Origin of the sequence: Acidovorax sp. Root219, assembly GCF_001428665.1 — a bacterium.
Lineage (GTDB): Bacteria > Pseudomonadota > Gammaproteobacteria > Burkholderiales > Burkholderiaceae_C > Acidovorax.
On record NZ_LMIJ01000007.1, the window covers coordinates 69,195 to 125,852 of the forward strand.

Sequence of the window (56,658 nt, forward strand, 5' to 3'; positions counted from 1 at the left end):
CCCAAGTCATTCCAACAGCGATCCAATAGCCCTTCATTTCAACCACGACACAAACTGCATAAACAGGGGATACAGGCTGGCGAGACACTGTGCACACGGTCACCCAGACAGCCAAAGGCAGCGCAGTCCGGGTGGATGGTTTCCTTCTTCAACAGAACCTGCAAGCCCATGAACACCAACGCCCTGCACCACGACGACGACACCGCCCACCACCACGGGCTCCAGCACGACCTCAAGACCCTGACCCGCCAGGCCGCCACGCGCCGCAATGCCTTGCGCTGGCTGGCCGTGGGCAGCATGGCGCCCATGTCCCTGCTCTCGGGCAACAGCATGGCCGACACGGCCAGCGACGCATCCACGGTGCTCAACTGGGCCCAGGCCAGCTACCCGCAGTGGTTCCCGGCCAGCTCGGCCGTGGCGCAGAGCAACGCCAATTTCATCTTCCGCTTCTATCCCACCACCGACAACTACCTGGGCGTGAGCCTGCAGGATTCGAACCTGTACGCCTATGGCCGCGAGACCGGCTATGCCTTCCTGAACCTGGGGCCCCTGTCGCATTGGGTGAGCATGGCCGCCGGCGGTGCCACCAGCCAGACCTGCAGCATCATTCCGCAGGAAACCGCCGGCCCCTACCCTGGCGACGGCACCAACAGCAACCAGTCGGGCGTGGCCAATGCGCTCACGCTCTCGGGCATCGTGCGCAGCGACATCCGCCCCAGCATCGGCGGCGCCACCGGCATCGCGGCCGGCATCCCCCTGCGCATCGAGCTGGAGCTGGTCAACGCCGCATCGAGCTGCGCCAGCCTGTCGGGCTACGCCATCTACCTGTGGCACTGCACGCGCGACGGCCTGTACTCGATGTACTCCAACGGCGTCACCAGCGAGAACTACCTGCGCGGCGTGCAGGAGACCAGCGCCTCGGGCGTGGCCACCTTCCAGTCCATCTTTCCGGGCTGCTATTCGGGCCGCATGCCGCACATCCACTTCGAGGTGTACCGCAACCTCGCCAGCGCCACGCGCGGCTCCAATTCCATCCGCACCTCGCAGCTGGCCTTCCCCACCGCCGTGTGCCAGCAGGTCTACACCGCCGATGGCTACAACGCCAGCGTGCGCAACCTCTCGCAGATCACGTTTGCCACCGACAACGTGTTCAGCGACGGCGTCTCGCTGCAGACCGCCACCGTGACGGGTGACAACGCCAGCGGCTACGTGGCCAAACTGCGCGTCGGCGTGAGCGGCTGAGACTGCGCAGCCGCCATTTCTTTCTCTCTTCCCTCCCTTGGGTGCTGCCGGCCTGCCGGCGCACCTTTTTTTCATGCCCGGCGGGAACGCCCCACAACCGACTGCGCACTACAGCCAGGCCACCCATCGGCCTACAGCCGCCCCGCCCATGTGCGCCCAGACTGTGCGCACGACACCGGGAGACTTCCATGAGCGCGATTCCACCAAAGGACACCTACCAACTGGTCTTCGACTGCCTCACCGAGCAGGACTCGACGACGGCAGAGCGCACGGCGCGCCTGCTCGCCCAGGTCATCGACCACCTGGAGCAGCGCCGGGAGCTGGACCGCCAGGAAATCGAGGACATGGTCCGCAAGCTCGGCTGACCTGCCACGCTTCGTGCGGGCGGGTATCCATGCGCAGCCAATGCCTTTGGCGCAGCAGGGCCAAAGACCGGTTCAGTAGCATGTCCGCTCACCTGTACAAGGACCTGGATCTACCCATGAATGCTTCGCTTCGCACCACCTCGGCCGTCATCGCCCTGGCCATCGCCGCTCTGACCGTTCCCACGCTCGCGCAGGCCAAGCGCATGGGTGGCGGCAGCAAGCCCGCTGCGGCCCGTCCAGCACCTGCCACGGCGGCCCCGGCCGCCACCGCCGCGCCCAAGGCGCCGGCGACTCCCGCCACTCCAGCAGCTGCGGCACCGGCTGCAGCAGCTCCGGCGGCTGCAGCCCCTGCTGCGGCAGCGGCACCCGCAGCGCGCCCCGGCATCGGATCCACCCTGGGCGCTGCCGCCGTAGGCGGCGTGGCCGGCGCCATGATCGGCAATGCCATGGCCAGCCCCAGCGCAGACAAGGATGCCAAGGCCAAGGAAGCCAAGGTGAAAGAAGCCGAAGCCGCCGAAAAGGAAGCCAAGGAACTGCAGCGCAAGGCCGATGAAGCCAAGGCCAAGGCCGAGGCGGCTCGCACGGCCGCCAAGTAACAGCAAGCAGCGCTACTCCAACGCCCTCAGGGCGCCCAGCGCAAAGACGGAATTGGGAACCCCTTCCCGGGGCAGCTGTGGCCGGGGCTTCATGCGCCTGGCAGGGCTGCTCTTTTCTGCGGCCACCGGCATGCGCTCGATGGGTGCCTGCTGGCTCACCAGTTCGGCCACGGACACCGATGCGAGGTACTCCATCACCGAATGGTTGAAAGCCGCCCAGAGCTCCGCCGTCATGGCGCCTTGCGAAGAACTCATCGCATCGACCGGTCGGTTGGAACCACCCGGTTTGCCGACCTCTGAAGCCAGCACGATGTCGGCCACCGAAATGTCGCGCGCCCCGCGGGCGAGCGTGTAGCCGCCGCCCGGGCCCCGGGTGCTGATCACCAGCCCCGCCTGGCGCAGGCCGCTGAACAGGACCTCCAGGTAGGACACGGAAATCTCGTACCGCTCGCTCAGGGCAGACAGTGCCACCGGGCTGCCCACGGAGCGGGACGCCAGGTCCACGATGGCGACAACGGCAAACTTGCTACGGGTGGTCAGGCGCATGGCTTGCTCCGGAAATGGGGGGCGCTGTGGTGGGCATGCACCCCGGTGTTCTTGTTCATGGGGGTCAGGTGGGCAATGGCACCAGGGCCCGCAAACCCGCAAGGGTCGGACAGCCGCTTGGGCAGAAGAAAAGCAGGCACGGTGGCGATTTCCATGGTGAATGTCGGGGGCCGGTCGCTGGCGCCACGGGGCGGCGGCGCAGGGAATACCGGTGGGCGCTTCGGTGCAGAGGGGGATGCGGCAACAGCCAGGTGCGCGTGGCGCAAGGCTGCCGGGAGGCAGCCTCCCAGGAGAAACACCGCTTCAGCAGCGAAGGGGGAGCCGGCCGTGGGCCGGACGCTCAGGCGAGGATGCCCAGAGCTTTTGGCGGTTTGTGCGGTGGCGCAATGGCCGCAGAAGGCGTTCGCACCGGGGTCAGCGCAATCAGGCCCCTGTCAGCAACCGTGCCGGTATCGGGCAGGGGCTGGGGCTGCAGCAGATCAGGAAAGTCCTGCCGGTCATCGAGCAGGGCATGGTCGTCCGCATCGGAATTGGCACCGGGCGCCTCCTGCCCTGGTGCAGACTGGCTCAGCGCCGCCACGTCCTGCGGATCGAACGACGTATAGGGCTTGCAGGAACCGACGACGGAAATCCCCACGCACAGCAAAAAGTGCAGGAGAAAGACGGCGACAAGGCTCCGGAACATGGTGGCCAATTATAGGCAGCATGGCGGGCCTCCCGGGCCCGCCACTGACCTAGGGAATGACCTCGATCAAGGAAGGACTTCAAACACCAGGTATTGGTTGCGGTCGGTCTGTGAGTCTGCCGTGGGAAAGTTGTCGTCCGCCACCACCACCAGCGAATCGCGCCCGTTGGCCAGCTTGGGGCCGAAGGTGATGCCTTCCAGATTGGCGATGCCGCCCAGCGGGCCCTTGAGCGTTTCGAAGTCGAGCACCAGGCGCTTGGTAACGGGAGTGTAGGCGGCACCGGCCAGTGCGGGCGTGGTCAGCACGTTCGAGGCGTTGGCGGTGTTGATTTCATACAGGCGGATCTGGTTGCCCACCACGCCCACGGAGAAGCTGCGCTCCAGCACCAGGAAGCGCGTGCCGCTCAGAGCCAGGATTTCCGTGGCACCGCTGACCGTGAACTGGTCCGCCGGCACCGGCACGGCCTGCACCTTGTCGACGGGATAGGCGTACTGCGCCACGGCCGCACCGGTGGCACGGTTGAACATCGTGATGCGCGACACGCTGCCGGCCGTGGTGGTCGATGCCGGGCCATCCTGCAGCAGCGCACCTTCCATCAGCACGGCAGCCCGGCTGTTGTCGGGCGTGAAGGCAATGCCTTCGAAGGCGAGGTTTCCGCGCGGACCGGTGTTGTCGGCCGACATGCGGAACATCGCAGGGATCTGGTACTCGCGCACATGGGTGCCGTCGGGCCGGATTTCGCGGATGAACGGGTCGATGATGCGCGCGGCGATCGTGCCCGAGGCCAGCGTGCGGTCGCCCTCGCTGACCCAGACATAGTTGCCCGTGGCGCGATCGACGCGCACCGATTCAGGGTCGGCCACGAGCGGATCGGGCACCTTGGGGTACACCGCGCCATTGGGCTGCTTCATGCTGAAGGTCGAGAGGAACTGCACGCCGCTGAAGCTGCTGGCGTCGTAGTTCAGGCGCACGGTGTACATGCGCGGCGCATTCGCCGAATCGGTCGTCGTGCGGTCGTCCGACAGCAGGATGAACTGGTTGCTCTTGTCGTCATAGTCGATGCCGGAGATACCGCCGACGACGGTGCCCTGGTACTCCATGCGACGCGGCAGGATCTGCTGGCCGATGAGGCGCAGGGAGCCGACGCTGCGCTCGCCGTTGCTGCTGTCATCGCTGCCGCCACAGGCGGCGAGCAGTGCGGTGGCGGCGCATACCGCGCCCAGCGTCCAGATGCTGCGAAGAACTGTCATTGTGGTTTTCTCCCCGTGAGTAAAGCCGGGGAGTCTAGGGAGGGGATGTGACAGAACGGCGACCTTCCAATGGCATGCAACTGGCCCACCCTCGCCGTTTGCCAGGGGTCACCAATGGTAAATTTGCTTCATCAACCCGAGGACCCCAGTGCCGATACTGAAACTTTCTTGCGCCAATTGCTCGGCACCACTTGAGATTGGAGAGAATCTGAAGCGCTTTGCATGCAGCTACTGCGGTACCGAGCAGATCGTGGAGCGTTCTGGCGGCATCGTCTGGCTGAGGAAGGTGGAGACAGCCATCCGGGCTGTGCAGAAGGGCACGGACCGCACAGCGGCGGAACTGGCACTGGTGCGCCTGGACCGGGAACTTGCCGATGCTCAAGAGAGCAAGGCAGCGTTGATCCATTCAGCGGACAAGAAGCCGGGCAAAGCCCGCGCCTATCGCAGCGTAGTTTTTTTGCTCTCCCTTGTGGCTGGCATCTTCCTGTTTCCCATCTTCCTTGTCCTCGCGTTCGGCGAAAAGCTCCATGGTGGCCATTTTTTCTTCTGGGCGCTTGCAGTCATAGCCGGTCCTATAGCGGCCTATCAGTCGATCAAGATCCCTCCACCAGACGATATCGAACGGGATTTGTTAGACATCAATGCCCGCATCAATCAGATTGAAAAAGACATCGCCCAGAATCGCATCATTCTGAATGCCCCACCTACATAACCGCGTCCCGGATGCATTCCGCCGTCCTTGTTGGACTGCTTACGCCTCGCGGCCCGCATCGTGCGGGCCGTTTTACTTCCGGGTGGAGTCCGGCGATAGAATCGATATTCGCTAGGGGTGTCGGCCTGCGCAAGCAGGGCCGACTGAGAGAGTCCCTTTGAACCTGATTGAGATCATCCTCGCGCAGGGAAGCAGTTTGCATACGCCACGCCTGGCTCCCTGCCCCATTCAATTCGGAGGCCGGTGTGTTGGGGCCAGCCGATACGCTGCTGTCCCTGCTCTGTCGTTTCTGAACGGAGAGCCCAACCGCCATGCTTGCCCACGTTTCCACCACCGCCCCCGCCAATGAGGCGCTGGCCCCGGTCGGCCCGGACCGCCGCGTCTTCCAGTGGCATGACCATGCCTCGCTCTGGTTCAGCCTGGGCGTGGGCCTGCTGGTCATGCAGGTAGGCAGCTACCTCATGCCCGCGCTGGGCACCAAGGAGGCGCTGATCGCCATCGTCGCCGGCTCCATCGTGGGCGCGGGCCTGCTGGGCTGGGTGGCCAAGCTGGGCTGCGACAGCGGGCTGGCGAGCGCCGGGTTGATGCATGCGGTCTACGGCCGCACCTTTGCCAGCCTGCCCATCATTCTCAACATCGTGCAACTGGTGGGCTGGGGCACCTTCGAACTGGTGGTGATGGGCGAGGCGACGGTGGCCATCGGCCGCCAGTCGGGCAGCATGGCGGGCACGCAGTGGCCGGTGCTGGCCACGCTGCTGTGGGGTGGCGTGGTGATGCTGCTGATCAGCGCCTCGATGGTGCAGCTGGTGCGCAAGGTGATTGCGCGCGTGGCGCTGCCGCTGGTGGTGCTGTCGCTGCTGTGGCTGAGCTGGCAGTTTCTGTCCCTGGCCAACGCCCAGGGCTTTGCGCAGCTGTGGAACCGGCCTGGCGCCGGTGGCATGGGCGTGCTGCCCGCGCTGGACTTGGTGATCGCCATGCCGATCTCGTGGCTGCCGCTGGTGGCCGACTATGCGCGCCACGGCAAGAACGGGGGATCGGCGCTGCGCGGCACCTGGCTGGGTTACGCGCTGGCCAATATGTGGTGCTACACGCTGGGTGTGCTGGTGGCGCTGACCCTGCCGAGCAAGGATCTGGTGCAGGCCCTGCTGCTGGCCCAGGGCGGGCTGATCGCGCTGTCGCTGATCCTGATCGACGAGGTGGACAATGCCTATGGCGACGCTTACTCGGGCGCGGTGTCGGCCCACAGCCTGATGCCGCGCTGGGGTGTGCGCCGCTGGGGCATCGCCGTGGCTGCGGTCTGCACGGCCTTGGCGCTGGTGCTGCCCATGCACAGCCTGGAGCCCTTCCTGCTGCTGCTCAGCTCGGTGTTCGTGCCCTTGTTCGGCGTGATCCTCGGCCGCCTGGCCTTTGGCACCAACGCCCCGGCACTGCTGCAGCATGCCCCACAGGTCAACTGGCTGCCCGTGGCCATCTGGCTCGTGGGCATTGCGGTGTACCACGTGGCGCCGCTGGTGCTGCCGGGCGCGGGCTCTGCCCTGCCCGCGCTGGTGTTCAGCTTCAGCCTGGCCTGGGCAACACGACCCAAAGCCTGATCAGAACACCCGCTGCGCCACCGGCGCATAGCCATGGTTCAGCGGACCATGGCCGCCACCGGTGACCACATTGGCACCGGCGGCAATCGCCCCCAGGATGTAGGCGCGGGCGCTTTCCACCGCCTGCTGCAGCGGCAGGCCCAGGGCCAGGTGCGCGGCGATGGCGGACGACAGCGTGCAGCCCGTGCCATGGCCGTTGTGCGTGGCGATGCGCGCCGACTGCAGGCGGTGGCCGGGCTGGCCCGGGGCGGTGGCCAGCATGTCCACCACCCAGTCGCCGGGCAGGTGGCCTCCCTTGAGCAGCGCGGCGCGCGCGCCCAGGCCCAGCAGATCCTGCGCAGCCTGCTCCAGGTCATCCAGGCCCGCCAAGGTGCGGCCCAGCAGCCAACCGGCCTCGTCGAGGTTGGGGGTGATCACCTCGGCCAGGGGGAACAGCTCGCGTACCAGAACGCCCACGGTCTCCTGTGCGATCAGGCGGTCGCCGCTGGTGGCGACCATCACCGGGTCCAGCACCACGTGGGGCAAGCGGTATTCACGGATGGCATCGGCCACCACACGCACCACCTCGGGCGAGTGCAGCATGCCGATCTTCACGGCGTCCACGCCAATGTCCTGCACCACCGCGTCGATCTGGGCCTTGAGCATCTCGGGCGGAATGCCATGGATGCCCGTCACGCCCCGCGTGTTCTGCGCGGTGATGGCGGTGATGGCGGTCATGCCGTAGCAGCCCAGCGCGGCAAAGGTCTTGAGGTCGGCCTGGATGCCTGCGCCGCCCCCGCTGTCGGAGCCGGCAATCGAGAGCACGCGTGCATAGCGCGGGGCCGTGGAGGGCCCAGCGGGCGCGTTGAGGGGGGCAGAAGTCATAGGGGGAAAATTATCGCGCATGACCTGGGTCAGCACCGGCCCGGAGGGTTGTGCTGTAATTGCGGCTTACGGACGAAACAGGGGTGTCCCGCCCATGCGGCGCGCGACTGAGAAATACCCTGGGGCCCGCGTACACGCGGCCCCGCTACCCGATCCAGGTCATGCTGGCGTGGGGAGTTTCCACAGTGACGGAAAGCCATCCCGTTTTGTCCACCTGTTGCACAGCTGGACGCATGAACCTCCCTTCCTCCTCGTCGTTTGCCATTCTGGGCGCAGGCCTCATGGGCCGGCTGCTGGCCGTCGAACTGGCCCGCCAGGGCCACGCCGTGGACATCTACGACGCCGCAGGCCCGGCAGCCGAGCAGTCGGCCGCCACGGTGGCCGCAGCCATGCTGGCGCCGCTGGCCGAGTCGGCGGTGACCGAGCCCGGCGTGGTGCGCATGGGCCAGCACGGGCTGGTGCGCTGGCCGCAGTTGCTGGCAGGGCTGGAGAAACCCGTCTTCTTTCAGCAGCAGGGCACGCTGATCGTCTGGCACCGCCAGGACGCGGGCGAGGCCCAGCGGCTTACGCTTCAGTTGCAGGCCAACCACCGGGCCGTTCCCGAACTCCCCGCACTGCAGGTGCTTGATGGCACGGGCCTGGCCACCGTGGAGCCGGCCCTGGCTCACCGCTTCACCAAAGGCCTGTACCTGCCCGGCGAAGGCCAGCTCGACAACCGCCAGTTGCTGGCCGCCCTGTTGCACGAGATGCAGCGCCTGGGCGTGGACACGCACTGGCATGCGCCGCGCCACCCCGATGCCTTCGCCCCCGGCGAGCCGGGCCAGCCCGACTGGGTGCTGGACTGCCGCGGCCTGGGTGCACGCGACCCGTGGCGCGCCCTGCGCGGCGTGCGCGGCGAGGTGGTGCGCGTGCACGCGCCCGAGGTCACGCTGCAGCGCCCCACGCGCCTGGTGCACCCGCGCTACCCGATCTACATCGCCCCCAAAGAGGACCACCTGTTCGTGATCGGCGCGACCGAGATCGAGTCCGACGACCTCTCGCCCGCCAGCGTGCGCTCCACGCTGGAGCTGCTGAGCGCCGCCTACGCCGTGCACAGCGGCTTTGCCGAGGCGCGCATCGTCGAGGTGGCCACCCAGTGCCGCCCCACGCTGCCCGACAACCTGCCCGCCATCCGCCAGCAGCGCCCGGGCGTGCTGGAGGTCAACGGCCTGTACCGACACGGCTTCATGATCGCACCGGCCATGCTCGACGTGGTGATGGAGTTGCTCGCTGCGGGCCAGTCCCGGCTCGCCCCCCGATTCGATCTGAACCTGCAATTGCTGCAGCAGCCCCAGGAGGCTGCTGTCGCTGCCCTTTTGCCATGAACGTTTCCATCAACCAGACCCCGCACGAGCTGCCCGAGGACGCTACTGTCGCCTCTGCCGTGGCCGCCATCGCTGCCCGCCCCCCCTTTGCCGTGGCCGTGAACACGGTCTTCGTGCCCAACAGCCGCTATGCGGCGCACACGCTGAACCCAGGAGACAAGGTCGAGGTCATTTCCCCTGTAACAGGCGGCTGAGCACACCCCCACCACCATGACAACACCCGCAATCAACGACCCCCTGGTCCTGTACGGCCAGACCTTCGCCAGCCGCCTGCTGCTGGGCACCTCGCGCTACCCCTCGCCCGCCGTGCTGGAAGCGGCGGTGCAGACCGCCCGCCCCGCCATGGTCACGGCCTCGCTGCGCCGCCAGGGCAGCAACCCGGCCGAGTCGGGCAGCAGCTTCTGGGAGCTGCTGCGCCGCCTGAACGTGCCGGTGCTGCCCAACACCGCTGGCTGCCACAGCGTGCAGGAGGCCATCACCACCGCGCAGATGGCGCGCGAGGTGTTCAACACGCCGTGGATCAAGCTCGAGCTGATCGGCGACGACTACACCCTGCAGCCCGACACGCTGAACCTGGTGGGTGCTGCCGAGCACCTGATCAAGGAAGGCTTTCAGGTGCTGCCCTACTGCACCGAAGACTTCGTGCTGTGCCAGCGCCTGGTGGACGTGGGTTGCCAGGCCGTGATGCCCTGGGCCGCGCCCATCGGCACCGGCCGCGGCCCGGTGAACCCCTATGCGCTGCAGATGCTGCGCGAGCGGCTCAAGGTGCCCATGCTGGTGGACGCCGGCCTGGGCCTGCCCTCGCATGCCTGCCAGGTGATGGAATGGGGCTACGACGGCGTGCTGCTCAACACCGCCGTGGCCCTGGCGCAAGACCCCGTGGCCATGGCCGGCGCGTTCGCCAACGCCGTGCAGGCTGGCCGCACCGCGCGCCTGGCCGGTGCCATGACCGCGCAGGATGCCGCCCAGCCCAGCACGCCCGTGCTCGGCACCCCCTTCTGGCACCACGACGACCATGCCTGACACCGCACCCACCGAACTGGCCAAGGCCATCCTCGCGCACCACGCTGCCACGTTTGCAGGCTTAAACGCCGAGCCGGTGCCGGCACCCACGTCCAGCGAACCAGCCTACCTGGCGGCCCTGCAGGCCGCCAGCGCCCTGGGCTTCATCGCCCACGATGCCGAATGCATCGCCCGCGCCTGGCAGGCACGCACTGTCCGCACGGGCGCCGTGAGCCCCGAAACCTGGCCCGACGCACCTGAAGACTTCGGCCTGCAGGCCCTGCCCCGCGCCCACGCATTCACGGCCTGCCCCAAGGACCTGGGCCTCTACGCCGTGCTGCCCGATGCCGCCTGGGTGGGCCGCATGGCGCGCGCGGGCGTGCCCACGGTGCAATTGCGCTTCAAATCGGACGACCCGGCCGCCATCGACCGGGAAGTGAACGCTGCCGTGCAGGCGGTGCAGGACACCGGTGCGCTGCTGTTCATCAACGACCACTGGCGCGCGGCGATCAATGCCGGCGCCTACGGCATCCACCTCGGGCAGGAAGACCTCGATGCCCTGAGCGCGGGCGACCTGCAGACCCTGCGCAACTCGGGCCTGCGCCTGGGCGTGAGCACCCATGGCTATGCCGAGATGGTGCGCGCCGATGCCGTGGGGCCGAGCTACATCGCCATGGGCGCCGTGTTCCCCACCACGCTCAAGAAGATGGCCACCGCGCCGCAGGGCGTGGGCCGGCTGCAGGGCTACGCGCGGCTGCTGCGCAGCTACCCGCAGGTGGGGATCGGGGGCATCGGTGCAGAGCAGTTTCCCGAGGTGCTGGCCACGGGCGTGGGCTCGATTGCCGTGGTGCGTGCGCTGGTCAACGCGCCCGACCCTGAGGCCGCCGCCGCAGCGCTGATGCAGGCGATGCAAGGCTCTTAGCAACACCCCAGGCCCACAGGCGGCCCTGTAAAAACAGGCCCTGAAGGCCTGTTTCTTTTTCTACTTCTTGCGTTCGTCGTCGTCCTTGCGCTGCTCCAGCTCCAGGCGCAGCTCCATGAGGTCGTTCTCCGCCCCGAAACCTACGGCCTGGCCGGCCGGCGGAGGGGGCGTGACCGGCACGGGCGGCAGGTCGCTCAGCGTGAGGTGCAGGGGCTCCGACAGGTCCACGTCCAGGTTGATGGACGACCTGGTGTAGGTTGCCGGCGGATGGCGCGGCTGCGCGGAAGTCAGCGGTGCGGGGGAGGAAGAAACCCCCATGATGGGCGACAGGCCCGATGCAGGCTCCAGCCTCAGCTCGGCAGGCCCGGAATGCCGTACCACCGGCGCCGGAGCGGGCGAGGGAACCTCACCGAAATCGAACTCCAGGCTGGCGGCCAGCGAATCGAGCGGAAAGTCGGGTTGCGTGTTGTCCAGCGGCGACAGATGGCTCAACCCCTTCTCGGCAGCGGCCTCGAACGAGTCTTCCACCGGCGTGGTGCGCTTGCGTGGCGGCGGTGCGCCCCGCGCGCTCGACGGCGTGGTCTGCGCAATGCCCAGCAGCAGCAGCAGGTCGTCGTAGGCGGCCAGGTCGAAGGGCTCGGCCGCCTGGTTGCCCGGGCGGTGGAACAGGAACTTGTCCAGCGTGTGCAGCACGGCCGGTGAGCTCCACTCGGCCTCGACCTCGGCCAGCGCATCGGGGTAGCGGTCCAGCGGACGGCCCTGGCGGTTGAAGGCCGAAAACTCGGGCACCTTGGCGTTGAAATAGCGCATGAACTGCGCACGCAACTGCATGAAGTCCTCGGCCCGGCTCAGGGTGTGGAACAGGCGCAGCAGCTCCAGGTAGGCCACAGGCGTGGTTTCCTTGTGGTCAAAGATGTGCTTGCGCAGCACCTCCACCGCCTGGTTGTGCTCGCCCACCGAGACAAAGAACTCGGCCTGCTGCTGGATGTCGAACAGGTCGTCGGGGTTGACGATCTGCAAGGCCCTTGCCGGCTCGACCGCAGGGGCTGGCGCCTTGGCCTGAACTGGCACCCGGGCGGCCGCAGCCGCCACCGCCGTCGTGGCGGCATACAGGGGCGCTGGTGCGGAGACCGTCTTGGCGTCCTTGAACAATGCGGCGCTGCCGGATGGTGCCAGCAGATCGCCCTTCATCGAAGGGACGGGCAAGGTTTCGAGCGGCTCCCATCCAGGATCGACCTGCCCTGCCGTGGGTGCGCTGGAGTCCACGGCGCTGACCTTGACCGACTCGCGCCACGATTTTTGGGACAGCGTGGCCTGGCGGCTGGCGCGCTGCCAGACCCAGGCCAGCAGGCCCAGCGCCAGCGCCAGCAAGGCGCCCAGCACGTAGACCACCGTGGCGGGGAAGCGCTCCTGGGCCTCGTCGAGCTGCTGCTGCAATTGCTGCGTGGTGGCCAGTTGCTGGGCCGAGCCCGCTTTCACGGCCTTGGCCTCGGCCTCCAGCACGCGCAGGCGCTCGGCGTCCTGCGCCAGGGTTTCCGGCGTGGCGTTCAGGGCCTTCCAGGCGGCAGCCGCTTCGGCACGCTGAGGCGACGATTCTTCTGCCGGGGTGGACAGCAGCTGCGCCGTGGCGCGCAGGGCCACCGGGCTTTCGAGCCACAGATCAAGGGGTTCCAGCACCAGGCGCGGGCCGGCGGCTGCGGGGGCGGATGCCTGTGCACCGGCCAGCACGCGCGCATTGGTGCGGGCGGGTGCGGCGGCGGGAGCACGCGGGGCACGCGCCGCAGCGGCGCTGGCCGGCGCCGCCCGGGTGGGCGCTGCGGCAGCGCCACGGGCTGCTGCACCGGCAGCATTGCGATCGAGTGGGGAAGAAGCACCGGCCAGGCCCGATGCGCCCGCAGCGAGGGTGCCCGGCAGTGCTGCCGGCACCGCCGGCAGTTGCGCAGGGGCAACAGGGGGGAGGCGCGCAGGGGGGTCTGCCAAAAAGGTGTAGCTGCGCGTGACCTTGCCTGCACAGCCTGCGGTGAGCGTGACGGTCAACACGGGCTCGTCAACCACCGAGGTGGTCTGTACGCGGACGGAGGCCGCGCGCCCGGCCGATTCGGCCTGGGGCGTCACGCGCACCCGGGAGGCGCTGATGGGGGTGTCGCCCGCGACCAGGGTGGCACCGATACATGACGATGCGACGTCAGAGCCCTGGTCTGGCTGGATGTCGAAGACCAGATCGACGGGCGAGCCGATCACCACGGCGCCCCGCCCGTTGCCCATTGAAAGCGCCGAGGCGCCCATGGCAACCACCCACAAACCGGCTCCCAGAATGGTGTTACGGATATTCACAATAATTTCTGTTTTGAGCGCAGCCCATTCTTGCACATAAGTGCGCAGGCATGTCCACAGCCATAATGGCGCTATGAAAATTCAGTTTCTCAATGTCGGCATCGTGGGTTCGGGCGCCATGGGTCGCGGTATTGCACAGATCGCTGCCCAGGCCGGCAGCCAGGTTTTTTTGCTGGATGCCCAAGCGGGTGCAGCACTTGCCGCCAAAGACAGTATCCACGACCAGTGGCAAAAACTCGTAGGGAAAAATCGCATTTCTGCAGAGCAGGCCACGGCCTGGTCTGCGCAATTGCACATTGTTGACAATGCGGCCGGCCTGGCGCAGTGCGACCTGGTGATCGAGGCCATCGTCGAGCGGCTGGATGTGAAGCGCGGCCTGTTTGCCGACCTGGAGAAGGTCGTCGGCGCTGACACCGTGCTGGCAACCAACACATCCTCCCTGTCGGTCACCTCGATTGGCGCAGGCATGCAGCGGCCCGGGCGCCTGGCGGGCTTTCACTTCTTCAACCCCGTGCCGCTGATGAAGGTGGTGGAGGTGATTGCCGGGCTCAAGACCGAGCCGGCTGTCTGCACCGCCCTGTCGGCCTACGCCAAGCAGATGGGCCACACGCCCGTGCAGGCGCAGGACACGCCGGGCTTCATCGTCAACCACGCCGGGCGCGGCTACGGCACCGAAGCCCTGCGCATCGTGGGCGAAGGCGTGGCCGATTTCGCCACCATCGACCGCATCCTGCGCGACCAGGTGGGCTTCAAGCTCGGGCCGTTCGAGCTCATGGATCTGACGGCACTGGACGTTTCACACCCGGTGATGGAATCCATCTACCAACAGTACTACGACGAGCCGCGCTACCGCCCCAGCGTGATCACCGCGCAGCGCCTGGCCGGCGGCGTGGTGGGCAAGAAGGTCGGCGAAGGCTTCTACCGCTACGACAAGGGCGTGGCCCAGGTGCCCGCCGAGCCCCCGGTGCCCGTGGTGGCCGAGATCCCTCCGGTGTGGGTGTCGCCCCGCGCCGCGCGCCGGGCCGAGCTGTACCAGTTGCTCAAGGACCTGGGCGCCACCATCGAAACCGGCACCTCGCCGTCGCCCACGGCCCTCACCCTCGTGGCCCCCCTGGGCTTTGACGTGACCACCGTGGCCGTGGTGGAGCGCCTAGACCCGGCGCGCACCATCGGCATCGACATGCTGGTGGAAGAAGCCGCCACCAAGCGCCGAGTGCTGGCCACCAACCCCGCCACGCGCGTGGACATCCGCAACGCCGCCCACGCCCTGTTCGCCCGTGACGGCAAGCCGGTCAGCGTGATCCGCGACAGCGGCGGCTTCGTCACCCAGCGCGTGGTGGCCACCATCGTCAACATCGCCAGCGACATCTGCCAGCAGGGCATCTGCAGCCCGCGCGACCTGGAGACCGCAGTCACCCTGGGCCTGGGCTACCCCCTGGGCCCACTGGCCATGGGCGACCGCTGGGGCCCGACCAATATCCTGGAAGTGCTGTTCAACATGCAGACCGTGTACGGCGACACCCGCTACCGCCCCAGCCCCTGGCTGCGCCGGCGCGGCGCCATCGGCCTGAGCCTGACGCACGTCGAAGAAGCTTGATTCGGTACATCCCCCTGAGTCGCTGTCGCGCCTTCCCCCTTCTCTCGAATGGCTGTGCAATTCGGGAAGGGGGACGCAGCCGGTGCGGCGGGGCGGCCCTTGCACGGCTGCCCTGGCTTGGGCCGCGCCCTGTTCGATAAGCTGCAGACGATGCGTAGCCCCGTGAAAACCTGACAACAGCCGTCCAAAGCCTTTACCCGGAGACAAGATGCCTGCAGAACTCAAAAGCACCAGCCAGGGCAAGACCCTGGTCCTGACCATCCACAACCCCGAGCGGCGCAACGCCATCGAGCCGGCCATCTATGCCGCAGGCGTGGAGGCGCTGAGCGTGGCCGAGAACAGTGACGACATCCGCAGTGTGGTCATCACGGGCTCGGACAACATGTTCTGCGCGGGCGGCAACCTGCATCGCCTGCTGGCCAACCGCCAGGAGCTGCCCGAGGTGCAGGCGCAGAGCATCGAAGGCCTGCACAACTGGATCGAGATGGTGCGCACCTACCCCAAGCCCATCATCGCGGCAGTGGAAGGCGCGGCAGCGGGCGCGGGCTTTTCGCTGGCGCTGGCCTGCGACATGGTGGTGGCCGCGCGCAACGCCGTGTTCGTGATGGCCTACAGCAACGTGGCCCTGTCGCCCGATGGCGGCGCCAGCTGGAGCCTGGCGCAGGCCCTGCCGCGCCAGATCGCCACCGAGATCCTGATGTGCGGCGACCGCGTCCCCGCCGAGCGCCTGCACGCGCTGGGCGTGGTCAACCAGCTGGCCGATCCGGGCAGCGCGCTCGAAGTCGCCATGGCCCTGGCCGAGCGCCTGAACGCGCGCGCACCGAACGCACTGGCCAGCATCAAGGAACTGCTGGGCGATGCGCCCGGCAACCACCTCACGAAACACCTCGCGAGCGAGCGCGACCACTTCGTGAAGAACCTGCACCACGCCAACGGCGGCGTGGGCATATCGGCCTTTCTCGACAAGCGCACGCCGACCTACGAGTAGGCTCAATCGCCCTGCCCTGGGCGCAAACCTTGTCTTCACCGCACACACACGGCCCTTGCACAGGGCCGTGTGTGTTTGCGCTCGCGTTCGCACCAACAGATATCCAAGACGCTCAGGTGACAACCCTGACGCGGCGCGCCGGTCCCTCACGCGACAATGGGGCTGTTTCTAGTCACGCAAAAGACAGGCCATGGACGACCCGATTCTTACCATCGAAGAACGTGAAGCGATCAACTCAGGTCGCTGGTTTTCATCCCTATCACCTTCTCTACGCCACGACATCCTCCGATGTGCCTACGTCAAACGCTTCAAGGATGGCGGCCTCATAGCCGCCCGCGGGGACCCGCCCGAGGAGTGGATTGCGTGCGCGCGCGGTGCGGTGCGGGTGAGCTCCACCTCCATCTCGGGCAAGCAGATCACGCTGACCTACGTGGAGCCGGGCATCTGGTTCGGCGACGTGGCGATCTTCGACGGGGACCGGCGCACGCACGATGCCTATGCCCATGGGGACACCACCATCCTGTGCGTGGCCAAGGCCGACTTTCGCAAGATCCTGGCGGCGCACACCGAGCTCTACGAAGCCATGCTGCGCCTGCACGCACGGCGCATACGCCAGCTCTTCGGGCTGGTGGAAGACCTCAACACCCTGCCCCTGCGCTCGCGCCTGGCCAAGCAGCTGGTGCACCTGGTGCGCAGCTATGGGGTGCCCAGCCTGTCGGACGGCAGCGAGATGCGCATCGGCCTGCAACTGGCGCAGGAAGAACTGGCGCAGTTGCTGGGCGCATCGCGCCAGCGTGTGAATCAGGAACTCAAGTCGATGGAGCGCGAGGACGCCATCCGCATCGAGCCGGGCGGCCTCGTGATTCGCGACCGAGAAGCGCTGATGCGCATAGCCGACGCGGACACCTGAATTTTCAAAGCCTGGGACCCTGCTGCGCAGCCCCTCTTCACAACACCTGTCGACCACGGCAGGCCGGGACAAGCACGCCGACGCAATCGGCGTGAGGACAGAACACCCATGAGCAATTTTGACCACTTCGTCGGCACCCGCGCGGTGTCGGAGCAGCACGCATTCGACGTCGAGGCCCTTACCGCCTGGCTCACCGCCCACATGCAGGGCTTCGAAGGCCCGATGACGGTGGAGATGTTCAAGGGCGGGCAATCCAACCCCACCTACAAGCTGGTGACCCCAAAGGCGAGCTACGTGATGCGCGCCAAGCCCGGCCCGGTGGCCAAGCTGCTGCCCTCGGCCCACGCGGTGGAGCGCGAGTTCGCGGTGATGAGCGGCCTGGCGGGTACCGACGTGCCCGTGCCGCGCATGCACGTGCTGTGCGAGGACGAGTCGGTGATCGGCCGCGCCTTCTACATCATGGAATGCATGCAGGGCCGCGTGCTCTGGGACCAATCGCTGCCCGGCATGACGCCCGCTGAGCGCGGCGACATCTACAACGAGATGAACCGCGTGATCGCCGCGCTGCACAGCGTGAAGTTCGCCGAGCGGGGCCTGGCCAGCTATGGCAAGCCGGGCAACTACTTCGACCGCCAGATCGGCCGCTGGAGCAAGCAGTACGTGGCCTCCATCACCCAGCCCATCCCCGAGATGGACAAGCTCATGGAATGGCTGCCCGCGCACATGCCGGCCAGCGCGCGCGACGAGGGCCATGTCTCCATCGTGCATGGCGACTACCGTCTGGACAACCTGATGTTCCACCCCACCGAGCCGCGCGTGATCGCCGTGCTCGACTGGGAGCTGTCCACCCTGGGCCACCCGCTGGCCGATTTCAGCTACCACTGCATGAGCTGGCACATCCCCGCCGGAATGGGCCGCGGCATTGCGGGCATGGACATCGCGGCGCTGGGCATCCCCGACGAGGACAGCTACATCCGCCTGTACTGCGAACGCACCGGCATCACCACGCCCGAAGCACTGCGTGCCGACTGGAACTTCTACATGGCCTACAACATGTTCCGCATCGCCGCCATCCTGCAGGGCATTGCCAAGCGGGTGGAGGCCGGCACCGCCTCCAGCGCCCAGGCCAAGGCCTCGGGCGACACCGCGCGGCCCATGGCCCAGCTGGCCTGGTCGTTCGCCCAGCGCAGTTGAGAACACACCCCACCGATTACCAACGGAGACCCCCATGGACTTTGACTATTCCCCCAAGACCAAGGACCTGCAGGCCCGACTGCTCCAGTTCATGGACGAGCATGTCTACCCCAACGAGGCGGCGTACAAGAACGAGCTGGCGGCCAACACGGCCGCAGGCAAGCGCTGGACGGCCCTGTCCACCATCGAGAACCTCAAGCCCAAGGCCCAGGCCGCCGGCCTGTGGAACCTGTTCCTGCCGGTGGACAGCGCCGCCGCGTCGGGCTACGCCGGCGCCGGTCTGACCAACCAGGAATACGCCCCCCTGGCCGAAATCATGGGCCGCGTGCCATGGGCCAGCGAAGTGTTCAACTGCTCGGCGCCCGACACTGGCAACATGGAAACCATTGCCCGCTACGGTGACGATGCCAACAAGGCGCGCTGGCTCAAGCCGCTGCTGGAGGGCAAGATCCGCTCGGCCTTCGCGATGACCGAACCCGACGTCGCATCGAGCGATGCCACCAACATCGAGACGCGCATCGAGCGCGATGGCGACGAGTACGTGATCAACGGCCGCAAGTGGTGGATCTCGGGCGCGGCCGACCCGCGCTGCGCCGTATTCATCACCATGGGCAAGAGCGACCCCGACGCCCCCCGCCATTCGCAGCAGAGCATGGTGCTGGTGCCCGCCGATGCCAAGGGCATCACCATCATCCGTCCGCTCAATGTGTTCGGCTACGACGACGCCCCCCACGGCCATGTGGAGATGACCTTCGAGAACGTGCGCGTGCCGGTCTCCAACATCCTCTTGGGCGAGGGCCGCGGCTTCGAGATCGCCCAGGGGCGCCTTGGCCCTGGACGCATCCACCACTGCATGCGCCTGATCGGCCTGGCCGAGCGCGCGCTGGAACTGATGTGCAAGCGCGCCAGCTCGCGCATCGCCTTCGGCAAGAGCGTGGCCCAGCAGACCGTGACGCAGGAACGCATTGCCGAGGCCCGCTGCAAGATCGACATGGCGCGCCTCTTGACCCTGAAGGCCGCATGGCTGATGGACGTGGCCGGCAACAAGGTCGCCAAGACCGAGATCGCCATGATCAAGGTGGTGGCCCCGAGCATGGCCTGCCAGGTCATCGACTGGGCCATGCAGGTGCATGGCGGCGGCGGCATGTGCGACGACTTCCCGCTGGCCTACGCCTACGCCGGTGCGCGCACCCTGCGCTTTGCCGACGGCCCGGACGAAGTGCACCGCAACGCCATCGCCAAGTGGGAGCTGGGCAAGTACGGCGCCTACGGCCGCGATGCCGGCGTGCCCATCACGCGCGGCAGCTGAGCAAGCCCTGCCCCTGCGCGCAGCGCGGGGGGTCTGCGCTGGCGCACGGCGTCAGCTTGGTTCAGCGAGTGCAGAAGCGATGCGCACCTCACCGGTCAGCAGCTTGTGCACCGGGCAGGCATTGGCCACCTGCAACAGGCGCTCGCGCTGCTCCTCGCTCAGCGCGCCCGACAAAGTGATCGTGCGCGTGATGTCGCTGCCGCTGGCGGGCGTGCCGGCGGGGTTGAGCTGCAGGGCCACCTCCACACCGGCCAAAGGCCATTGCTTGCGCGCAGCGAACATCTGCAGGGTGATGACGGTGCACGCCCCCAGGCTCGACAGCAGCAGGTGGAAGGGGGAAGGCCCGGCATCGGCCCCGCCCATCTCCGCAGGCTCGTCGCCCAGCCAGGTATGCCCGGCCTCATCGACCAGAGTTACGGTGTAAGGGGTGGTCCCGCCAATGGCGCGGACAGAGGGTGTGGTCATTCGAAATCTCTATGGAACGCAGGCCCTGATGATAGGAGCACTGCGAGCCCCGGCGCCGCAGGCGGGAGATTCGCAGAAGCCTGCCCCTGAAGGAGGGACCGCAGGTCAGGAATCCAGGTCCACCGGCGGTGCCGGCAGGTGCTGCGCGGCGGCCTGGGCTGCCGTCAGCAGCACCGAACGGGCATGGACGATTTCGGACAGGGAGCGGCGCGTGTGCTCGGTGCGCAGGTAGACCCGGCCGCGCGCAAGCATCAGCACCATGGGGGTTTCCGAGCGCAGCGCGCCCTGCTCGCCCTCTAGCGCGTTGAGCAGCTCGGACACCAGGTGCGCGTGGATCCAGCGCTCGGCATGCTCGATGCGCTCGGCCACCACGGCGAAATGGCGCCGGAACGAGCCAGGCAACTCGGGCCAGGACACCTCGTCGAACATGGACAGCCAGCGCATCTCCTCCGGCAGGCGCGCGTCCACGCTGGTCTGCAGGCTGTCGGTGATGGCGTTGTAGGCATGGCGCTCGAGCGCGTCGCGCAGCGGGCGGTTGAGCACCAGCACGGCGGCGTCGGGGTCGGCATCCACGTCGGCGCGCCCGCGCAGTTCCAGCCCCAGGATGTAGTCGCGCGTGGAGGTGCTGCCCTCCAGCCGCCAGGGGCGGCCCAGTATGTCGCCCCCCACGTCGAAATGGCCTTCGACCGGCTGCGGCACGCTGTGCAAGCCCTGCTCTGCGATCCAGCGGGCCAGTTGCGCGCCGGTGACCGGCCCCGCATGGCCCAGAGTGGAATCAGCGTCGGCGGCGGTGCCGGCAAAAGCCTGGCGAATGCGATCGAACATGGTGGTCACAGGCCCGGGGGCCTTGCGGAAGTCGCGGGTGGCGCCATTATTGGCACAAACCGCTACGATTGGGGGGCACCATGACCTTGTCCACCGCTACCAACCCCGCTCTCCGTGAAATTTTGACGCTTTCAAGCGCGCAGCGGCCCTGCGCCGTGCCGCGCCGCGCCCTGCTGGCCAGCGCCGGGGCCTGGCTGGCAGCGGCCGCCTGGTCACCCGCTGCCCTGGCGGCGGCTGACCCCTGGAGCCGCTCGGGCGCCTCGGTGGATGCGCAGCGGCTGGTGCGCTGGGCCAGTGCCAGCGCCAACCACCAGGGCATGGCCTTTGCCGTGATCGACAAGCCTGCCGCCACCATCCACGTGTTCGGCCCCGGCGGCGGCTATGCCGGCAGCGCGCCGGTGTTGCTGGGCTCGGCCCTGGGCGACCGCTCAGCACCCGGCATCGGCCAGAAGCCGCTGTCACAGATCCGGCCGCACGAGCGCACCACGCCAGCCGGCCGCTTCGTGAGCGAGCCCGGCAGCAACCTGCAGGGCCACGACATCGTGTGGATCGACTACGATGCCGCCGTCTCGCTGCACCGTGTGCGCGGCGCCCCGGCCGAGCGCCGCGTGCAGCGCCTGGCCAGCCCCGTGCTGGCAGAGCGACGCATCAGCAATGGCTGCGTGAATTCGCCCGCCGAGTTCTACAACCGCTGCGTTGCGCCCTGGTTCGGGCGCGAGGCGGGGGTGGTGTACGTGTTGCCGGACTCGGAGCCGTTCGCCACCTTTTTCCCGGCAGCGGATGCGGCCTACCCTCTCGCCAACCTGCCCTCCTGAGCCTCGCGTCAGGCTGCAGCGGTACCGAGCCTGAACACCGGCCGGCGGGTACCCACCTCGATCCCCTTCGGATTGACCAGGTGCGCCGAGCGGCGAGGGGCCAGCGCAGAGCGCTGCGCATCGCTGAGCCAGCCGAGCTGGTCCATCACTTCAACAGCGGCCGCCACCTGGGCCGGCATGTTGCCGTCCATGATCTTGAGCGCGAAGGCCTCGCCCCGGCTGCGGCTGCCCACCACCTGCACGCCATCGGCCCCGGTCTTGGAGACCCAGTCGCCCGCGCCCACGCGCATGAAGTCGAGGTCGTGCCGCCCCGTGCCCGAGCCCAGCTCGGGCCGCGCCACCATGGCATCGGCCAGCGCCGTGAGGCTCTCGTCGAGATCGGTGTCCGGCGCACCGCCGGCCAGGCGTGCATAGCCGCGCGCCAGGTTGGCCAGCGGCATGGCGTAGTTCGGGGCCGAGCAGCCGTCGGTGCCGGCGGCCAGGTCATTCACTTCCAACCCCACGGCCTGGGCCACATAGCCACGGATCGCTGCCTGCAGCGGGTGCCCGGGGTCCAGGTGGTCGTCCAGCGGCAGGCCCTGCTGCACACAGTAAGCGACGAAGCCGGCGTGCTTGCCGCTGCAGTTGTTGTGGCGTTCGTCGGGCACGAAGTCCGCCGGCAGGGAGCCGAGCCCCAGCTCGGCAAACAGCGGCCGGTGGCAGCCGCAGCGCAGCGCGTGGTGGGTTTGCCCCACGCTGGCCAGCATGTGCTCCACCTGCGCCACATGCATGGGCTCGCCGTTGTGGCTGGCGCACAGCAGCGCCAAGTCGGCAGGGCCCCAGCCCAGCGCACGGGCACCGCCCGACTGCATGAAGGGCAGCGCCTGGAAGGCCTTGATGGTGGAGCGCGTGAACACCACCGACTGCGGGTCGCCCACCTGGGTGAGCAGCCTGCCCTCGCGGTTGGCCACGGCCACGGCACCCCAGTGCTGGCATTCGACCAGGGCGCCCCGGGTCACGTCGATCAACGGTACGAAACCCATGGAAATCCTTGGAAACTGTTCTTGGCTCAAGGCGCCGGCGCGAGCGTCAGGGAGTGGCTGAAGCGCGCTGGCTGGCGCTGCAGCAGCCGGGTGCCAGCCCCCGCCCAGGCGGTCGCCATGTCGCGGTAGCGCGGCGAGAAGACCAGGCCGCTTTGCCCCGTCTGGTAGATGAAGGTCGATTTTTCCAGGTCCGCCAGGTCGTAGATGGCGCGCAGCGACGCGGCATGGCGGTTGGCGAACGGGCCCTTAGCCTCGCCCGCGTTGTACTGACCCACGTTCACGGTGTAGCCGTCGCCGTTCGACGGCACGCTCACGTCGAAGAAGCGCGCCAATGCCGCCACACTGCCAAAAGGCCGGTGGGCACTGAGCGCGGGGTGGGCATCGCCCCAGCGCCACGCGGCCGGGTCGGCGCCATAGGCGGCCTGCAGGCGATCGAGCGCACGGCCCAGGGCGGCGCCGGCCTGCTCCGCGCAGGTGGAGGGCTGGCACCACCAGGTGTCGTTGCGCTGCAGGATGCCTTCGATGCCGGCGCGGTAGTCGCGCTTGCCATAGGTGGCGGCAAAGCGTGCCTCGCCAATGCGCGGAATGATCACACCACGCGCCAGCTCGTCGGCCCAGGCGGCAAACACCAGTGGCGCTGCACGCCCGGCGTCCATCACGCCGTCAAAGTCCTTGAGCAGGGCCTGCGCCCTGCCGGCCAGCGGGTGGCTGGATTGGGCCTGCTGCAGGTACGGCAGCAGGCGCCGGGTGGCCAGCGAGGTGATGTCGAGCTGGATGGCCTGCAGGCTGGCAGCCGTGTGCCGAGGGCGCGCCTCGATCAGCTCGGCGATGCGCTCGTAGCGGTAGGGCAGCACCCAGTCCTGCGCCAGGTAGTGGGGGTAGCCGGGCGGCGTGACGCGCTGGTTGGCCGTGGCGATCCAGCCCTTGGCGCCCTCGTCCTGCGGGGTCTGGTCCAGCGGCAGCCAGCCCTTCCAGTCGTAGCGCGCGTCCCAACCGGGCGATGGGGCCACGCCGCGGATGTCATTGTCCGGCGCACGCACGGGCACGCGGCCCATGGCCTGGAAGCGGATGCGCCCACTCACGTCGGCCGCCAGCACGCTCTGCATGGGCGCCTGGTGGTACTCAAAGGCGGCGAACAGGTCCTCCACCGTGGTGGCCTGGTTGACCATCAGTCCCGCCAGCACGGTCTGGTTGTCCGCCTCCAGCGCCGTCCAGCGCAGGGCCAGCACGTACTTCTTGAGGTCGAGCACGTCGGCGTGCGACCTCTGTGCATCGCTGAGCACCGGGCCGTGGCGCGTGCTGCGCATGGCGATCTCCACGTCGGGCTTGCCCTTGACGCGGATGGTCTCCTTGCGCACGGCGAACGGCGCCCAGCCTTCGGGCGTGCGGTACTGCGTGGCGTCCGCCGGGTTGATCTGCTCCAGGTACAGGTCCTGCACGTCGGGGCTGGTGTTGGTGAAGGCCCAGGCCACGCTGGCGGTGCGGCCCAGCACCACGAAGGGCAGGCCCGGCAGGGTGGCACCCATGGCATCGATGGCGGCGATCGGCGAACCGTCCGACGCCTTGCCGGCCGGTGCCTGCAGGCGCGCGAAGTACCAGATGGCAGGCGCGCTCAGGGAGAGGTGGGGATCGTTGGCCAGCAGGGGCTTGCCGCTTTCGGTGCGTGAACCTGCCACCACCCAGTTGTTGCTGCCCTTGCCATCGCTGGTGCCAGCGTTGTGCGTCAGCTCATCGGCCCAGGCCAGCATGCCGGCGCTGATCTGGCGCGAGAGCGGGTTGCCGCCCTGCTCTGCCGCAGGCGCAGCGTCGGGCTTTCGGGCCTGCAGCGCGGCGCCACGGGCCAGACCGGCGCTGGGCGCGGCGGCAGCGGCATCGCTGCGGTAAACGCCCAGTTGCCGGTACAGCGCCGCCAGGTCGGCCGATGCGGCGGGTGGCTCGCCCGGGTATGGCGGCATCAGCTGCCACAGCCGGTCGGTATCGAGCGTGCGGGCCACGGAAAGGCGCGCGAATTCATTGCCCCAGTTGCCGCCCAGGTCCAGCGCCATCATCAGCGCCCAGCCCACGCTGTCCTCGGGCTCCCACACCGCGCCGGCCTCGCCGCCGGGCTTCACACCCAGCACCAGGAACTCGGGCGGCAGGGCCTGCGGTCGGTCCTTGTGGAAGGCATGGATGCCCTTGCTGTAGGCCTGCAGCGCCTCGCGGGCGTACAGGGGCAAACCGGCGTACTGCTTGCGCGCCGTGCCCAAGATGTCCAGCGAGCGCATGAGCTTGTCGGTCTCCAGCGTGGCTTCGCCAAACACTTCGGAGAGCTGGCCATGCATCACACGGCGGTTGAACTCCAGCTGCCAGGTGCGCTCCTGCGCATGCACATAGCCCATGGCGAACCAGGCATCCTGCGGGCTTTGCGCGCCGATGTGCGTCACGTCCGCGCCGTCGCGCCGCACGCTCACGGGCTGGGCCAGGCCGGCGACGGTGATCTTGCCGTCCACCACCGCAAACGTGCGCTGCACGTAGATGGCAGCGCCCGCACCCGCCAGCAAGGCCGCAGCCACCAGGCCCACGGCCGTTTTCTTGATCCACGCCATTGTTGCGTCCTGTCTTGTCTCGGGTTTTCTTGTGCCGGCGATTGTGTCAGAACGTACGCAGGCGCTGAAAGCGCACCGATCCTCGCCAGCCCGCAGACGGCATTCCAGCCCTCAGCCGAGATGCACGTTGCCGCCCACCACCTGGAAGCGCATCTTGGGCGCAGTGGACTCGCTGAAAGAGACGCCCAGCGCAATCTCCCCCGTGCCGTGCAGGATGCAGGCATCGCGGCGCAGGCGCACGGGCGAGTCGCTGCCCTCGAAGCGCACCCAGGTGCCGAAGCTGCTCATGTCGGTCAGCACGAAACCGCTGTTGCGCCAGTCGATGCGGGCGTGCAGGCGCGACACGCGGGGGTCATTGATGCGCAGCTGCATCTCGGTGGCTCGGCCCACATGCACGGGGGCATCGGCCGAGCTGAACGACAGGTCCACCCCATGCCAGGAGAACTGGATCTGCCCCAGGATGGAATCGACGGGCGAGAAACTGCTGATCAGCGCCGACTGCATGGTGAGCGAGTCGGGCTCCTCGTCCTGGCGCCACTCCACCTGGTAGAGCATCAGGGTTTCGGCCTTGCCACGGATTTCCATCATCCCCAGCTTGCGGTACCAGACCGAGGCCGCAGCGCCTGCCAGCAGTACCGCCGTTTCGGTGGCCCAGATCTCGGACGGGCCGGCCCGCTCGCACAGGCGAGAGGCCACGTTCACGGCGTCACCATAGCAATCGCCATCGACATCCACCACCTCGCCACTGGCCACGCCCACGCGGATGTCCATGCGCAGGGGGTGGGGCCAGCGGTCCAGCCGCACCAGGTGCATGCGCTGCATCTCGGCCATGGCCGAAACGGCACCGGCGGCATCGCCAAAGATGCCCAGCACCCCATCGCCCAGTTTCTTGACGACGCGGCCGGCATTGGCTTCGATGGTGTCGGCGATCCACTGGGTCAGCTGCGTCACCGCTTCGGTGGCGCGCTCGTTCCCCAGCGTCTCGTACAACGACGTACTGCCGGAAATGTCGGCAAAGACCACCGTCGATAAAACCGTCATGGGTACGCAAGCGCAGGTAACTTCATGTGAATCAGTTTAGTTCAAGCGCCCACAGAGCGCATGGCGCCACTGCGGCTGCACACGCCTGGCAACGGCCCTGCGCAGAGGCCACGGCGGCCCGGCCGGGCGGTCTTTGCTGGCGCAGCCACACGGCAGGCTTTTAGCCCGCATTCACAGGCCAGCAGCGCTTTGCAAGCAGCTGCCGGTGGATGGTTCGAAGCGTTCAGAGCACCGGGCATGACTTCTGCTTAATCCATTCGTACTACATTCAAAAACAAATCGAAAGTTTGCAATTGTTTGCAAAAAGCTATCGAGGCTTGTTGGCTTTATGCGAAAAGCGGGAGCGGCCCCCTTGCATTTGCGCAGTCGGCCACGTACCTTGAGTCCCTTGTTACTTATTTATGGTGAAGAACCATTCCATGCGCTGGAACAAACCCTACGTACGCGGCAGCAGTCTGCACGGCCTGATCGGCCGTGACGCACCCGCGTCGACCGCCTGGGTGCGTGACCAGCAACTGGAGGAAGTGCGCCGCGCCATGATCGGCAGCCTGTCGGGCTTTTCCGGCTGCGAAGTGGCGCGCATGAACATCCGCCTGCGCTATGCAGGCGACATCGAGGCGCTGTGGTACCTGCGCACCGACCTGCAGAGCACCCTGGTCCCCTTGCAGGGCGAGCCTTCTGCCAAAAACGTCATCGCGCAGGTGACACTCCTGTTCCAGGGTCTGTTGCCGCGCGCCTTGGGTACGCCGGTGGCACGCGCGTCGTCGGCATCCTGAGCGGCAAGCCCCTGCGTCGCGCGGCGCCTTTGTGCAGGGCCTACAGATGCCCCCAATAAATCAGCGCGTCGCGCTCTTCCACCGACAGTGACACCGTAGCCCCCACGGGCAGCAGCACCTTGGTCTCCACATGCCCGAACGGCAGGTTGGTGAGCACCGGCGCCTTGATCTGGCTGCGCAGCCAGTCCACCACCGATTGCAGTTTGTAGCCCTTGTCGTGCGGCACCAGCTTGAACTGGGTGAACTGGCCCAGCACCACGGCCTTTTGCTGCGCCAGCACGCCCGCGTGCAGCAACTGCGTCAGCAGCCGCTCGATGCGGTAGGGGTGCTCGTTCACGTCTTCCAGGAACAAGATGCCGCCCTTCACGCTGGGCAGGTAGGGTGTGCCCACCAGCGATGCCAGCACCGCCAGGTTGCCGCCCCACAGCTGGGCACTCTTCACGTAGATGTCGGGCACGGCCGGCTTGCCGGTGGTGGCATGGGGCTTTTCGCGGTGCATGCGCCAGCCCGCGCCTTCGCCGTGGCCGGTAAGCAGGTCGTCGAAGCAGGCCTCCATGATGTCGTCGGGCTCGCCCGCGACGCCGAAGTCGGCGCCCAGGGCGGGGCCGGCCCAGCTCACGGCGCCGGTCTGCGCCAGCAGCGCATTCTGGAAGGCCGTGAAATCGCTCAGACCGACGAACTTCATGCCCTTGCCGATGGCCTTGGCCACCGCCTTGTAGCGGATGCCCGGCAGAATGCGCGAGAGCCCATAGCCCCCACGCGAGATCAGCGCCACCTGCGCGCCGCTGGCGGCCGCGCGGTGGATGGCGGCCAGGCGGGTGTCGTCGTCGCCGGCAAAACGGGTGTGGCTGGCCAGCGCGTCCACATCCACCTCCACCTCATGGCCCAGGGCCTTGAGGCGGGCAATGCCGCGCTTGAAGGCCGCCTTGTCGCGCACGGCGCTGGACGGCGAGTAGATATAGATGTGCTTGGGACCATGGTCGTGGTTGCAATCGGCGTGGTCGTGATGGTGGTGGTCGTGATCGTTGTGCAAAGCGTTCAGGCGCCGGTGTCGGGCCTGCTCCGTGGAATGGTATGCCGCTGGCGGGCCGCAAAGAGCGGCGCTGGCGTGCGGTCAGGGTGCGAAGTATTCCACAGCCCGTTCGGCAATGCCCCGGCCATGCTCCTGCACGAAGTGCCCGGCCTGCGGCAGAACCACCGGTTCGGGGCAGCCGCGGATGTTGGGTTGCAGCGCCTGCATGGTCGCCAGGCCCAGCACCGGGTCCTGCGCGCCCACCACCATCAGGCTCTGGCCCTGCCACCGTTGCTGCCAGAAATCGCGCGCCTGGCGCGAGACTGCGGCGCCCTCGTCCCCCGGACCGGCAGGCACCCGCTCGGGGAAGGCACGCAGCGCGGCACGGTAACCCTTGTCCGGGAAAGGCGCGTCGTACGCTGCGCACTCGGCCGGCGAGAGCTGAAGATTGCCGCGCCCCAGCAATCGGCCCACGCCATACAGCGGCTTGTCGCGGCACATGGCACGCCAGTCCACAAAGCCCTGCGGCAGCGGCACGTCGCCGGTGGCGAGCAGCGTGTTCATCACCAGCAGGCCCTTGAAACGCTCAGGGCAGTCCATGGGCAGCGTAAGCCCCAGAATGCCGCCCCAGTCCTGCACCACCAGCACGGTGCGCTGCAGGTTGAGGCGCTCCACCAGCTCCAGCAGCACCTGGCGGTGCCACTCGAAGCGGTGCGCGGCCTCCTTCTTGGGCTTGTCGCTCTTGCCAAAGCCGATCAGGTCGGGCGCCACCACCCGGTCGCCCGCCGCCAGCCACACGGGCAGCATGTGGCGGTACAGGTAGCTCCAGGCCGGGTTGCCATGCAGGCACAGCCAGGTGCGCGGTGCATCCTGCGGGCCTTCATCCAGGTAGTGCAGGCGCAGGCCGGCCAGGCTGGGCAGGTCGCTCACGTAGTTGGGGGCCCAGGGGTAGCCGGGCAGGTCGGCAAAGGCCGCCTCGGGCGTGCGCAGTGCGTCGTCGCGCAGCGGGTGGCGTGCCAGCGCGTCGGCACGCTGCTGGCTGCGCCGTGCGCCAAAAAAACCGGTGAGCAGCGCGCTGCATTCGGCCGCCAGCACCCCGCCCTGCACACCCGTCTGGTGGTTGATGGCGGTGTGGGCAAACAGGTCCAGCACCGAGCCCGCAGCGCCGGTCCGGGGCTCGGTGGCGCCGAACACCACGCGCGCCAGCCGCGCATGCAGCATGGCGCCGCTGCACATGGCGCAGGGCTCCAGCGTGACATAGAGCGTGCAGCCGTCGAGCCGGTAGTTGCCCAAGTGCTGCGCGGCCGCGCGCAGGGCCACGATCTCGGCATGCGCCGTGGGGTCGTTGGCCTGCACGGGGGCATTGCGGCCGGTGGCGATCACCTGGCCGTCCTTGACGACCACGGCGCCCACAGGCACCTCGCCAGCCTCTGCGGCGGCACGCGCTTCGGCCAGCGCCAGGCGTATGCCGTCCTCGTCGGTGAGCACCACGGCCACGCCCGTCACTTGTCGGCGTCCGGCAGGGCCTGCGCGCGCTGCTTCATGATGTCATCGAGCTGCTGCTGGACCTGTTGCTGCACCTGCTGGCTCTGCTCGCGCACATTGCCCGTGGGGTTGATCACCGGGGCCGATGCACCGGTGCCCGCGATGGGCGCCTGTTGCAGCGCCGCCGCAGGCGCGCGCGTGGCCGACAACTGCTTCTTGGCGACGAAGCCCACGATGGCCAGCACCACGACCAGCCCCACCAAACCAAACAATCCACGCATTCCCTGCTCCCGGTACGCGACTGACAAAACTCTTCTGGCGTCGTTGCTGCGTCTTGTCGTACTACCGTACTGCCTGCGACGCAGCGNAAACCGCTTCGCTGAGTTTTGTCAGCCGCTTGTTTTACTGTGCAGCCCGCACTGTAAACCGGGACGGCGGTGGAGGAGGTCAATGCGTCATCGGCAACGCAGCTCCCATCAGCCCGAACAAGGCCCCACAGGCGCGGTTGAACTTGCGCCCCGTGCGCTGCAGCCAGGGGCGAATGCGGTGCGCCAAGCTGGCCAGGCCAAACTCCACCAGGCACTCCACCACAGCGAAGGTGCCCGCCATGACCACGAACTGCAGCCACAGATCACGCCCCGGCACGATGAACTGCGGCAGGAACGCACCGTAGAACAGCAGCACCTTGGGGTTGGAGATGGCGGCCAGCAGTCCTTGCCGAAACAGCCTGCCGCCCGTGACCACCCGCTCGCCCCGGGCACTCGGCAAGGCCTCCAGCTGCATGGCCGGCGCCCGCCACAGCTGGATGCCCAGCCATACCAAATAGGCGCCGCCCACCCATTTCATCACCGTGAGCGCATGGGCCGACGATTGCAGCAGCGCGCCGATGCCCAACATGGACAGCCCGATCAGCGCCACGAAACCCACCGCCCCGCCGCCAATGGTCCACAGCGTGCGCGCCCGCCCGTGCAGGGCGCCATGGGCCAGCACCAGCAGGCTGTTGGGGCCGGGGGTCAGCGACAGGCCGATGACCGCGAGCAGGTAGACCAGCCAGATTTTCAGTTCCATTGCGTCACCATCTTCTTGAATATGGTCTGCAGTCTAGGTGGGTGGGGTCGTCCATATGGCATCGAATTTGGCTATTATCAATACCAAACTGGACTCCCCCATGAGCGCCCCCAGCCCCCTGCCCCGCCCCGACGTGCGCCTGCTGCTCCTGCCGCTGCCCGACTTCGCGCTGCTGCCCTTTGGCGGCTTTCTGGACAAGCTGCGCTTTTCGGCCGACGACGAGGACCACAGCCGCCAGCGCTACTGCGCCTGGTCGCTGCTGGGCATCGATGATGCGCCCGTGCTCTCCAGCAGCGGCGTGCAGGTGAACATGGACACCACGGCCGATGCCGTGGACCTGGCGGCATTCGACTACCTGGTGGTCTTTGGCAGCCGCACGGTGCAGGCCTCGCGCGGGTACGTGCAGGCCTACGGCCCGCTGCTGCGCAAGGCGGCATCGTGGGGCCTGCCTCTCGTGGCCATCGACAACGCCAGCTTTCTGCTGGCTGAGGCGGGGCTGCTCAAGGGCCACCGCGTGGCCCTGCACTGGCGCCATGTGGCCGAGTTCCGCGAGGCCTTTCCGCGCATCGCAGTGGCCAGCGAGGAGATCTATTGTTTTGACCGCGACCGCATCACCTGCGCGGGCGGCACGGCTGCCATCGACATGGCGGTGGAACTGCTCTCACGCCACTGCGGCCGGGTGCGCGCGTTCAAGGGCCTGGCCGATATGCTGGTGGACGCGCCCCGGCACCAGGCGCACCACCTGCAGTCGATGGAAGGCGGTGGACCCGACCTCACCCGCCACCTGTCGCGCGCCGTGGCGCTGATGCGCAGCGCCCTGGCCGATGGCCTTACAGTGGCGGACCTGGCCGAGCGCATCGGCATCGGCCGCCGGCAGCTGGACCGGCTGTTTGCCGAGCAGATGGGCATGAGCGCCCATGACCACTGGACGAAGATGCGCATGGAGCACGCCCACTGGCGCGTGACCAATTCGCACCACAGCCTGGCCGCCATTGCCGACGAGGTGGGCCTTGGCAATGCCAGCAGCCTGGCACGATTGTTCCGCAGGCACTACGGCACCAGCCCTGGAGCCTTGCGCGCAGGGCGGTCCAGAACCGCGCCCTGAAAGATCAGTTCAGTGCTACGCGGCTACCGTCCTTGTACGTGTACAGCGTCACGGCCGGGGTCGTCAGCTCGCCCTTGTTTGTGAAGGCGATGTTCGCCGTCACGCCCTTGTACTCGGTCTTGCCGATGAAGGGGATGAACACCTTGGGGTCCACCGAGTTGGCGCGCTTCATCGAATCGACCAGCACCATGGCCGCGTCGTAGGCGTAGGGGCTGTAGATCTGGAACTGGCCGGGGAACTTGGCGTCGTAGCGCTTCTTCCAGTCGGCGCCGCCCTGCATCTTGGCCACCGATGCGCCGCCCGTGGCGCAGGTCACGTTCTTGAGGGCCGGCGTCTTGCCCGACAGCTCGGGCAGCTTCTCGGTGCACAGCGCATCGCCGCCAAAGAACTTCACGCCGCCCAGGCCCAGCTGTTCCATCTGGCGCAGCATGGGGCCGGCCTGCGCGTCGAGGCCGCCGTAGAAGATGGCATCGGGCTTCTTGTTCTTGATGGCGGTGAGGATGGCCATGAAGTCCGTGGCCTTGTCGGTGGTGAACTCCTCGCCCACCACCGTGAGGCCCTTTTGCTGCGCCGTGGCCTTGAAGACCGAAGCCACGCCCTGGCCATAGGCCGTGCGGTCGTCGATGATGGCCACGGACTTGAGCTTCAGGTGGTCGGCCGCGAAGATGGCCAGTGCCGCACCCAGCGCGCTGTCGTTGGCGATCAGGCGGTAGGTGGTCTTGTAGCCGGGCTTGGTCAGGTCGGGGTTGGTGGCCGCAGCCGTGATGTGCGGCACGCCGCACTTGTCGTACACCGATGCGGCGGGGATGGAGGTGCCCGACTGCAGGTGGCCCACCACGCCGGCCACCTTCATGTCGCACAGTTTCTGCGCCACGGCCGTGGCCTGGCGCGGGTCGCCCGCATCGTCTTCGGCAGCGATCTCGAACTTGATCATCTTGCCGCCAATCACCAGGTTCTGCGCGTTCAGGTCATCCAGCGCCAGGCGCACGCCGTTTTCCGTGTCCTTGCCGATGTGGGCAATGCCGCCCGACAGCGGGCCCGCATGGGCAATCTTGACGACCTGCACGTCCTGCGCCAGGGCGGCGGTGCAGGCAACGGTGGCGGCTGCAGCAGCAACCAGAGAAAGGTGAAAGCGCGAACGGGAAGCAAAGGACACAGGCAAAACTCCGGATGAGCAAGGACAAGGGAGAGCGCGCTGACCAGAGGGACAGGCCAGGCGCCGCCATCCTATCCCGACTTCGGCACATCAGACTTGCACAACAGAATTGCATACAGCATTAGTCGAGCTAATTGGAATCCCATTGGACCGGGAGTAGCGGGCGCTGGGATAATCACGCCCCATGTCGCTCCTGCCCCACCAGCTCGAACTGCTCGCGCCTGCGCGCGACGCGGACATTGGCATCGAAGCCATCAACCACGGTGCCGACGCCGTCTACATCGGCGGCCCGGCCTTCGGGGCGCGCGCCGGGGCGGGCAACGACATTCGTGACATTGCGCGCCTGGTGCGCCACGCACACCGCTTCAACAGCCGCATCTTCATCACGCTCAACACCATCCTGCGCGACGATGAGCTGGAAGACGCGCGCCAGATGGCCTGGCAGGTGTACGAGGCCGGTGCCGATGCGCTGATCATCCAGGACATGGGCCTGCTCGAAATCGACATGCCGCCCATCCAGCTGCATGCCAGCACGCAGACCGACATCCGCACGCCCGAGAAGGCGCGCTTTCTGCAGGACGCGGGGCTGTCGCAGATCGTGCTGGCGCGCGAGCTCACGGTGCAGCAGATCGCAGCCGTCCACAAGGCCCTGGGCCCGGTGGACGCGCCGGGGCGCGCCAACATCGAGTTCTTCATCCACGGTGCGCTGTGCGTGGCCTACAGCGGCCAGTGCAACATCAGCCATGCGCAGACCGGCCGCAGCGCCAACCGCGGCGACTGCAGCCAGGCCTGCCGCCTGCCCTACCAGGTGACCGATGCGCAGGGCCGCTTCATCGCGCACGACAAGCACGTGCTCAGCATGAAGGACAACAACCAGAGCGACAACCTGCGCGCGCTGATCGATGCCGGCGTGCGCAGCTTCAAGATCGAAGGCCGCTACAAGGACATGGGCTACGTGAAGAACATCACCGCCCACTACCGCACCCTCATCGACGGCATCATGCAAGAGCGCGAGTCCTCGGGCCACCCGCTGTCGCGCTCGTCGAGCGGGCGCACCACGTTTACCTTCACACCCGACCCGCTGCAAAACTTCAACCGCGAGTTCACCGACTACTTCGTCACCGGCCGCAAGCAGGACATCGGCGCCTTCGACACCCCCAAGAACCCCGGCCAGGCCATCGGCTGGGTGACCAAGGTGGGCGCCGATTTCGTGGAGCTCGAAGTGAGCAGCCCCGCCACCGTGCTGCACAACGGCGACGGCCTGTGCTACTACGACCTGCACAAGGACCTGGTGGGCATGGCCATCAACCGGGCCGAGCCCGTGTCGCCGCGCAGCACCACGCAGTGGCGCGTGTTCCCCAAGGATCCGATGGAGGGCTTCAAGGATCTGCGCAAGGGCACCGAGATCAACCGCAACCGCGACATGGACTGGGTGCGCACGCTCGACAAGAAGTCAAGCGACCGCCGCATCGGCCTATGGGTCTACCTGTCCGAAACGCCGACCGGCTTTGCCCTCACGCTGACCGACGAAGACGGCTATGCCGGCGGCGCGCAACTCGACCACGCGCACCAGCCGGCCACCGATGCCGCCAAAGCCGAGGCCAGCCTGCGCGAGCACCTGGCCCGCTTTGGCGCCACCATCTTCGCGGTGAACGACGTGGGCCTGCAGCTCTCGCAGCCCTGGTTCATCCCCGCATCGGCCGTCAACGCCCTGCGCCGCGACGCACTGGCCGACCTGGAGGCCAATCGCGCCAAGGGTTTTACGCGCCTGCAGCGCGCCACCCCGGTGGAGCCCCCGGCCCCGTACCCTGAGGACACGCTGAGCTTTCTGGGCAACGTGTTCAACCACAAGGCGCACGACTTCTACGTGCGCCACGGCGTGAAGGTGATAGACGCCACGTATGAGGCGCACGAGGAAGAAGGCGAAGTCAGCCTCATGATCACCAAGCACTGCGTGCGCTTCTCGATGAGCCTGTGCCCCAAGCAGGCCAAGGGCGTCACCGGCGTGCAGGGCACCATCAAGGCCGAGCCCTTGATGCTCATCAACGGCAAGGAAAAGCTGACCCTGCGCTTTGACTGCAAGCCCTGCGAGATGCACGTGGTGGGCAAGATCAAGCGCCAGGTGCTCAACAGCCAGGCGCGTGAGACGCCGCTGAACTTCTACCGCACGCGACCGCAGCAGGGCAGCTGAGCGGGGCGCCAGCCTGGCAGGTCCACCCCTGCCGTCACTGGCCGCATAAGCACATACGAAACGATTCGATCTGCCTCGGGAGGGGCGGTGGAAGAATGGTTCAGGCACTCCATTGGGGTGCTTGGCCCCTTCGTACCAAACCCTTCCAAGAGACAAACCCTCATGCAGATCGAAACGCTCGTAGTCCACGCCGGCTACAGCCCCGACCCCACCACCAAGGCCGTCGCCGTACCCATCTACCAGACGGTGGCCTATGCCTTCGACAGCGCGCAGCACGGCGCCGACCTGTTCGACCTCAAGGTGCCGGGCAATATCTACAGCCGCATCATGAATCCGACCAACGACGTGCTTGAAAAGCGCGTCGCGGCGCTGGAGGGCGGCATTGCCGCGCTGGCCGTGGCATCGGGCATGGCGGCCATCACCTACGCCATCCAGACCATCGCCGAGGCGGGCGACAACATCGTGTCGGCTAGCACGCTCTACGGGGGCACGTACAACCTGTTCGCCCACACCCTGCCCCAGCAAGGCATCACCACCCGCTTTGCCGACCCGCGCGACCCGGCCAGCTTTGCGCAGCACATCGACGCGCGCACCAAGGCCATCTTCATCGAAAGCATCGGCAACCCCCTGGGCAACGTCACCGACATCGCCGCCCTGGCCAAGGTAGCCCACGACCATGGCGTGCCGCTGATCGTGGACAACACCGTGCCCAGCCCCTACCTGCTGCGCCCCATCGAGCACGGGGCCGACATCGTGGTGCACTCGCTCACCAAGTACCTGGGCGGCCACGGCAACAGCGTGGGCGGCGCGATTGTGGACAGCGGCAAGTTCCCTTGGGGCCAGCACAATGCCCGCTTCCCGCGCCTGAACGAGCCCGACGTGAGCTACCACGGAGTGGTCTACACCGAAGCCCTGGGCCCCGCCGCCTTCATCGGCCGCGCCCGCGTCGTGCCCCTGCGCAACACGGGTGCCGCGCTGGCACCGCAGAACGCCTTTTTGATCCTGCAAGGCATCGAAACCCTGGCCCTGCGCATGGACCGCATCTGCGACAACACCCTGGCCATCGCCCAGTACCTGCAGGCCCACCCCAAGGTCGAATGGGTGCGCTACGCCGGCCTGCCCGACCACCCGGACCATGCGCTGGTCCAGCGCCAACTGGGCGGGCGCGCATCGGGCATCCTGAGCTTTGGAGTGAAGAACAGCGATGCCGATCCGCGGGCTGCGGGGGCGCGTTTTCTCGATGCATTGCAGCTGTTCACCCGCCTGGTGAATATTGGCGATGCGAAGTCACTGGCCACGCACCCGGCATCGACCACGCACCGCCAGCTCAATCCCGAGGAACTGGCCAAGGCCGGGGTGAGTGAGGGGATGGTGCGGTTGTCGGTGGGGATTGAGCACATCAGTGATCTGAAGGCGGATTTGGAGCAGGCGCTGGCGAAGGTTTGATGTCGACCTGCCGACGACGACCTCTGCAATTAAGTATTGTCTCGTCACAAATCGGATTTAAGGGGCTACGCGAATGGCCCTTTTTTTATATCTGCCGCTAACCTACAGCTTTAGTTTCTTGCGCTCAAATTCTCCGCAGAAGACGAGCTGCAGTTAACCCCCTCAACAGTCTACCCCTTTGGGAAGGTCTGCATAAATCGATTATTCGCTCATTCGCCGCTATAACTCGTTGATTTAATTGATGCACACCATACTGAAGTTGATTTATGCAGAGGATCCTTTGATGCATGCATGATGCATTAATAATACACAGAAAATCCTCCCATCGAAATTCGTATTTTTAGGCCTCGGAATTGAATGGATTTTTTATAGGTTGCCGCCTACCCGCACCCGCCTTAAGCCCTTCCATCAAAAAACTCATCCCCCTATTCCTTTCAGCACCTTCTCAACAGAAGGTTTCCAAATTCCCTTCATTGCACCAACCCGCTCACGCGCGAGACTCATTAAAGCGGGGTGAGATGAGGCAATATAAACCCTTGAATTATTCATTTCATCCAAAACAGCAATAATATCACGCACCTCCAAATCTTCGTCAGAAATCTTCAGCCGCGCTACTAAAAGAGCCACGGCAGGCTCTCCATTTTTGGCAAACTCATTTATCAAATGAATTTGCGGCGGATGGACATTTTCATTCCCAACCCTCATCAGCCTATACTGCTCATCAATCGAATAAGAACGAAATTGCAATATTTGCTCATTTGTTTTTATGCGAAAAAATCGCAAATCCGCTTCACGCTCCACCTTGAAATTGCACCCTACCAATACGAGCATCAAAAATAAAACCGCGAATACTCTTGACATACTCACTCCTTCCACGAGGCCTTAAGCTCTCTGTAAATTTTGCGATGCAAATCATGCGCCGGTATTTCATAGGCATTTTTCTCATATCCGTTTTTACTGGCTAACAGGTAGCTCAGCCAAGTCATTCCCTCACGATACTGCCCCACGTGAAATAATTCATGACCCAATAAAGCCAAATCCTTTGGCGTGCAAAATGTTTGCCCTGGATCTGTAAAATAAATTACATTCCCACGAGTTATCGCATCCACTCCGTTTTGCGTGTAAAACGGCTTTTCACCAACTCGTATGTCAGCACTATCCAAGTCGATTTTTGGAATATACGGCTCCAAGAAATCCTTCTCACGCTGAGTTAGTGGCCGAAGCCCCCAATAGTCAAAATTATTTAGAGAATTCCCCTCCACATATCCAAACCGATTGAACCCACCCTCCAACCCAATCGGATCCGCCTGCGTATACCGCCCCCGCTCCGCGCTGTAGCTGCGGAAGTAGTTGTAGTGCAGGTTGCTTTCCTTATCGTAATACTGCCCCGGGTAGCGCAGGTTGAAGGTCACCTCGGGGATGGTGGTGGTGCCCGTGGTGGGGTTGGTGGTTTCGTTGGTGAAGCGCTTCGATCCCAGGGTGGGCTGTTCGTNGCTGGGTGAGCTTGCGCGGGGTGTTCAGGTGGTCGCTGTGTACGGCATAGGCGACTCCATTGACGATGGCGGCAATGGGCATGGGGCCGTTGGCCGTGGGCAGGTAGATGTACTGGGTGGTGCCGGTGCTGTTGCTGCCGCCCATGCCGTATTCGCCCAGCAGGGCGCCGTCCTGGCCGTAGACATAAGCGAAGCCGAGCTTTTGCGCGTCGCTGCTGCCGGGGCTCCACAGGCGGGTGAAGAATTCGTAGGCGGTCTGGATCAGGCCTTTGTCTTGTTCCCTCTCCGCTTGCTCTTCCTGGTCTTCGGGGTCGGCCAGGAGGTTGTTGAGGTTCTTGCCGCTGGTGGTTCCACCTGATCCTGATCCGCTGGCGAACAGCGGCTCGGTCTTGAACACGCGCTGGCCCAGGGCGTTGTGGGCGTACTGGGTGCTGGGGGCGTCTGCTCCCGTGCCGGTGGTGACTTTTTCCAGGCGTTCCTGGCTGTCGTACTGGAAGGTGCGCAGGCTGTTTGGTCTTGGGGTGATGCATCGAGCCTTTGAGCAGGCGCCAGTACACCTGGATCGGAACAGGAAAGAGCAGGGAGAAGGACTTGGGTCAACACTCACGGCTGCAGTATCGCCCAGCGTGGATGCACCTATCAAACACAGTTCGCGCAAGCGACCATATCTGCGGCATCGCCCTTGAGCATCGCCGAGTACCTGCAGGCGTACCCCAAGGTCGAATGGGTGCGCTACGCCGGCCTGCCCGACCACCCGGACCATGCGCTGGTCCAGCGCCAGCTGGGCGGGCGCGCGTCGGGCATTCTGAGCTTTGGGGTGAAGAACAGCGATGCCGATCCGCGTGCTGCGGGGGCGCGTTTTCTTGACGCATTGCAGCTGTTCACCCGGCTGGTGAATATCGGCGATGCGAAGTCATTGGCTACGCACCCGGCATCGACCACGCACCGCCAGCTCAATCCCGAGGAACTGGCCAAGGCCGCGGTGAGCGAGGGGATGGTGCGTTTGTCGGTGGGGATTGAGCACATCAATGATCTGAAGGCGGATTTGGAGCAGGCGTTGGCGAAGGTGTGATTGGTTGGGTCTACGGCACGCATCAGCGCGGAACAGCAGAACACTAGGTTATCTACCGCGCAGGTAGAGTCAAATCGTCGCCGTCCCCACCGTCATCCAGGCCATTGGGACCCGCTGACCGCAATTGGAACTTGCGGCCACCATGATGGCCGGGTACTGCCTTGTAGATCAGAGGGTGCCCCCATCCGTCCAAGACTGGGGATTTACGCAGTTCCAGCACACCCAGCGCCTCGTCATTGCCAGGCACTCGCCCCTGGCGAGTCACCCACTCATCCAGGGACTGACCCACCAGTTCCAGCTTGGCGATTGTCTGCATTTTCCTGTGCTCGTCGACGTTGCGGTCCGAGGACAGCGGCATCAGGGTGTAGAACAGGCCGGCTGCAAGCAAGATGCCCAGTCCGAGACCCGCGCGAGATAACCAGGCTGCTTTAACTTTTGATACATGGAGTCCGAAGCGTTCTACGGGTAGTCTATCAATCACCGCTCGTGCCGTTTCGACCAAGAATCAATCAGGTCCGCTGTACTATCCTCGTCCTTTTCTCGTGCAATATCCGAAGCCGTTGCTCCCTTACTTTCTTTTTTTCTCCAGTCTGCGCCACTTCTCAACAATAGCTCTACTGCTCCAGTGTTGCCCGCAGCAGCTGCGCACATTAGCGGGGTTACGCCATCATCACTTACCGCGTCAATCACAGCTCCGAGTGAGATCAAATACTTAGCAATCTCTACCTCCCCATGCGCAGATGCCTCATGCAAGGCCGTCAATTGCTTAAAACCACTCGCTTGCAACAGTGCGCCATTTCTCACTAACGACTCGACTATCTGAATGGAACCTTTTACCACCGCCGACATCAGCGGCGTACGCCCGTGCCTTCCAGTCAAATTAACATCAACTGTTTGAAATTGCATTTCAATTTTCATTAATGACAACCCAGCATTGATGCCGTCAATAATTTCATCAATACACTGCTGATCACTCATGGAGTTCCATCCGGGTTGCGAACACCTACCGGCCCTCTGGACCCGGAGCAGGTTCGTTTTTAAATCCTTCCGGATATATTTCAGATAGCCTCTTTAAAATAACGTTTTTCAACTCAACTGAAGCAGCGCTCGTTCTAATGTTTTGTATTTCCGCCCTTTTGTGCTCGTCAGACAGGGCACGGAACTGCGCCTCAAACTCAGCAACCAACGTCGCATCACCGGCAAGCGCTCCCTTATAGAGCCAATAGTTAGGTAGATGGCTCTGAGAATTTTTTTCGGTCCTTAATATCATAGCTTTGATCGCTTCGATATCGCCACCACTAGCCCTCTCCATCAATGGGTCGGGTGGCGTCAGCTCACTTGCCGTTCTTGGCTGCAAGAACAGAAAAATAAGACACGCGCCCGATATACCCACAGAAAATAAAACGAAATAGAATTTCACTTGCCACTCTTTACGCATTCCCAAAGCAAATCCATTTTCCAAGGTTTGAGTAGTCTGCTCTATTGGGGTTCGAAGTTTGCGCTGCAAAGGGGCCCACATCCCACAACCCAACATTTCAAGTAAATTGGTCAGGAGCAATGACAGTGTTGCCTTCCAGAACCCGCGACAACTGCTCTGCTATGGAATTCTCCCCCTTCCCTGTGTTGCAAGCATTCAAAATTGTAGGCTGGCCCGGCTTCCATTTTGTGTGCTTCTTTATATATGCAGCAATGCTGCGGCGCAACTCCGGCCCTGCCCCACCGTGCGATGAGCAGACCTACACATCCCTTGCCAACCGCACCCCCGAAAACTGCCACCGCGCAGTCGCCGGAAAGAAGTTGCGGTACGTGGCCCGCACATGCCCCGCAGGCGTGGCGCACGAGCCCCCGCGCAGTACATACTGGTTGACCATGAACTTGCCGTTGTACTCACCCACGGCGCCCTCGGCCGTGCGAAAGCCGGGGTACGGGGCGTAGCTCGACTGGGTCCACTGCCAGGCATCGCCGAACATCTGGGCCATGCCCCCACCCTCGGCAACGCCGGGGTGCAGCAGTGCATCGGGGCCGTCGACAAAGTGGCCTTGCAGGGGCTGGCGCGCGGCGGCGCATTCCCATTCGGCCTCGGTGGGCAGGCGGGCGCCGGCCCAGCGGGCGTAGGCGTCGGCTTCGTAGTACGACAGGTGCACGGCGGGCAATGCGCTGGCCAGGGGTACGAGGCCGGCCAGGGTGAATTCGTGCCACGCATCATCGCCACCGCCCTGCCCTGCGCGGTGCCAGTAAATCGGTTGTTCAAGGCCTTGCGCGGTGCGCCAGTCCCAGCCTTCGGCCAGCCAGTGGGCGGGGTTGCGGTAGCCGCCGTCTTCGATGAAGGCGGCATACTCGCCATTGCTCACCAGGCGCGATGCCAGGGCGTGGGGCTGCAGGTAGACGCGGTGGCGCGGCAGTTCGTTGTCGAAAGCAAAAACGCCAGAGTTGCCGGCATGGCCGATTTCGACCACGCCGCCGTCGCTGCGGTGCCAGGTGAGGGGCTGGGCGGGGCCGCTGCCTGCAGTAGTATCAGCGGGCTGGCGGGTGTGGTACGCCGGGAACAGCGGGTTGCACGAGAGCAGGTGCTTGATGTCGGTGACCAGCAGCTCCTGGTGCTGCTGCTCGTGGTGCAGGCCCAGCTCCACCAGGGCCAGCAGCTTGGCGTTGCCTGCGTGGCGGGCCAGCAGGCGCTGCATGCGTTCGTCCACATTGGCGCGGTAGGCCAGCACCTCGGCGAGTGAGGGGCGCGTGAGCAGGCCGCGCTGCGCGCGCGGGTGCTTGGCGCCCACGCCGTTGTAGTACGAGTTGAACAGCACGCGAAACTCGGCGTGGAAGGGCGCAAACGCCAGTTCATGCGGCTCCAGCACAAAGGTCTCGAAGAACCAGGTGGTGTGCGCCAGGTGCCATTTGGCGGGACTGGCGTCGGGCATGGACTGGGCACAGGCGTCTTCCGCCGACAGGGGCGCCGCCAGCTCCACCGAGCGCTGGCGCACGGCGGCGTAGTCGGCGGGCTGAGGGGGCGGGTTCGTCGTCGTCGCCAGGGTGTTCATCATCCTGCCAGTGTGCCCCAGCGTGGCGGCATTCGGCTGGGAAAATCGCTCGGGCAACCCCGCGTTGCCGTGCAATGGTGGCGGCGCAAGCCGCGTGTCAAGGCTGCGCATGCACCACCGCAAACCAGCCACGCGGATCGGTCCAGGCCTGGGCACGCGAGAAGCCGGCGCGCGCCAGCAGGTCGGTGAATGCGGGCAGCGTGTACTTGTAGCTGTTCTCGGTGTGGATGCACTCGCCCGCCGCAAAGTCGCGTACACCGCCGCCCTGCCAGCGCACCTGCAGGGGCGACATGGCCTGCAGGTGCATTTCAATGCGCGACTGCAGGGTGTTGAAGAAGGCCAGGTGGCGCCACTGCGCGGGGTCGAAATTGCTGCCGATAAGGCGGTTCACGTGCGTGAGCACATTGAGGTTGAAGGCAGCGGTGACACCGGCGGCATCGTCGTACGCGGCCTCCAGTACGTCCACATCCTTGGGCAGGTCGATGCCGATGAGCAGGCCACCGTTGGCATCCAGTTCACCCTCGCCGTCCACCAGGTCGCGCATCTGCTTCAGCAGCATCAGCGCATGCGGTGGGTCGAAGTTGCCGATGGACGAACCGGGGTAGAACACCAGGCGCCCGGTGCGCGGGATGTCGGCCGGCAGGGTGACGCCGCGCGTCATGTCAGCGCCCACGGCGCGGGCGTCCATGCCGGGGAATTCTTCGCGCATGCGGGCCACTGCGTCCTGCAGAAAGTCGGCCGAGATGTCCACGCCCACAAAGCAGGCCGGCGCCAGCGTGCGGCACAGGGTGCGCGCCTTTTCGCAGTTGCCAGCGCCCAGTTCAATCAGCGTACGGCCGTGGCCCACGGCGTCTGCAATGGCGGCGGCGTGCTGCTGCATCACCGCATGCTCGGTGCGGGTGGGGTAGTACTCGGGCAGTCGGGTGATGGACTCGAAGAGCTCCGAGCCGAGCTGGTCGTAAAAATACTTGGGCGAGATGGTGGCGGGCTGCTGCAGCAGGCCCTCGGTGATCTCGTCGAAGACCGATTGCTCCGCCAGCGCCTGGGCGGGCACAGGGGCTTGCGCGCTGTCTGGCTCGGGGGCCAGCCCCTCGAAGGCTTCGAAGGCCAGGTGGGGTGGCTTGGCATTCCAGCCCGTTTGGCGCGGCGCGCCCTGGGTTGGAAGCAAGGGCGACGGGTTCTGGAGGAGTGCGTGGGCCATGGTTCGGAAGGTTAGCGGCGGGGCCGGGGCCCCCAAGTAGGACGATTGCGCATGTGCTCAGGTCGTGGCCGCGCCGGGGGTGCCGCTGCGCGGGCGGCATGGCGGGTATGGCATGTCATCGGGCCACGCCACAATCATGGGCCCCTGGCGCGGGCACGGCAAGCCCTGTTGTGGCTGGCCCGCATTTCGCTTGCAGACACATCTTTGCCACAAATACACCAGACAAGGACACACCGCCCCATGGATTCACTGACCCAGATCGCCCTGGGCGCTGCCGTCACCCTCGCCACCATGGGCCGCCGCACCGCCGCGTGGAAAGCCGTCTTCTGGGGCGCCGTGGCCGGCACGCTGCCCGACCTGGATGCCTTCATCGACCATGGCGATGCCATGCTCAACATGGTGTTGCACCGCAGCAGCAGCCATGCCTTGCTCAACCTCACACTTTTGTCAGGCCCGCTGGCCTGGCTGGTGGCGCGCTTGCATGGCGAAATGCCACACCTGCTGCGCTGGTGGCTGGCCTTGTGGCTGGCGCTGGTCACGCACCCGCTGCTCGACGCGATGACCGTCTATGGCACGCAGCTGCTGTACCCGTTCACCAACCACCCCTACGGCGTGGGCAGCGTGTTCATCATCGACCCGCTGTACACCGTGCCGCTGATCATCGGGGTGGTGGCCGCACTGGTGGCACGCGGCAGGGACGGCAGGCGCGGCCTGCGCTGGAATGCCTGGGCGCTGGTGTTCAGCACCGCCTACCTGGGCTGTGGCGTGCTGGCGCAGCAGCATGTGGAGGGCATTGCGCGAGCCTCGCTGCAGTCAGAGGGCATCACCGCCGAGCGCGTGCTGGTGACGCCGGCACCCTTCTCTGCCGTGCTGTGGCGCGTGGTGGCGATGACGCCCACGCACTACCTGGAGGGCTTTCGGTCGCTGGCCGATGGAAAGGACCAGTCCATGCGCTGGACACGCCATGAACGCGGCGCCGGGTTGTATGCAACCTACCTGCGCAATGCGCATGTGCAGATCCTGTCGCGTTTCACACACGGCTTCTATCGCATGAACGAGGCGGGCGGGCACATCTACATCACCGACCTGCGCATGGGCATGGAGCCGGCGTACTCGTTCCACTTCGACATTGGCACGCCGAAGCAGGTGCAGGCCGACACGGCCAAGGCCCGCCAGGAATGGCAGCGCCCCGACCTTGAAACCGCCCTTCCCTGGCTGTGGCGGCGCATGTGGGCGCTCGACGATGGCCCCCTGCGCCCACCGCCAGGCACCGGGCCGACAACACCCGCGCCGACGGCGACCCCGGCGGGCTGAGCACGCAGGCAGCAGTACAGACGGCGCTGCTGGCAGCAGCTGTCTGTATCTTGCCGGGCACGGCCGCTGCGCATAGAGTGAGCGGTCTACCGACCACCCCAAGGCCCCGCCATGCTCCAGATGCGCCCCAGCTGCGAATGCTGCGATACCGACCTGCCACCCGACTCCACCGCCGCGCGCATCTGCACCTTCGAGTGCACCTTCTGCAGCACCTGTGCGGGCGGCCAACTGGGCGGCATCTGCCCCAATTGCGGGGGTGAGCTGCTGCAGCGCCCGCGCAGGCCCGCATCCAAGCTCGCGAAGTTTCCCGCGTCGACCGAACGCGTGCACAAACCGCAAGGCTGCGGCCCGGTGCTGGCATGAGCACCACCACCCTGCTGCTCTTTGCGCTGGTGGCCCTGGTGGCCATTGCCACGCCCGGGCCCACGGTGCTGCTGGCGCTGGCCAATGGCTCGCGCTATGGCGTGCGCCGTTCGGTGCCGGGCATGCTGGGAGCGGTGGCGTCCGACTTTGTGCTGGTAGGCGCCGTGGCGCTGGGCCTGGGTGCGCTGCTGGCGGCCTCGGAGTTCTCGTTCTCGGTCGTCAAGTGGGTGGGCGCCGCCTATCTGGCCTGGCTGGGGCTGCGCCTGCTGCGCTCGCAGGGCGGGCTGGAGCTGTCGCAGCCCGGCGGTACCCAGGGTGTGACGGCCCGCAGCGTCTTTGCCAAGTCGTTCCTGGTGGCGGTCACCAACCCAAAGGGCTATCTGTTCTGCTCGGCCCTGTTGCCGCAATTCATCGACGCGAATGCGCCTCAATGGCCGCAGTACGCTGCTATTGCGGTGGTGTTCGCAGGCCTGGATTTCGCGGTGATGCTGGCCTATGCCATTGTGGGCGCCAAGGCAGTACAGCTGCTGCGCCGCCGCGCCGTGCTCTGGCTCGACCGCTGCTGCGGCGGGGCGCTGTTGGCGCTGGCCGGGTCTTTGGCGTTCTACCGCCGTAGCGCCTAGAACCGGTAGCCGAGGCCGATGCCGACCAGCACTGGATCCACCTTGAAAGTCCCCGCCTTGGCGCCGCCAGCGAACACGTCGGCCTGGATGTAGACCTTCTTCACGTCCAGGTTCAGGACCAGGTTCTTGGACAGCGGAATGTCCACCCCCACCTGCAGCGCGCCGCCCCAGCTGCTCTTGTCGATGCCCACGCCGGCAGGCAGGTGCACGCTGGAAAAGCGCGTGTAGTTCAGGCCCGCGCCCACATAGGGCTTGAAGCCGGGCGCGTCGAAGTGGTACTGCAGCAGCAGCGAGGGCGGCAGGTGCTTGAGCGTGCCGATCTTGCCGTTCAGCGCAGTGGCGTTGACATCGTGCTTTTGCGGCACGGTCAGGACCAGCTCGGCGGCGATGTTCCTGGTGAAGAAGTAGGAGACGTCGACCTCGGGGATCACCTTGTCGTTGATCGACAGGCCCAGGCCGGTGAAGTCCTTGTTGGCACTGGCCAGGTTCACGGCGCGGGCGCGCACCAGCCAGGGGCCTTCGGATTCTTGTGCCATGGTGGCGCCGGATGCCAGCGCGCAGGCGGCCACCAGGGCCAGGTTCAGCAGCTTGTTGTTCTTCATGGGAGCGATCGATTCGATGCGGTTGCACGGGGACGACCCCCGTGCATGCATTGGGCCCCCACGCGCACCGATGCGCCTTGCCACAGATCAACCATCGGCACCGCTGGCGCGGCGCGCCACCGACCCAGCGCCCAGGCTTCGATCTGGATCAACAATCTGTGCGCCACCCGCGTCGCATGAAACTGGCGCGGCCTAAGCCAGCGCCCCCGCGCAAGGGCCGCCCCGCCGCGCTGGGGGCGTCCCCCTCCCGAATCGCGTAGCGAGTCGAGAGAGGGGTGAAGGCGCGCAGCGCCTCAGGGGGTGCTTCACTTCAGTGCGAGGCCGCGCCCTTGCCGCGCATTTTTTGCACGGCAGTCACCACAGCCACCACCAGGCCACCCGCGACGATGCCCACCACCGCATTCAGCAGATTGGAGATCAGCCCGCCCCAAAGAGCGCCCGCAGGCCAGGTGCCGGCTGCAGCGCCAGCCCCCTCCACGGCATGGTGCAGGGCCGGAATGCCGTGCACCAGAATGCCACCGCCCACCAGGAACATGGCGGCCGTGCCGGCAATAGACAAAAATTTCATGAGCCAGGGGGCCGCATTGACGATGCCCGTGCCCAGCGCCTTGGCCACGGCGCTGCGCTTGTTGTTGAGCCACAGGCCCAGGTCGTCGAGCTTGACGATGCCGGCCACCAGTCCATAGACGCCTATGGTCATGATGACCGCGATGCCCACCAGCACTGCCACCTGCTGCGCAAACGAGGCCGTAGCCACCGTGCCCAGCGTGATGGCGATGATTTCTGCCGAGAGGATGAAGTCGGTGCGCACGGCGCCCTTGATCTTGTCCTTTTCCATGGCCACGAGGTCCACGGCGGGGTTGGCATTGGCCTGGGCACGGCTTTCGTGCTCGGCCTCGTCCTTGCTCTCGCTGTGCAGGAACTTGTGGGCGATCTTCTCGAAGCCCTCGAAGCACAGGAAGGCGCCGCCGATCATCAACAGCGGAGTGACGGCCCAGGGCGCGAAGGCGCTGATCAACAGCGCTGCCGGCACCAGGATGGCCTTGTTGATCAGGGAGCCCTTGGCGACGGCCCAGACCACCGGGATCTCGCGCTCGGCGCGCACGCCGGTGACCTGCTGGGCGTTGAGCGCCAGGTCATCGCCCAGCACGCCGGCCGTCTTCTGTGCGGCCACCTTGGTCATGACCGATACGTCGTCGGCCATGGCGGCGCTCTTCTTGGCCGCCACCTTGGTCATGAGGGCGACGTCGTCGAGGATGGTGGCGATATCGTCCAACAGGGCTAGAAGGCTGCCAGCGGCCATGGAATGTCCTTGCGATTGCGGTGAATGCGCCGACTATAGCAACGCGCAGGGCCCGTCCCCACGCGTCCAACGGCTACATGCCAAGTAGGCCAGGAGCCCATTGCGGGCCACGCAAGGAAGCCCCTACAGGCCAAAAGGCGCATACTTGGCGCTGCACCACCAACCTTTGGGGTCCCTTGATACCGGGCTTCTCGCCCGGGCCATGCCAGGCTACCTCACCAAGCAAGACAGCGTCCCGATCGCGGGCGCTGCGAATCTCATCATCCGTTCGCTGCTGGACAGGCAGCAGTTCTCTGACCCGCTGGGCGAAGCCGAGCGGCTGGGCATCTCATCGGCCCTGTGGCCGCTGTTCGGCCTGCTGTGGCCCTCGGGCACGCAACTGGCCGAGCGCATGGCCACCCGGCCGCTGCAGGAGGGCGAGCGCGTGCTGGAGATCGGCTGCGGCCTGGGCCTGGCCAGCCTGGTGTGCCACCGGCGCGGCATGGACATCACTGCCAGCGACGGACACCCGCTGGCCGACCGCTTTTTGCTGGAGAACCTGCGGCTGAACGCCCTGCCGCCCATGAAATACTGCGCCGGCCACTGGAACCCACCCGAAGGCACCGAGGGCGACGGCACCGCCGCCAGCACCGTGAGCGGCCAGTTCGACCTGATCATGGGCAGCGATGTGCTCTACGAGCGCGACGCACGCGCCACCCTGGCCGGTTTCATCGACCGCCACGCCGGCGTGGGCGCCCAGATCTGGATCGTGGACCCGGATCGCGGCAACCGCAGCGCCTTCCACAAGCAGATGGCTGTGCACCGATTCGCCGTGGTGGAAGAGCGCCTGGACCACCCGGCCCTGGACGACCGGCCCGCCTACAAGGGCCGGCTGCTGGTGTACCAGCGGCCCGCGCTAGTGATCTGAGGCAACAAGCGCCTCGCGCATGAAAAACGGGGCCGAAGCCCCGTTTGGAGGTCATTGCCGCTGCAGCGGCAACTCCAGCCCCATCAGCCTACCCACTTGCGGGCATTTTGCCAAAGGCGCATCCACGGGCTCAGCTGGCTGCGGTCTTCGCTGGTCCAGCTCATCTGCACGTTACGGAACACGCGCTCGGCGTGCGGCATCATGGCCGTGAAGCGGCCGTCGGCAGTGGTCACGGCGGTGAGGCCGCCCGCGCTGCCGTTGGGGTTGAAGGGGTACTGCTCGGTGGCCGCGCCGTGGTTGTCCACGTAGCGCATGGCGGCAATCGCTTTGTCAGCATTGCCGCGGTAGCGGAAATTGGCATAGCCCTCGCCGTGTGCCACGGCGATCGGCAGGCGGCTGCCGGTCATGCCCTGGAAGAACAGGCTGGGGGACTTGAGCACCTCCACCATCGACAGGCGGGCCTCGAAGCGCTCGCTCTGGTTGGTGGTGAAGCGTGGCCAGTCCTGCGCGCCGGGGATGATGTCGGCCAGCTCGGCAAACATTTGGCAGCCGTTGCACACGCCCAGGCCAAAGGTGTCCGTGCGGCCGAAGAAGCCCTGGAACTGCTCGGCCAACACCGGGTTGAAGGTGATGCTGCGCGCCCAGCCGATGCCGGCACCCAGGGTGTCGCCATAGCTGAAGCCGCCACAGGCGACCACGCCCTTGAAGTCCGCCAGTTGGGCACGGCCGGTCTGCAAGTCGGTCATGTGCACGTCATAGGCCTCGAAGCCCGCTTCGGTGAAGGCATAGGCCATCTCGATGTGCGAGTTCACACCCTGCTCGCGCAGGATGGCGACCCTGGGGCGCGCCAGGTTGAGGTACGGCGCGGCCACGTTCTCGGCCGTGTCGAACGTGAGGTGCACGTGCATGCCGGGATCGGCCGGGGCGCCGGCAGCGGCGTGCTCGGCATCGGCATTGGCGGGGTTGTCGCGCTGCTGGCAGATCTTCCAGCTCACCGCGTCCCACACCTGGTGCAGGTCGACCAGCGGCGCGCTGAACACGGCCTTGGCATCGCGCCAGACCTGCAGCTCGCCCTTGCCGGCGTCGATGGGCGAGGACACGGGGCGCGTCTTGCCCACGAAATGGCTGAAGCGCGACAGATTGTGCTCGCGCAGCAGCTGCATCACGTCGTTGCGCTCGGCGGTGCGCACCTGCAGCAGCACGCCCAGCTCTTCGTTGAACAGGGCCTTGAGCGTGAGTTCTTCGCGGCGCGCGCTGACCTGGGTGGCCCAGTTCTTGGCGTCGCCGGTTTCCATGCGGCTGTCGCTGATGCCGTCGCCTTCGGTGACCAGCAGGTCCACGTTGAGCGACACGCCCACGTGGCCGGCAAAGGCCATTTCGGCGGCAGCGGCCAGCAGGCCGCCATCGCTGCGGTCATGGTAGGCCAGGATCTGGCCCTTGGCGCGCAGCGCGTTCACGGCGTTGACCAGGTTCACCAGGTCCTGCGGGTCGTCGAGGTCGGGTACCACATCGCCGCTCTGGTCCAGCGTCTGGCCCAGGATGCTGCCGCCCATGCGGCTCTGGCCCTTGCCCAGGTCGATCAGCACCAGGGTGGTGTCGGCTTCGGTCGCATCGAGCTGCGGCGTGAGCGTGCCGCGCACGTCGGCCAGCGAGGCGAAGGCGCTCACGATCAGGCTCACGGGCGAGGTGACCTTCTTCTTGTCGCCACCCTCTTGCCACTGCGTGCGCATGGACAGCGAATCCTTGCCCACAGGGATGGAGATACCCAGGGCCGGGCACAGCTCCATGCCCACGGCCTTCACCGTGGCGTACAGCGCCGCGTCTTCACCGGGCTCGCCACAGGCGGCCATCCAGTTGGCGCTGAGCTTGACGCGCGGCAGCTCGATGGGCGCGGCCAGCAGGTTGGTGATGGCCTCGGCCACGGCCATGCGGCCCGATGCGGGGGCGTTGATGGCGGCCAGCGGCGTGCGCTCGCCCATGCTCATGGCCTCGCCGGCAAAGCCCTTGTAGTCGGCCAGGGTCACGGCGCAGTCGGCCACGGGCACCTGCCAGGGGCCCACCATCTGGTCGCGGTGCGACAGGCCACCCACCGTGCGGTCGCCAATGGTGATGAGAAAACGCTTGGACGCCACCGTGGGGTGGGCCAGCACGTCGATCACGGCCTTCTGCAGCGGCACGCCGGTGAGGTCCATGGGGGCGAACTGGCGCTCCACCGTGGCCACGTCGCGGTGCATCTTGGGCGGTTTGCCCAGCAGCACGTTCATGGGCATATCGACGGGGCTCTTCTGGTCGCCACCGGCCACGGCCGTGTCGTCCAGCACCAGTTGGCGCTCTTCGGTGGCGGTGCCGATCACGGCGAAGGGGCAGCGCTCGCGCTCGCAGAAGGCCTGGAACTGGGCCAGCGAACCGGGGGCGATGGCCAGCACGTAGCGCTCCTGGCTCTCGTTGCTCCAGATTTCCTTGGGCGCCATGCCCGACTCTTCGAGCGGCACGGCGCGCAGGTCAAAGCGTGCACCGCGGCCGGCGTCGTTGGTCAGCTCGGGGAAGGCATTGGACAGGCCGCCCGCACCCACATCGTGAATGGCCAGGATGGGGTTGGCATCGCCCTGCGCCCAGCAGTGGTTGATGACCTCCTGCGCGCGGCGCTCGATCTCGGGGTTGCCGCGCTGCACGGAGTCGAAGTCCAGTTCGGCCGCATTCGTGCCGGTGGCCATGGAGCTGGCGGCACTGCCGCCCATGCCGATGCGCATGCCCGGGCCGCCCAGTTGGATCAGCAGCGAGCCAGCGGGGAATTCGATCTTCTTGGTGAGGCCGGCGTCGATCACGCCCACACCGCCCGCGATCATGATGGGCTTGTGGTAGCCGCGTTGCACGCCGCCCACGTTCTGCTCGTACTCGCGGAAGTAACCCGCCAGGTTGGGCCGGCCGAATTCGTTGTTGAACGCGGCGCCGCCCAGGGGGCCTTCGACCATGATCTGCAGCGGGCTGGCGATGTGCTCGGGCTTGCCGACCTCGCTGCCCCAGAGCTTGGAGACCGTGAAGCCGGTGAGGCCCGCCTTGGGCTTGGAGCCCCGGCCGGTGGCGCCTTCGTCGCGGATTTCACCGCCGGCGCCGGTGGAGGCGCCAGGGAAGGGCGAGATGGCCGTAGGGTGGTTGTGCGTTTCCACCTTCATCAGCACGTGCTGGGTGGCTTCGCTCTTGGCGTAGCCCACCGTGCCCGCATCGCCCATGCGCGCCAGGAAACGCTCGACCTGATGGCCTTCCATGACGGAGGCATTGTCCGAATAGGCGATCACCGTGTGCTGGGGCGCCAGTTGGTGGGTGTTGCGGATCATGCCGAACAGGCTCTTGTCCTGCGCCACGCCGTCGACGGTGAATTCGGCGTTGAAGATCTTGTGGCGGCAGTGTTCGCTGTTGGCCTGGGCGAACATCATCAGCTCGACATCACTGGGGTTGCGCGCCAGGCCGTTGAAGGCGTTGACCAGGTATTCGATCTCGTCCTCGGCCAGGGCCAGGCCGAAGCGGGTGTTGGCAGCCTCCAGCGCGGCGCGGCCTCCGCCCAGCACATCCACATGCTCCATGGGCGCGGGCTGCAGCTCGGTGAACAGCGCTGCGGCGCCGCTGCGGTCGGCCACCACCGATTCGGTCATGCGGTCGTGCAGCAGGGCCGCGACCTGGGCCAACTGGACGGCGCTCAGCTCGGGCGTGCCGCCCAGCAGGCCGGGCTTGAGGGCTACGCGGTACTCTGTGATGCGCTCCACGCGGCGGATCGCGATGCCGCAGTTGCGCGCGATGTCGGTGGCCTTGGAAGCCCAGGGCGAGAGCGTGCCCAGGCGCGGGGTGACGACGATGACCGCGCCATTGTCTGGGCCGGCGTAGGGATCCCCGTAGGTCAACAGGGCCGCCAGGCGCTCCTGATCGGCTGGCGAGGGCGCCGCATCGGTGGCCACCAGGTGCACGAAGCGCGCAGCGATGCCAGTGATCTTGGGGTGGATGGCCTCGAGGGCAGGCTGGAGTTGCTGGGCGCGAAAGGTGCTGAGGGCGTTGCCGCCCGCCAGCGTGGTCATGTGCAAGGTCACGGTAGCGGCCTGTTGGGGTGTGAGGGGTACGGTGGGCGCCGCCGCCATCCGAAAAACGCAGGCTTGGTGGCGGTTGGCCTCCCATTTTAACCGGCGTCTTCCCACCGCATGCGCCGTCCGGCCCGCAATGGGATAATCCCCCCATGAGCATCACCATCAAAACTGCACAGGACATCGAGGGCATGCGCGTCGCCTGCCGCCTGGCGTCTGAAGTGCTGGACTACATCGCCCCCCACATCAAGCCCGGAATCACCACCAACGAAATCGACCGGCTGGCCGCCGAATGCATGGTCCAGCAGGGCACGATTTCGGCCACGGTGGGCTACCAGCCGCCGGGCTACCCGCCCTACCCCAAGTCGCTGTGCACCTCGGTCAACAACGTGGTGTGCCATGGCATCCCGAACGACAAGCCCCTGAAAAAGGGCGACATCGTGAACGTGGACGTCACCGTGATCACCAAGGAGGGCTGGTACGGCGACAACAGCCGCATGTACCTGATCGGCGAAACCTCCATCGCCGCCAAGCGCCTGTGCGCGGTGACCTTCGATGCCATGTGGCATGGCATCGTGCAGGTCAAACCGGGCGCCCACCTGGGCGACATCGGCCACGCCATCCAGAAGTTTGCCGAAGGCCTGGGTTTTTCCATCGTGCGCGAGTTCTGCGGCCACGGCATCGGCCAGCGCTTCCATGAAGAGCCCCAGGTGCTGCACTACGGCAAGCCCGGCACGCTCGACGAACTCAAGCCCGGCATGGTGTTCACCATCGAGCCCATGATCAACGCCGGCCGCCGCGAGGTGAAGGACCATGGCAACGACGGCTGGACCATCGTCACCAAGGACCATAGCCTGTCTGCCCAGTGGGAGCACACGGTGCTGGTCACCGAGACGGGCTACGAGGTGATGACGCTGTCGGCCGGCTCGCCGCCGCTGCCGTCCTTTGTGACCGCCACAAAGACATAAAAAGTCAGCGGGAACCCCGCTGCGCACGACTCTTGCGTGGAACACTGCATGGCCATATCGACTGCAACGCCCCTATCGTCCATGACCGAAATCCACGCCCTTCGGGACGCCTACCGCCGCGACAAGGCGGCGCTGATGGCCTCCATCCAGGCCACAGGCGCGTCCACGCGCGGCATCCGCGTGCTGCTGCGCAAGCTTTCCACCCTGGCGGGTAGCCTGCTGCAGGAGCTGTGGCGCCGGGCCGAGCTGCCCCCCGACCTGGCCCTGGTGGCGGTGGGCGGGTTCGGGCGCGACCAGCTGTTCCCGTATTCCGACGTGGATGTGCTGCTGCTGCTGCCCGATGACCGGGCCGCCGATGGCTGCAGCGTGCTGCGGGCGCAGCTCGAAGCCTTCATCGGCAGTTGCTGGGATGCGGGGCTGGAAATCGGCTCCAGCGTGCGCACCATTGCCGAGTGCCTGGCCGAGTCGGCGGCCGACGTGACGGTGCAGACCTCGCTGCTCGAAGCGCGGCAGATCTGCGGCAGCACCGGGCTGTTCGCGCAGTTCCAGGTGCAATACCGCGCGCAGATGGACCCGCAGGCCTTTCTGGTGGCCAAGACGCTGGAGATGCGCCAGCGCCACAACAAGTACGAGAACACCCCCTACGCGCTGGAGCCCAACTGCAAGGAGTCGCCCGGCGGCCTGCGCGACCTGCAGATGATCCTGTGGGTGGCCCGCGCGGCCGGCCTGGGCAGCACCTGGAAGGAGCTGGCCACCAGCGGCATGGCCACGGCCTTCGAGGTGCGCCAGATCGAGCGCAACGAGGCCGTGCTGTGCCTGATCCGCGCGCGCCTGCATGCCGCAGCAGGCCGGCACGAGGACCGCCTGGTGTTCGACCTGCAGACCACGGTGGCAGAGTCCTTCGGCTACCGCTCGCAGGCGCCCGACGGCTCACGCCTGCCGATGCGCGCCAGCGAGGCCATGATGCGCCGCTACTACTGGGCGGCCAAGGCGGTCTCGCAGCTCAGCCAGATCCTGTTGCTCAACATCGAGGAATCGCTCAACCCCTCGGCGCACGAACCGCGCCCCATCAACGAGCGCTTCTTCGAGAAGTCGGGCCTGATCGAGGTGGCCAGCGACGACCTGTACCTGAAGGACCCGCACGCCATCCTGGAGACCTTTCTGCTCTACCAGACCACGGTGGGGCTCAAGGACCTGTCGGCCCGCACCCTGCGGGCCCTGTACAACGCCCGCAGCGTGATGGACGGGGCCTTTCGCAGCGACCCGGTGAACCGCGCCGCCTTCATGCGCATCCTGCAGCAGCCCGCCGGCATCACGCATGCCATGCGGCTCATGAACCAGACTTCGGTGCTGGGGCGCTACCTGTGGGCGTTTCGCGGCATCGTGGGGCAGATGCAGCACGACCTGTTCCACGTCTACACGGTGGACCAGCACATCCTGATGGTGCTGCGCAATGTGCGCCGCTTCTTCATGGCCGAGCACGCGCACGAATACCCGTTCTGCTCGCAACTGGCCGGCGGCTGGGACAAGCCCTGGATCCTGTACCTGGCCGCGTTGTTCCACGACATCGGCAAGGGTCGCGGTGGCGACCATTCGCAGATCGGCGCCATGGAGGTGCGGCGGTTCGCCCGCCAGCACGGCGTGGACCGCGAGGATGCGCAGCTCGTCGAATTCCTGGTCAGCGAGCACCTGGCCATGAGCCGCATCGCGCAAAAGGAAGACCTGAGCGACCCCGACGTGATCGCCGCCTTTGCCAAGCGCGTGGGCAATGAGCGCTACCTCACGGCGCTGTACCTGCTGACAGTGGCCGACATCCGCGGCACCAGCCCCAAGGTGTGGAACGCCTGGAAGGGCAAGCTGCTGGAAGACCTGTACCGCGCAACCTTGCGCGCCCTGGGCGGGCGGGCGCCCGATGCCGCCGCCGAGGTCGAGGCGCGCAAGCGCGAGGCCCTGGTGCTGCTGGCCCTGAGCGCCCTGCCCTTCGAGGCGCACAAGGCCCTGTGGGCCACGCTGGACGTGAGCTACTTCATGCGCCACGAGGCCGCCGACATCGCCTGGCACACGCGCCACCTGTCGCGCCACGTGGGCGCGCCGCGCGCCGTGGTGCGTGCCCGCCAGTCGCTGGCCGGCGACGGCCTGCAGGTGATGGTCTACGCGCCCGACCAGGAAGACCTGTTCGCCCGCATCTGCGGCTACTTCGACCGCGCGGGCTTCAGCATCCTGGATGCGCGCGTGCACACGGCCAACAACCAGCATGCGCTCGATACCTTCCAGATCGTGGCCGACGACCAGGCCGGCCACTACCGCGAGCTGACCCACATGGTGGAGAGCGACCTGGTGCATGTGATCGAGGAAGGCGGCCCGCTGCCCGAGCCCACGCGCAAGCGCGTGTCGCGCCGGGTCAAGAGCTTCCCCATCGCCCCGCGCGTCACCCTGCGCCCGGACGAGAAGGCCCAGCGCTGGCTGCTGGCCATCTCGGCCAGCGACCGCGCGGGCCTGCTCTACCTGGTGGCCCGGGTACTCGCCAACCACCACCTGAGCGTGCAACTGGCCAAGGTCAGCACCTTGGGCGAGCGGGTGGAAGACACCTTTTTGGTGCAGGGGCCCGAGCTGCAGAACAACGCGCGGCAGATCCAGATCGAGACGGAGCTACTGCGCGAGCTGTCGAACTGACTTTCAGGTCACTTCAGGCAGCTTGTCCAGCAGCTTGTCGAGCGTGACGGGATAGTCGCGCACCCGCACGCCCGTGGCGTTGAAGACCGCGTTGGCCACAGCCGCCGCCACGCCGCACAGGCCCAACTCGCCCACGCCCTTGGCCTTCATGGGCGAGGAGACCGGGTCCGTTTCGTCCAGGAAGATCACCTCCTGGTGCGGGATGTCGGAATGCACCGGCACCTCGTAGCCTGCCAGGTCGTGGTTGACGAAGAAGCCCTGGCGCTTGTCCACGGCCAGCTCTTCCATCAGCGCGGCGCCCACGCCCATGGTCATGGCGCCGATCACCTGGCTGCGCGCGGACTTGGGATTCAGGATGCGGCCGGCGGCGCACACCGCCAGCATGCGGCGCACGCGGATCTCGCCGGTGGCCACGTCCACCCCCACCTCCACGAAATGCGCGCCGAAGGTCGATTGCTGGTACTTCTTGTCCAGGTCGCCGTACTCGATGGTGTCCTCCACCACCAATTCACCGCCAGCCGCAGCCTCGGCCAGCGGCACGGAGCGCTCGCCCGAGCGCACCGTGCCGT

Annotated in this window: 52 protein-coding genes and 2 riboswitches (1 of these 54 cut by a window edge); of the genes, 26 read left to right on the forward strand and 26 right to left on the reverse strand. The window is 66.5% G+C overall.

What is annotated here, in order from left to right; all coding sequences use genetic code 11:
- Positions 1-168 precede the first annotated feature (168 nt).
- The 3 genes from ASE28_RS31915 (at position 169) to ASE28_RS06720 (ending at position 2,203) form a co-directional block, all read left to right on the forward strand.
- Positions 169-1,242: an intradiol ring-cleavage dioxygenase gene (locus ASE28_RS31915; protein ID WP_157421901.1), complete on the forward strand. Its 1,074-nt coding sequence runs from the start codon at positions 169-171 to the stop codon at positions 1,240-1,242.
- Positions 1,243-1,430: 188 nt separating this feature from the next.
- Positions 1,431-1,607 carry a hypothetical protein gene (locus tag ASE28_RS31920; RefSeq protein WP_157412592.1) on the forward strand — a complete coding sequence of 59 codons (177 nt, stop codon included), beginning with the start codon at positions 1,431-1,433 and terminating at the stop codon, positions 1,605-1,607.
- A gap of 116 nt (positions 1,608-1,723) precedes the next feature.
- Positions 1,724-2,203 (forward strand): ABC transporter substrate-binding protein, encoded by a 480-nt coding sequence (locus ASE28_RS06720; protein WP_164470698.1) that lies wholly within the window; start codon positions 1,724-1,726, stop codon positions 2,201-2,203.
- Between the two features lie 12 nt (positions 2,204-2,215).
- Here ASE28_RS06720 and ASE28_RS06725 read toward each other — a convergent pair whose 3' ends face one another.
- From ASE28_RS06725 to ASE28_RS06735, 3 genes are all read right to left on the reverse strand, one after another.
- Entirely contained in the window at positions 2,216-2,749 is a 534-nt protein-coding gene (locus ASE28_RS06725) for an Rrf2 family transcriptional regulator (protein WP_057265689.1), read from the reverse strand.
- A gap of 340 nt (positions 2,750-3,089) precedes the next feature.
- On the reverse strand, positions 3,090-3,443 hold the full coding sequence (locus ASE28_RS06730; RefSeq protein WP_157421902.1) for a hypothetical protein: 354 nt from the start codon (positions 3,441-3,443) through the stop codon (positions 3,090-3,092).
- A gap of 57 nt (positions 3,444-3,500) precedes the next feature.
- The gene (locus tag ASE28_RS06735; protein WP_057265693.1) at positions 3,501-4,685 is read right to left on the reverse strand and encodes an esterase-like activity of phytase family protein; all 1,185 of its coding nucleotides are present in this window, start codon (positions 4,683-4,685) and stop codon (positions 3,501-3,503) included.
- Between the two features lie 148 nt (positions 4,686-4,833).
- On the opposite strand from ASE28_RS06735, the gene ASE28_RS06740 reads away from it, so the two are divergent.
- Positions 4,834-5,397 carry a hypothetical protein gene (locus tag ASE28_RS06740; protein ID WP_157421903.1) on the forward strand — a complete coding sequence of 188 codons (564 nt, stop codon included), beginning with the start codon at positions 4,834-4,836 and terminating at the stop codon, positions 5,395-5,397.
- A gap of 103 nt (positions 5,398-5,500) precedes the next feature.
- Positions 5,501-5,604, forward strand: a riboswitch (TPP riboswitch).
- A gap of 104 nt (positions 5,605-5,708) precedes the next feature.
- Complete coding sequence (locus ASE28_RS06745; RefSeq protein ID WP_057265697.1) at positions 5,709-6,989, forward strand: cytosine permease; 1,281 nt, start codon at positions 5,709-5,711, stop codon at positions 6,987-6,989.
- On the opposite strand, the gene thiD is transcribed toward ASE28_RS06745, so the two are convergent.
- Positions 6,990-7,853 carry a bifunctional hydroxymethylpyrimidine kinase/phosphomethylpyrimidine kinase gene (thiD, locus tag ASE28_RS06750; protein WP_057265699.1) on the reverse strand — a complete coding sequence of 288 codons (864 nt, stop codon included), beginning with the start codon at positions 7,851-7,853 and terminating at the stop codon, positions 6,990-6,992.
- A gap of 69 nt (positions 7,854-7,922) precedes the next feature.
- Positions 7,923-8,046, forward strand: a riboswitch (TPP riboswitch).
- A 40-nt stretch (positions 8,047-8,086) separates the two neighbouring features.
- Here thiD and ASE28_RS06755 point away from each other — a divergent pair.
- From ASE28_RS06755 to ASE28_RS06770, 4 genes are read left to right on the forward strand one after another with little or no spacing between them, the layout of a single operon-like run.
- Positions 8,087-9,217 carry an FAD-dependent oxidoreductase gene (locus ASE28_RS06755; protein WP_057265701.1) on the forward strand — a complete coding sequence of 377 codons (1,131 nt, stop codon included), beginning with the start codon at positions 8,087-8,089 and terminating at the stop codon, positions 9,215-9,217.
- On the forward strand, positions 9,214-9,411 hold the full coding sequence (gene thiS / locus ASE28_RS06760; RefSeq protein WP_057203558.1) for a sulfur carrier protein ThiS: 198 nt from the start codon (positions 9,214-9,216) through the stop codon (positions 9,409-9,411). Before ASE28_RS06755 ends, thiS begins: the two co-directional genes overlap by 4 nt.
- 16 nt (positions 9,412-9,427) lie before the next feature.
- Positions 9,428-10,240 (forward strand): thiazole synthase, encoded by an 813-nt coding sequence (locus tag ASE28_RS06765; protein WP_057265703.1) that lies wholly within the window; start codon positions 9,428-9,430, stop codon positions 10,238-10,240.
- On the forward strand, positions 10,233-11,141 hold the full coding sequence (locus ASE28_RS06770) for a thiamine phosphate synthase (protein ID WP_057265705.1): 909 nt from the start codon (positions 10,233-10,235) through the stop codon (positions 11,139-11,141). Before ASE28_RS06765 ends, ASE28_RS06770 begins: the two co-directional genes overlap by 8 nt.
- A gap of 60 nt (positions 11,142-11,201) precedes the next feature.
- Here the strand turns inward: ASE28_RS06770 and ASE28_RS06775 are convergent, their stop codons facing one another.
- Positions 11,202-13,475 carry a FimV family protein gene (locus ASE28_RS06775; RefSeq protein ID WP_235516061.1) on the reverse strand — a complete coding sequence of 758 codons (2,274 nt, stop codon included), beginning with the start codon at positions 13,473-13,475 and terminating at the stop codon, positions 11,202-11,204.
- Between the two features lie 73 nt (positions 13,476-13,548).
- Here ASE28_RS06775 and ASE28_RS06780 point away from each other — a divergent pair, with 73 nt between their 5' ends.
- The 5 genes from ASE28_RS06780 to ASE28_RS06800 all read left to right on the forward strand — a co-directional run bounded on the left by ASE28_RS06780 (position 13,549) and on the right by ASE28_RS06800 (position 19,473).
- Positions 13,549-15,072 (forward strand): 3-hydroxyacyl-CoA dehydrogenase, encoded by a 1,524-nt coding sequence (locus tag ASE28_RS06780; RefSeq protein ID WP_057265708.1) that lies wholly within the window; start codon positions 13,549-13,551, stop codon positions 15,070-15,072.
- A 208-nt stretch (positions 15,073-15,280) separates the two neighbouring features.
- On the forward strand, positions 15,281-16,060 hold the full coding sequence (locus tag ASE28_RS06785; RefSeq protein WP_057265710.1) for an oxepin-CoA hydrolase, alternative type: 780 nt from the start codon (positions 15,281-15,283) through the stop codon (positions 16,058-16,060).
- Positions 16,061-16,250: 190 nt separating this feature from the next.
- Positions 16,251-16,970 (forward strand): Crp/Fnr family transcriptional regulator, encoded by a 720-nt coding sequence (locus ASE28_RS06790; RefSeq protein ID WP_057203564.1) that lies wholly within the window; start codon positions 16,251-16,253, stop codon positions 16,968-16,970.
- Positions 16,971-17,078: 108 nt separating this feature from the next.
- A complete protein-coding gene (locus ASE28_RS06795) occupies positions 17,079-18,164 on the forward strand; it encodes a phosphotransferase (protein WP_057265712.1) in 1,086 nt (361 codons plus the stop codon).
- A 34-nt stretch (positions 18,165-18,198) separates the two neighbouring features.
- Positions 18,199-19,473, forward strand: coding sequence for an acyl-CoA dehydrogenase family protein (locus ASE28_RS06800; RefSeq protein WP_057265713.1), 1,275 nt, complete (start codon positions 18,199-18,201; stop codon positions 19,471-19,473).
- A 51-nt stretch (positions 19,474-19,524) separates the two neighbouring features.
- Here the strand turns inward: ASE28_RS06800 and ASE28_RS06805 are convergent, their stop codons facing one another.
- Positions 19,525-19,938: an OsmC family protein gene (locus tag ASE28_RS06805; RefSeq protein ID WP_057265715.1), complete on the reverse strand. Its 414-nt coding sequence runs from the start codon at positions 19,936-19,938 to the stop codon at positions 19,525-19,527.
- Positions 19,939-20,043: 105 nt separating this feature from the next.
- Positions 20,044-20,763, reverse strand: coding sequence for a hypothetical protein (locus tag ASE28_RS06810; protein ID WP_057265871.1), 720 nt, complete (start codon positions 20,761-20,763; stop codon positions 20,044-20,046).
- A gap of 80 nt (positions 20,764-20,843) precedes the next feature.
- On the opposite strand from ASE28_RS06810, the gene ASE28_RS06815 reads away from it, so the two are divergent.
- A complete protein-coding gene (locus ASE28_RS06815) occupies positions 20,844-21,578 on the forward strand; it encodes a hypothetical protein (RefSeq protein ID WP_057265718.1) in 735 nt (244 codons plus the stop codon).
- An 8-nt stretch (positions 21,579-21,586) separates the two neighbouring features.
- On the opposite strand, the gene ASE28_RS06820 is transcribed toward ASE28_RS06815, so the two are convergent.
- The 3 genes from ASE28_RS06820 to ASE28_RS06830 form a co-directional block, all read right to left on the reverse strand.
- Entirely contained in the window at positions 21,587-22,600 is a 1,014-nt protein-coding gene (locus ASE28_RS06820) for an asparaginase (RefSeq protein ID WP_057265720.1), read from the reverse strand.
- Positions 22,601-22,626: 26 nt separating this feature from the next.
- Positions 22,627-25,185, reverse strand: a complete 2,559-nt coding sequence (locus ASE28_RS06825; RefSeq protein WP_057265723.1) for a penicillin acylase family protein — start codon at positions 25,183-25,185, stop codon at positions 22,627-22,629.
- A 111-nt stretch (positions 25,186-25,296) separates the two neighbouring features.
- Entirely contained in the window at positions 25,297-26,226 is a 930-nt protein-coding gene (locus ASE28_RS06830) for an adenylate/guanylate cyclase domain-containing protein (RefSeq protein WP_057265725.1), read from the reverse strand.
- Between the two features lie 419 nt (positions 26,227-26,645).
- On the opposite strand from ASE28_RS06830, the gene ASE28_RS06835 reads away from it, so the two are divergent.
- Positions 26,646-27,002, forward strand: coding sequence for a hypothetical protein (locus ASE28_RS06835; protein WP_057203834.1), 357 nt, complete (start codon positions 26,646-26,648; stop codon positions 27,000-27,002).
- Positions 27,003-27,042: 40 nt separating this feature from the next.
- On the opposite strand, the gene ASE28_RS06840 is transcribed toward ASE28_RS06835, so the two are convergent.
- The 4 genes from ASE28_RS06840 to ASE28_RS06855 all read right to left on the reverse strand — a co-directional run bounded on the left by ASE28_RS06840 (position 27,043) and on the right by ASE28_RS06855 (position 30,567).
- Positions 27,043-28,035, reverse strand: coding sequence for an LD-carboxypeptidase (locus tag ASE28_RS06840; RefSeq protein ID WP_057265727.1), 993 nt, complete (start codon positions 28,033-28,035; stop codon positions 27,043-27,045).
- A gap of 81 nt (positions 28,036-28,116) precedes the next feature.
- Complete coding sequence (tadA, locus tag ASE28_RS06845; protein WP_200963915.1) at positions 28,117-29,511, reverse strand: tRNA adenosine(34) deaminase TadA; 1,395 nt, start codon at positions 29,509-29,511, stop codon at positions 28,117-28,119.
- Positions 29,512-29,516: 5 nt separating this feature from the next.
- Positions 29,517-29,780, reverse strand: coding sequence for a hypothetical protein (locus tag ASE28_RS06850; RefSeq protein ID WP_057265729.1), 264 nt, complete (start codon positions 29,778-29,780; stop codon positions 29,517-29,519).
- 166 nt (positions 29,781-29,946) lie between these two features.
- Positions 29,947-30,567, reverse strand: coding sequence for a LysE family translocator (locus tag ASE28_RS06855; protein ID WP_057265731.1), 621 nt, complete (start codon positions 30,565-30,567; stop codon positions 29,947-29,949).
- Positions 30,568-30,667: 100 nt separating this feature from the next.
- Here ASE28_RS06855 and ASE28_RS06860 point away from each other — a divergent pair, with 100 nt between their 5' ends.
- The gene (locus ASE28_RS06860) at positions 30,668-31,672 is read left to right on the forward strand and encodes a GlxA family transcriptional regulator (RefSeq protein WP_057265733.1); all 1,005 of its coding nucleotides are present in this window, start codon (positions 30,668-30,670) and stop codon (positions 31,670-31,672) included.
- A gap of 4 nt (positions 31,673-31,676) precedes the next feature.
- On the opposite strand, the gene ASE28_RS06865 is transcribed toward ASE28_RS06860, so the two are convergent.
- Complete coding sequence (locus ASE28_RS06865; RefSeq protein WP_369818128.1) at positions 31,677-32,828, reverse strand: branched-chain amino acid ABC transporter substrate-binding protein; 1,152 nt, start codon at positions 32,826-32,828, stop codon at positions 31,677-31,679.
- A 184-nt stretch (positions 32,829-33,012) separates the two neighbouring features.
- Between ASE28_RS06865 and ASE28_RS06870 the strand changes: the two genes are divergently transcribed.
- Together ASE28_RS06870 and ASE28_RS06875 are read left to right on the forward strand one after the other, a co-directional pair.
- Positions 33,013-35,019, forward strand: a complete 2,007-nt coding sequence (locus tag ASE28_RS06870) for a U32 family peptidase (protein WP_057265735.1) — start codon at positions 33,013-33,015, stop codon at positions 35,017-35,019.
- Positions 35,020-35,181: 162 nt separating this feature from the next.
- Entirely contained in the window at positions 35,182-36,465 is a 1,284-nt protein-coding gene (locus ASE28_RS06875) for an O-acetylhomoserine aminocarboxypropyltransferase/cysteine synthase family protein (protein ID WP_057265737.1), read from the forward strand.
- Positions 36,466-36,882: 417 nt separating this feature from the next.
- On the opposite strand, the gene ASE28_RS31925 is transcribed toward ASE28_RS06875, so the two are convergent.
- The gene (locus ASE28_RS31925; RefSeq protein ID WP_157421904.1) at positions 36,883-37,326 is read right to left on the reverse strand and encodes a hypothetical protein; all 444 of its coding nucleotides are present in this window, start codon (positions 37,324-37,326) and stop codon (positions 36,883-36,885) included.
- Between the two features lie 2 nt (positions 37,327-37,328).
- A complete protein-coding gene (locus ASE28_RS33530) occupies positions 37,329-37,877 on the reverse strand; it encodes an RHS repeat-associated core domain-containing protein (RefSeq protein ID WP_082607959.1) in 549 nt (182 codons plus the stop codon).
- 697 nt (positions 37,878-38,574) lie between these two features.
- Here ASE28_RS33530 and ASE28_RS06885 point away from each other — a divergent pair.
- Complete coding sequence (locus ASE28_RS06885; RefSeq protein WP_369818129.1) at positions 38,575-39,030, forward strand: PLP-dependent transferase; 456 nt, start codon at positions 38,575-38,577, stop codon at positions 39,028-39,030.
- A 52-nt stretch (positions 39,031-39,082) separates the two neighbouring features.
- Here ASE28_RS06885 and ASE28_RS31930 read toward each other — a convergent pair whose 3' ends face one another.
- From ASE28_RS31930 to egtD, 5 genes are all read right to left on the reverse strand, one after another.
- Entirely contained in the window at positions 39,083-39,532 is a 450-nt protein-coding gene (locus ASE28_RS31930; RefSeq protein WP_157421906.1) for a type II secretion system protein GspG, read from the reverse strand.
- Positions 39,508-40,008 carry an ankyrin repeat domain-containing protein gene (locus tag ASE28_RS31220; RefSeq protein ID WP_082607961.1) on the reverse strand — a complete coding sequence of 167 codons (501 nt, stop codon included), beginning with the start codon at positions 40,006-40,008 and terminating at the stop codon, positions 39,508-39,510. The genes ASE28_RS31930 and ASE28_RS31220 overlap by 25 nt, the downstream gene beginning before the upstream one ends.
- 25 nt (positions 40,009-40,033) lie before the next feature.
- On the reverse strand, positions 40,034-40,588 hold the full coding sequence (locus tag ASE28_RS31935; protein ID WP_157421907.1) for a hypothetical protein: 555 nt from the start codon (positions 40,586-40,588) through the stop codon (positions 40,034-40,036).
- Positions 40,589-40,766: 178 nt separating this feature from the next.
- On the reverse strand, positions 40,767-42,065 hold the full coding sequence (gene egtB, locus ASE28_RS06895) for an ergothioneine biosynthesis protein EgtB (RefSeq protein WP_235516062.1): 1,299 nt from the start codon (positions 42,063-42,065) through the stop codon (positions 40,767-40,769).
- A gap of 97 nt (positions 42,066-42,162) precedes the next feature.
- A complete protein-coding gene (gene egtD / locus ASE28_RS06900) occupies positions 42,163-43,119 on the reverse strand; it encodes an L-histidine N(alpha)-methyltransferase (protein WP_057265874.1) in 957 nt (318 codons plus the stop codon).
- A gap of 387 nt (positions 43,120-43,506) precedes the next feature.
- Between egtD and ASE28_RS06905 the strand changes: the two genes are divergently transcribed.
- From ASE28_RS06905 to ASE28_RS06915, 3 genes are all read left to right on the forward strand, one after another.
- A complete protein-coding gene (locus tag ASE28_RS06905) occupies positions 43,507-44,580 on the forward strand; it encodes a metal-dependent hydrolase (protein ID WP_057265747.1) in 1,074 nt (357 codons plus the stop codon).
- Positions 44,581-44,691: 111 nt separating this feature from the next.
- Positions 44,692-44,943 carry a DUF1272 domain-containing protein gene (locus ASE28_RS06910; RefSeq protein ID WP_057265749.1) on the forward strand — a complete coding sequence of 84 codons (252 nt, stop codon included), beginning with the start codon at positions 44,692-44,694 and terminating at the stop codon, positions 44,941-44,943.
- Positions 44,940-45,566: a LysE family translocator gene (locus ASE28_RS06915; RefSeq protein ID WP_057265751.1), complete on the forward strand. Its 627-nt coding sequence runs from the start codon at positions 44,940-44,942 to the stop codon at positions 45,564-45,566. The genes ASE28_RS06910 and ASE28_RS06915 overlap by 4 nt, the downstream gene beginning before the upstream one ends.
- On the opposite strand, the gene ASE28_RS06920 is transcribed toward ASE28_RS06915, so the two are convergent.
- Together ASE28_RS06920 and ASE28_RS06925 are read right to left on the reverse strand one after the other, a co-directional pair.
- Entirely contained in the window at positions 45,563-46,168 is a 606-nt protein-coding gene (locus ASE28_RS06920) for an OmpW family protein (RefSeq protein ID WP_057265753.1), read from the reverse strand. The genes ASE28_RS06915 and ASE28_RS06920 overlap by 4 nt on opposite strands.
- A 310-nt stretch (positions 46,169-46,478) precedes the next feature.
- Complete coding sequence (locus tag ASE28_RS06925) at positions 46,479-47,471, reverse strand: DUF808 domain-containing protein (RefSeq protein ID WP_057265757.1); 993 nt, start codon at positions 47,469-47,471, stop codon at positions 46,479-46,481.
- A gap of 202 nt (positions 47,472-47,673) precedes the next feature.
- Between ASE28_RS06925 and ASE28_RS06930 the strand changes: the two genes are divergently transcribed.
- The gene (locus ASE28_RS06930) at positions 47,674-48,378 is read left to right on the forward strand and encodes a methyltransferase (protein ID WP_057265759.1); all 705 of its coding nucleotides are present in this window, start codon (positions 47,674-47,676) and stop codon (positions 48,376-48,378) included.
- Between the two features lie 83 nt (positions 48,379-48,461).
- Here the strand turns inward: ASE28_RS06930 and purL are convergent, their stop codons facing one another.
- Complete coding sequence (gene purL, locus ASE28_RS06935) at positions 48,462-52,457, reverse strand: phosphoribosylformylglycinamidine synthase (protein ID WP_057265875.1); 3,996 nt, start codon at positions 52,455-52,457, stop codon at positions 48,462-48,464.
- A gap of 143 nt (positions 52,458-52,600) precedes the next feature.
- On the opposite strand from purL, the gene map reads away from it, so the two are divergent.
- Together map and ASE28_RS06945 are read left to right on the forward strand one after the other, a co-directional pair.
- Positions 52,601-53,416, forward strand: a complete 816-nt coding sequence (gene map, locus ASE28_RS06940; protein WP_057203586.1) for a type I methionyl aminopeptidase — start codon at positions 52,601-52,603, stop codon at positions 53,414-53,416.
- Positions 53,417-53,497: 81 nt separating this feature from the next.
- Positions 53,498-56,089, forward strand: coding sequence for a [protein-PII] uridylyltransferase (locus tag ASE28_RS06945; protein ID WP_200963912.1), 2,592 nt, complete (start codon positions 53,498-53,500; stop codon positions 56,087-56,089).
- A gap of 3 nt (positions 56,090-56,092) precedes the next feature.
- Here ASE28_RS06945 and paoC read toward each other — a convergent pair whose 3' ends face one another.
- Positions 56,093-56,658: the 3' end of an aldehyde oxidoreductase molybdenum-binding subunit PaoC gene (paoC, locus tag ASE28_RS06950; RefSeq protein WP_057265764.1), read on the reverse strand. It continues 1,642 nt past the right edge of the window; 566 of the gene's 2,208 nt are visible here — the last part of the coding sequence; its start codon lies beyond the right edge, outside the window; it ends in the stop codon at positions 56,093-56,095.

Excerpts from the sequence above, each read along its gene's own strand:
- ASE28_RS31915 (WP_157421901.1), top strand. The coding sequence starts at position 169 with ATGAACACCAACGCCCTGCACCACGACGACGACACCGCCCACCACCAC.
- ASE28_RS31920 (WP_157412592.1), top strand. The coding sequence starts at position 1,431 with ATGAGCGCGATTCCACCAAAGGACACCTACCAACTGGTCTTCGACTGC.
- ASE28_RS06720 (WP_164470698.1), top strand. The coding sequence starts at position 1,724 with ATGAATGCTTCGCTTCGCACCACCTCGGCCGTCATCGCCCTGGCCATC.
- ASE28_RS06725 (WP_057265689.1), bottom strand. The coding sequence starts at position 2,749 with ATGCGCCTGACCACCCGTAGCAAGTTTGCCGTTGTCGCCATCGTGGAC.
- ASE28_RS06735 (WP_057265693.1), bottom strand. The coding sequence starts at position 4,685 with ATGACAGTTCTTCGCAGCATCTGGACGCTGGGCGCGGTATGCGCCGCC.
- ASE28_RS06745 (WP_057265697.1), top strand. The coding sequence starts at position 5,709 with ATGCTTGCCCACGTTTCCACCACCGCCCCCGCCAATGAGGCGCTGGCC.
- thiD (WP_057265699.1), bottom strand. The coding sequence starts at position 7,853 with ATGACTTCTGCCCCCCTCAACGCGCCCGCTGGGCCCTCCACGGCCCCG.
- ASE28_RS06755 (WP_057265701.1), top strand. The coding sequence starts at position 8,087 with ATGAACCTCCCTTCCTCCTCGTCGTTTGCCATTCTGGGCGCAGGCCTC.
- thiS (WP_057203558.1), top strand. The coding sequence starts at position 9,214 with ATGAACGTTTCCATCAACCAGACCCCGCACGAGCTGCCCGAGGACGCT.
- ASE28_RS06765 (WP_057265703.1), top strand. The coding sequence starts at position 9,428 with ATGACAACACCCGCAATCAACGACCCCCTGGTCCTGTACGGCCAGACC.
- ASE28_RS06770 (WP_057265705.1), top strand. The coding sequence starts at position 10,233 with ATGCCTGACACCGCACCCACCGAACTGGCCAAGGCCATCCTCGCGCAC.
- ASE28_RS06780 (WP_057265708.1), top strand. The coding sequence starts at position 13,549 with ATGAAAATTCAGTTTCTCAATGTCGGCATCGTGGGTTCGGGCGCCATG.
- ASE28_RS06785 (WP_057265710.1), top strand. The coding sequence starts at position 15,281 with ATGCCTGCAGAACTCAAAAGCACCAGCCAGGGCAAGACCCTGGTCCTG.
- ASE28_RS06790 (WP_057203564.1), top strand. The coding sequence starts at position 16,251 with ATGGACGACCCGATTCTTACCATCGAAGAACGTGAAGCGATCAACTCA.
- ASE28_RS06795 (WP_057265712.1), top strand. The coding sequence starts at position 17,079 with ATGAGCAATTTTGACCACTTCGTCGGCACCCGCGCGGTGTCGGAGCAG.
- ASE28_RS06800 (WP_057265713.1), top strand. The coding sequence starts at position 18,199 with ATGGACTTTGACTATTCCCCCAAGACCAAGGACCTGCAGGCCCGACTG.
- ASE28_RS06805 (WP_057265715.1), bottom strand. The coding sequence starts at position 19,938 with ATGACCACACCCTCTGTCCGCGCCATTGGCGGGACCACCCCTTACACC.
- ASE28_RS06810 (WP_057265871.1), bottom strand. The coding sequence starts at position 20,763 with ATGTTCGATCGCATTCGCCAGGCTTTTGCCGGCACCGCCGCCGACGCT.
- ASE28_RS06815 (WP_057265718.1), top strand. The coding sequence starts at position 20,844 with ATGACCTTGTCCACCGCTACCAACCCCGCTCTCCGTGAAATTTTGACG.
- ASE28_RS06820 (WP_057265720.1), bottom strand. The coding sequence starts at position 22,600 with ATGGGTTTCGTACCGTTGATCGACGTGACCCGGGGCGCCCTGGTCGAA.
- ASE28_RS06825 (WP_057265723.1), bottom strand. The coding sequence starts at position 25,185 with ATGGCGTGGATCAAGAAAACGGCCGTGGGCCTGGTGGCTGCGGCCTTG.
- ASE28_RS06830 (WP_057265725.1), bottom strand. The coding sequence starts at position 26,226 with ATGACGGTTTTATCGACGGTGGTCTTTGCCGACATTTCCGGCAGTACG.
- ASE28_RS06835 (WP_057203834.1), top strand. The coding sequence starts at position 26,646 with ATGCGCTGGAACAAACCCTACGTACGCGGCAGCAGTCTGCACGGCCTG.
- ASE28_RS06850 (WP_057265729.1), bottom strand. The coding sequence starts at position 29,780 with ATGCGTGGATTGTTTGGTTTGGTGGGGCTGGTCGTGGTGCTGGCCATC.
- ASE28_RS06855 (WP_057265731.1), bottom strand. The coding sequence starts at position 30,567 with ATGGAACTGAAAATCTGGCTGGTCTACCTGCTCGCGGTCATCGGCCTG.
- ASE28_RS06860 (WP_057265733.1), top strand. The coding sequence starts at position 30,668 with ATGAGCGCCCCCAGCCCCCTGCCCCGCCCCGACGTGCGCCTGCTGCTC.
- ASE28_RS06870 (WP_057265735.1), top strand. The coding sequence starts at position 33,013 with ATGTCGCTCCTGCCCCACCAGCTCGAACTGCTCGCGCCTGCGCGCGAC.
- ASE28_RS06875 (WP_057265737.1), top strand. The coding sequence starts at position 35,182 with ATGCAGATCGAAACGCTCGTAGTCCACGCCGGCTACAGCCCCGACCCC.
- ASE28_RS31925 (WP_157421904.1), bottom strand. The coding sequence starts at position 37,326 with ATGTCAAGAGTATTCGCGGTTTTATTTTTGATGCTCGTATTGGTAGGG.
- ASE28_RS31220 (WP_082607961.1), bottom strand. The coding sequence starts at position 40,008 with ATGAGTGATCAGCAGTGTATTGATGAAATTATTGACGGCATCAATGCT.
- egtB (WP_235516062.1), bottom strand. The coding sequence starts at position 42,065 with ATGAACACCCTGGCGACGACGACGAACCCGCCCCCTCAGCCCGCCGAC.
- ASE28_RS06905 (WP_057265747.1), top strand. The coding sequence starts at position 43,507 with ATGGATTCACTGACCCAGATCGCCCTGGGCGCTGCCGTCACCCTCGCC.
- ASE28_RS06910 (WP_057265749.1), top strand. The coding sequence starts at position 44,692 with ATGCTCCAGATGCGCCCCAGCTGCGAATGCTGCGATACCGACCTGCCA.
- ASE28_RS06915 (WP_057265751.1), top strand. The coding sequence starts at position 44,940 with ATGAGCACCACCACCCTGCTGCTCTTTGCGCTGGTGGCCCTGGTGGCC.
- ASE28_RS06920 (WP_057265753.1), bottom strand. The coding sequence starts at position 46,168 with ATGAAGAACAACAAGCTGCTGAACCTGGCCCTGGTGGCCGCCTGCGCG.
- ASE28_RS06925 (WP_057265757.1), bottom strand. The coding sequence starts at position 47,471 with ATGGCCGCTGGCAGCCTTCTAGCCCTGTTGGACGATATCGCCACCATC.
- ASE28_RS06930 (WP_057265759.1), top strand. The coding sequence starts at position 47,674 with ATGCCAGGCTACCTCACCAAGCAAGACAGCGTCCCGATCGCGGGCGCT.
- map (WP_057203586.1), top strand. The coding sequence starts at position 52,601 with ATGAGCATCACCATCAAAACTGCACAGGACATCGAGGGCATGCGCGTC.
- ASE28_RS06945 (WP_200963912.1), top strand. The coding sequence starts at position 53,498 with ATGACCGAAATCCACGCCCTTCGGGACGCCTACCGCCGCGACAAGGCG.